54 protein-coding genes (2 of these 54 only partly in view) are annotated in these 55714 nt (G+C 68.0%); 17 read left to right on the forward strand and 37 right to left on the reverse strand.

Going from position 1 to position 55714, the window contains the following annotated elements:
* The 3 genes from AC1DK9_RS12595 to AC1DK9_RS12605 all read right to left on the reverse strand — a co-directional run.
* Positions 1–801: the 5' portion of an MFS transporter gene (locus AC1DK9_RS12595; RefSeq protein WP_476916137.1), read on the reverse strand. It extends 426 nt beyond the left edge of the window; the window shows 801 of its 1227 coding nt (coding positions 1–801); it begins with the start codon at positions 799–801; its stop codon lies beyond the left edge, outside the window.
* A 63-nt stretch (positions 802–864) separates the two neighbouring features.
* Positions 865–1350 carry a MarR family winged helix-turn-helix transcriptional regulator gene (locus AC1DK9_RS12600; protein WP_476916138.1) on the reverse strand — a complete coding sequence of 162 codons (486 nt, stop codon included), beginning with the start codon at positions 1348–1350 and terminating at the stop codon, positions 865–867.
* 55 nt (positions 1351–1405) lie between these two features.
* Positions 1406–1927 (reverse strand): N-acetyltransferase family protein, encoded by a 522-nt coding sequence (locus AC1DK9_RS12605; RefSeq protein ID WP_476861523.1) that lies wholly within the window; start codon positions 1925–1927, stop codon positions 1406–1408.
* Between the two features lie 126 nt (positions 1928–2053).
* On the opposite strand from AC1DK9_RS12605, the gene AC1DK9_RS12610 reads away from it, so the two are divergent.
* Positions 2054–3517 (forward strand): amino acid permease, encoded by a 1464-nt coding sequence (locus AC1DK9_RS12610; protein ID WP_476861522.1) that lies wholly within the window; start codon positions 2054–2056, stop codon positions 3515–3517.
* A 193-nt stretch (positions 3518–3710) separates the two neighbouring features.
* On the opposite strand, the gene AC1DK9_RS12615 is transcribed toward AC1DK9_RS12610, so the two are convergent.
* The 3 genes from AC1DK9_RS12615 to AC1DK9_RS12625 are packed head-to-tail and all read right to left on the reverse strand — an operon-like array spanning position 3711 to position 7630.
* Positions 3711–4859, reverse strand: a complete 1149-nt coding sequence (locus AC1DK9_RS12615) for a mannitol-1-phosphate 5-dehydrogenase (protein WP_476916139.1) — start codon at positions 4857–4859, stop codon at positions 3711–3713.
* The gene (locus AC1DK9_RS12620; protein WP_476916140.1) at positions 4859–6850 is read right to left on the reverse strand and encodes a PTS mannitol transporter subunit IICBA; all 1992 of its coding nucleotides are present in this window, start codon (positions 6848–6850) and stop codon (positions 4859–4861) included. Before AC1DK9_RS12620 ends, AC1DK9_RS12615 begins: the two co-directional genes overlap by 1 nt.
* A gap of 54 nt (positions 6851–6904) precedes the next feature.
* Entirely contained in the window at positions 6905–7630 is a 726-nt protein-coding gene (locus tag AC1DK9_RS12625) for a TetR/AcrR family transcriptional regulator (RefSeq protein WP_476861519.1), read from the reverse strand.
* 188 nt (positions 7631–7818) lie between these two features.
* Between AC1DK9_RS12625 and ptsP the strand changes: the two genes are divergently transcribed.
* The 3 genes from ptsP to AC1DK9_RS12640 all read left to right on the forward strand — a co-directional run bounded on the left by ptsP (position 7819) and on the right by AC1DK9_RS12640 (position 10378).
* Positions 7819–9504 carry a phosphoenolpyruvate--protein phosphotransferase gene (gene ptsP, locus AC1DK9_RS12630; RefSeq protein WP_476861518.1) on the forward strand — a complete coding sequence of 562 codons (1686 nt, stop codon included), beginning with the start codon at positions 7819–7821 and terminating at the stop codon, positions 9502–9504.
* 41 nt (positions 9505–9545) lie between these two features.
* On the forward strand, positions 9546–10010 hold the full coding sequence (locus tag AC1DK9_RS12635; RefSeq protein ID WP_476861517.1) for a helix-turn-helix domain-containing protein: 465 nt from the start codon (positions 9546–9548) through the stop codon (positions 10008–10010).
* A gap of 74 nt (positions 10011–10084) precedes the next feature.
* Positions 10085–10378, forward strand: coding sequence for a hypothetical protein (locus AC1DK9_RS12640; RefSeq protein WP_476861516.1), 294 nt, complete (start codon positions 10085–10087; stop codon positions 10376–10378).
* 10 nt (positions 10379–10388) lie between these two features.
* On the opposite strand, the gene AC1DK9_RS12645 is transcribed toward AC1DK9_RS12640, so the two are convergent.
* Positions 10389–11609: a PucR family transcriptional regulator gene (locus tag AC1DK9_RS12645; protein ID WP_476916141.1), complete on the reverse strand. Its 1221-nt coding sequence runs from the start codon at positions 11607–11609 to the stop codon at positions 10389–10391.
* Between the two features lie 244 nt (positions 11610–11853).
* On the opposite strand from AC1DK9_RS12645, the gene ald reads away from it, so the two are divergent.
* On the forward strand, positions 11854–12972 hold the full coding sequence (gene ald, locus AC1DK9_RS12650; protein WP_476916142.1) for an alanine dehydrogenase: 1119 nt from the start codon (positions 11854–11856) through the stop codon (positions 12970–12972).
* Positions 12973–13051: 79 nt separating this feature from the next.
* Here ald and AC1DK9_RS12655 read toward each other — a convergent pair whose 3' ends face one another.
* From AC1DK9_RS12655 to AC1DK9_RS12680, 6 genes are all read right to left on the reverse strand, one after another.
* Positions 13052–14137: a Gfo/Idh/MocA family protein gene (locus AC1DK9_RS12655; protein ID WP_476861513.1), complete on the reverse strand. Its 1086-nt coding sequence runs from the start codon at positions 14135–14137 to the stop codon at positions 13052–13054.
* Positions 14138–14246: 109 nt separating this feature from the next.
* Complete coding sequence (locus AC1DK9_RS12660; protein ID WP_476861512.1) at positions 14247–15941, reverse strand: ABC transporter family substrate-binding protein; 1695 nt, start codon at positions 15939–15941, stop codon at positions 14247–14249.
* Between the two features lie 53 nt (positions 15942–15994).
* Positions 15995–18244, reverse strand: a complete 2250-nt coding sequence (locus AC1DK9_RS12665; RefSeq protein WP_476916143.1) for an ABC transporter ATP-binding protein — start codon at positions 18242–18244, stop codon at positions 15995–15997.
* Positions 18241–19206, reverse strand: a complete 966-nt coding sequence (locus AC1DK9_RS12670) for an ABC transporter permease (protein WP_476861510.1) — start codon at positions 19204–19206, stop codon at positions 18241–18243. Before AC1DK9_RS12670 ends, AC1DK9_RS12665 begins: the two co-directional genes overlap by 4 nt.
* Before the next feature lie 2 nt (positions 19207–19208).
* Positions 19209–20195 carry an ABC transporter permease gene (locus tag AC1DK9_RS12675; RefSeq protein WP_476916144.1) on the reverse strand — a complete coding sequence of 329 codons (987 nt, stop codon included), beginning with the start codon at positions 20193–20195 and terminating at the stop codon, positions 19209–19211.
* A 361-nt stretch (positions 20196–20556) separates the two neighbouring features.
* Complete coding sequence (locus tag AC1DK9_RS12680; protein WP_476916145.1) at positions 20557–21210, reverse strand: TetR/AcrR family transcriptional regulator; 654 nt, start codon at positions 21208–21210, stop codon at positions 20557–20559.
* Positions 21211–21334: 124 nt separating this feature from the next.
* Between AC1DK9_RS12680 and AC1DK9_RS12685 the strand changes: the two genes are divergently transcribed.
* The 3 genes from AC1DK9_RS12685 (at position 21335) to AC1DK9_RS12695 (ending at position 23813) form a co-directional block, all read left to right on the forward strand.
* Positions 21335–21898 carry an NAD(P)H-dependent oxidoreductase gene (locus AC1DK9_RS12685; RefSeq protein ID WP_476916146.1) on the forward strand — a complete coding sequence of 188 codons (564 nt, stop codon included), beginning with the start codon at positions 21335–21337 and terminating at the stop codon, positions 21896–21898.
* A 125-nt stretch (positions 21899–22023) separates the two neighbouring features.
* On the forward strand, positions 22024–23316 hold the full coding sequence (locus AC1DK9_RS12690) for an aminotransferase-like domain-containing protein (RefSeq protein WP_476861506.1): 1293 nt from the start codon (positions 22024–22026) through the stop codon (positions 23314–23316).
* Positions 23317–23381: 65 nt separating this feature from the next.
* Positions 23382–23813 (forward strand): universal stress protein, encoded by a 432-nt coding sequence (locus tag AC1DK9_RS12695; protein ID WP_476861505.1) that lies wholly within the window; start codon positions 23382–23384, stop codon positions 23811–23813.
* A 68-nt stretch (positions 23814–23881) separates the two neighbouring features.
* On the opposite strand, the gene AC1DK9_RS12700 is transcribed toward AC1DK9_RS12695, so the two are convergent.
* A complete protein-coding gene (locus AC1DK9_RS12700) occupies positions 23882–25471 on the reverse strand; it encodes an AMP-binding protein (protein WP_476916147.1) in 1590 nt (529 codons plus the stop codon).
* A gap of 225 nt (positions 25472–25696) precedes the next feature.
* On the opposite strand from AC1DK9_RS12700, the gene AC1DK9_RS12705 reads away from it, so the two are divergent.
* Positions 25697–26035 (forward strand): hypothetical protein, encoded by a 339-nt coding sequence (locus tag AC1DK9_RS12705; protein ID WP_476916148.1) that lies wholly within the window; start codon positions 25697–25699, stop codon positions 26033–26035.
* Positions 26036–26228: 193 nt separating this feature from the next.
* Here AC1DK9_RS12705 and AC1DK9_RS12710 read toward each other — a convergent pair whose 3' ends face one another.
* From AC1DK9_RS12710 to AC1DK9_RS12725, 4 genes are all read right to left on the reverse strand, one after another.
* On the reverse strand, positions 26229–27743 hold the full coding sequence (locus AC1DK9_RS12710) for a dihydrolipoamide acetyltransferase family protein (protein ID WP_476916149.1): 1515 nt from the start codon (positions 27741–27743) through the stop codon (positions 26229–26231).
* 11 nt (positions 27744–27754) lie between these two features.
* Positions 27755–28735 (reverse strand): alpha-ketoacid dehydrogenase subunit beta, encoded by a 981-nt coding sequence (locus tag AC1DK9_RS12715; RefSeq protein ID WP_476916150.1) that lies wholly within the window; start codon positions 28733–28735, stop codon positions 27755–27757.
* Positions 28732–29991: a thiamine pyrophosphate-dependent dehydrogenase E1 component subunit alpha gene (locus AC1DK9_RS12720; RefSeq protein ID WP_476916151.1), complete on the reverse strand. Its 1260-nt coding sequence runs from the start codon at positions 29989–29991 to the stop codon at positions 28732–28734. Before AC1DK9_RS12720 ends, AC1DK9_RS12715 begins: the two co-directional genes overlap by 4 nt.
* A gap of 147 nt (positions 29992–30138) precedes the next feature.
* Entirely contained in the window at positions 30139–31257 is a 1119-nt protein-coding gene (locus tag AC1DK9_RS12725) for a histidinol-phosphate transaminase (RefSeq protein WP_476916152.1), read from the reverse strand.
* Between the two features lie 59 nt (positions 31258–31316).
* On the opposite strand from AC1DK9_RS12725, the gene AC1DK9_RS12730 reads away from it, so the two are divergent.
* The gene (locus tag AC1DK9_RS12730; RefSeq protein WP_476861498.1) at positions 31317–31745 is read left to right on the forward strand and encodes a phage holin family protein; all 429 of its coding nucleotides are present in this window, start codon (positions 31317–31319) and stop codon (positions 31743–31745) included.
* 25 nt (positions 31746–31770) lie between these two features.
* On the opposite strand, the gene AC1DK9_RS12735 is transcribed toward AC1DK9_RS12730, so the two are convergent.
* Together AC1DK9_RS12735 and AC1DK9_RS12740 are read right to left on the reverse strand one after the other, a co-directional pair.
* On the reverse strand, positions 31771–33240 hold the full coding sequence (locus AC1DK9_RS12735; RefSeq protein ID WP_476916153.1) for a hypothetical protein: 1470 nt from the start codon (positions 33238–33240) through the stop codon (positions 31771–31773).
* Entirely contained in the window at positions 33240–33536 is a 297-nt protein-coding gene (locus tag AC1DK9_RS12740) for a hypothetical protein (RefSeq protein WP_476916154.1), read from the reverse strand. Before AC1DK9_RS12740 ends, AC1DK9_RS12735 begins: the two co-directional genes overlap by 1 nt.
* A gap of 208 nt (positions 33537–33744) precedes the next feature.
* On the opposite strand from AC1DK9_RS12740, the gene purB reads away from it, so the two are divergent.
* The 4 genes from purB (at position 33745) to AC1DK9_RS12760 (ending at position 37512) form a co-directional block, all read left to right on the forward strand.
* Complete coding sequence (purB, locus tag AC1DK9_RS12745) at positions 33745–35187, forward strand: adenylosuccinate lyase (protein ID WP_476916155.1); 1443 nt, start codon at positions 33745–33747, stop codon at positions 35185–35187.
* Positions 35188–35296: 109 nt separating this feature from the next.
* Complete coding sequence (locus AC1DK9_RS12750) at positions 35297–36175, forward strand: endonuclease/exonuclease/phosphatase family protein (RefSeq protein ID WP_476916156.1); 879 nt, start codon at positions 35297–35299, stop codon at positions 36173–36175.
* Positions 36176–36227: 52 nt separating this feature from the next.
* Entirely contained in the window at positions 36228–36899 is a 672-nt protein-coding gene (locus tag AC1DK9_RS12755; protein ID WP_476861493.1) for a histidine phosphatase family protein, read from the forward strand.
* 109 nt (positions 36900–37008) lie between these two features.
* A complete protein-coding gene (locus tag AC1DK9_RS12760) occupies positions 37009–37512 on the forward strand; it encodes a GNAT family N-acetyltransferase (RefSeq protein WP_476861492.1) in 504 nt (167 codons plus the stop codon).
* 26 nt (positions 37513–37538) lie between these two features.
* Here AC1DK9_RS12760 and AC1DK9_RS12765 read toward each other — a convergent pair whose 3' ends face one another.
* From AC1DK9_RS12765 to AC1DK9_RS12780, 4 genes are all read right to left on the reverse strand, one after another.
* Positions 37539–37931 carry a nuclear transport factor 2 family protein gene (locus tag AC1DK9_RS12765; RefSeq protein WP_476861491.1) on the reverse strand — a complete coding sequence of 131 codons (393 nt, stop codon included), beginning with the start codon at positions 37929–37931 and terminating at the stop codon, positions 37539–37541.
* Between the two features lie 116 nt (positions 37932–38047).
* Positions 38048–39238, reverse strand: a complete 1191-nt coding sequence (locus AC1DK9_RS12770) for a 4-hydroxybenzoate 3-monooxygenase (RefSeq protein WP_476916157.1) — start codon at positions 39236–39238, stop codon at positions 38048–38050.
* 116 nt (positions 39239–39354) lie between these two features.
* A complete protein-coding gene (locus AC1DK9_RS12775) occupies positions 39355–40134 on the reverse strand; it encodes an IclR family transcriptional regulator (protein ID WP_476916158.1) in 780 nt (259 codons plus the stop codon).
* A gap of 35 nt (positions 40135–40169) precedes the next feature.
* The gene (locus tag AC1DK9_RS12780; protein WP_476916240.1) at positions 40170–41222 is read right to left on the reverse strand and encodes an FUSC family protein; all 1053 of its coding nucleotides are present in this window, start codon (positions 41220–41222) and stop codon (positions 40170–40172) included.
* A 212-nt stretch (positions 41223–41434) separates the two neighbouring features.
* On the opposite strand from AC1DK9_RS12780, the gene mscL reads away from it, so the two are divergent.
* Positions 41435–41959, forward strand: a complete 525-nt coding sequence (gene mscL / locus AC1DK9_RS12785; protein ID WP_476916159.1) for a large conductance mechanosensitive channel protein MscL — start codon at positions 41435–41437, stop codon at positions 41957–41959.
* Between the two features lie 108 nt (positions 41960–42067).
* On the opposite strand, the gene AC1DK9_RS12790 is transcribed toward mscL, so the two are convergent.
* Positions 42068–43027 carry a diacylglycerol/lipid kinase family protein gene (locus tag AC1DK9_RS12790; RefSeq protein WP_476916160.1) on the reverse strand — a complete coding sequence of 320 codons (960 nt, stop codon included), beginning with the start codon at positions 43025–43027 and terminating at the stop codon, positions 42068–42070.
* A 213-nt stretch (positions 43028–43240) separates the two neighbouring features.
* On the opposite strand from AC1DK9_RS12790, the gene AC1DK9_RS12795 reads away from it, so the two are divergent.
* Positions 43241–43474 (forward strand): hypothetical protein, encoded by a 234-nt coding sequence (locus AC1DK9_RS12795; RefSeq protein WP_476861486.1) that lies wholly within the window; start codon positions 43241–43243, stop codon positions 43472–43474.
* A gap of 253 nt (positions 43475–43727) precedes the next feature.
* Positions 43728–44213 (forward strand): hypothetical protein, encoded by a 486-nt coding sequence (locus AC1DK9_RS12800; RefSeq protein WP_476916161.1) that lies wholly within the window; start codon positions 43728–43730, stop codon positions 44211–44213.
* A gap of 75 nt (positions 44214–44288) precedes the next feature.
* On the opposite strand, the gene AC1DK9_RS12805 is transcribed toward AC1DK9_RS12800, so the two are convergent.
* From AC1DK9_RS12805 to AC1DK9_RS12860, 12 genes are all read right to left on the reverse strand, one after another.
* On the reverse strand, positions 44289–45107 hold the full coding sequence (locus AC1DK9_RS12805; RefSeq protein ID WP_476916162.1) for an IclR family transcriptional regulator domain-containing protein: 819 nt from the start codon (positions 45105–45107) through the stop codon (positions 44289–44291).
* 35 nt (positions 45108–45142) lie between these two features.
* On the reverse strand, positions 45143–45817 hold the full coding sequence (locus tag AC1DK9_RS12810; protein WP_476916163.1) for a 3-oxoacid CoA-transferase subunit B: 675 nt from the start codon (positions 45815–45817) through the stop codon (positions 45143–45145).
* Positions 45817–46476, reverse strand: a complete 660-nt coding sequence (locus tag AC1DK9_RS12815) for a 3-oxoacid CoA-transferase subunit A (protein WP_476916164.1) — start codon at positions 46474–46476, stop codon at positions 45817–45819. Before AC1DK9_RS12815 ends, AC1DK9_RS12810 begins: the two co-directional genes overlap by 1 nt.
* 3 nt (positions 46477–46479) lie before the next feature.
* On the reverse strand, positions 46480–47703 hold the full coding sequence (locus AC1DK9_RS12820; RefSeq protein ID WP_476916165.1) for a thiolase family protein: 1224 nt from the start codon (positions 47701–47703) through the stop codon (positions 46480–46482).
* On the reverse strand, positions 47700–48170 hold the full coding sequence (gene pcaC, locus AC1DK9_RS12825) for a 4-carboxymuconolactone decarboxylase (protein WP_476916166.1): 471 nt from the start codon (positions 48168–48170) through the stop codon (positions 47700–47702). Before pcaC ends, AC1DK9_RS12820 begins: the two co-directional genes overlap by 4 nt.
* Entirely contained in the window at positions 48167–48985 is an 819-nt protein-coding gene (locus tag AC1DK9_RS12830; protein ID WP_476916167.1) for an alpha/beta fold hydrolase, read from the reverse strand. The genes pcaC and AC1DK9_RS12830 overlap by 4 nt, the downstream gene beginning before the upstream one ends.
* Complete coding sequence (locus tag AC1DK9_RS12835; RefSeq protein ID WP_476916168.1) at positions 48978–50489, reverse strand: lyase family protein; 1512 nt, start codon at positions 50487–50489, stop codon at positions 48978–48980. Before AC1DK9_RS12835 ends, AC1DK9_RS12830 begins: the two co-directional genes overlap by 8 nt.
* Entirely contained in the window at positions 50486–51082 is a 597-nt protein-coding gene (gene pcaG / locus AC1DK9_RS12840; protein ID WP_476861477.1) for a protocatechuate 3,4-dioxygenase subunit alpha, read from the reverse strand. The genes AC1DK9_RS12835 and pcaG overlap by 4 nt, the downstream gene beginning before the upstream one ends.
* Complete coding sequence (gene pcaH, locus AC1DK9_RS12845; protein WP_476861476.1) at positions 51075–51983, reverse strand: protocatechuate 3,4-dioxygenase subunit beta; 909 nt, start codon at positions 51981–51983, stop codon at positions 51075–51077. The genes pcaG and pcaH overlap by 8 nt, the downstream gene beginning before the upstream one ends.
* Before the next feature lie 43 nt (positions 51984–52026).
* Positions 52027–53958, reverse strand: coding sequence for a bifunctional sugar phosphate isomerase/epimerase/4-hydroxyphenylpyruvate dioxygenase family protein (locus AC1DK9_RS12850; RefSeq protein WP_476861475.1), 1932 nt, complete (start codon positions 53956–53958; stop codon positions 52027–52029).
* Positions 53958–54839 carry a shikimate dehydrogenase gene (locus tag AC1DK9_RS12855; protein WP_476861474.1) on the reverse strand — a complete coding sequence of 294 codons (882 nt, stop codon included), beginning with the start codon at positions 54837–54839 and terminating at the stop codon, positions 53958–53960. The genes AC1DK9_RS12850 and AC1DK9_RS12855 overlap by 1 nt, the downstream gene beginning before the upstream one ends.
* Before the next feature lie 124 nt (positions 54840–54963).
* Positions 54964–55714, reverse strand: partial view of an IclR family transcriptional regulator gene (locus tag AC1DK9_RS12860; RefSeq protein WP_476916169.1) — the 3' portion only. Its footprint extends 110 nt past the window's final position; only the last 751 of its 861 coding nucleotides appear in the window; its start codon lies off the right edge, out of view — the gene reads right to left on this strand; its stop codon occupies positions 54964–54966.

Consider the following 55714-nt stretch of genomic DNA (forward strand, 5'->3'; position numbering starts at 1 on the left):
GGCGACACCCCAGCCGAAGAAGACGCCCCCGATTCCGTAGGCATCCATCCCCAGGATGAAGGGCGTGAAGGCGAGGATGGTGAAGAAGCCGTAGTTGTAGAACAGCCCGCTGGCCGCCGTCGTCCGCAGGCCCTTGTGCCCCAGGGCCAGCAGCGGGTCCCGGAGCCGGACCTTCCGCTCGGGCAGCGGGGTCTTGGGCAGCAGGGCAATAAGTGCAATGAAGGCCGAGGCCATCAGCGCCGCGGTGCCGAAGAACGGGGCACGCCACTGCCAGCCGCCGAGCAGGGCGCCCAGCAGGGGCCCGAGCGAGATGCCCAGTCCCAGGGCCGCCTCGTAGAGGATGATCGCGGTTCCGGCGCCGCCGCTGGCGACGCCGACAATCACGGCCAGGGCGGTGGCGACGAAGAGCGCGTTGCCCAGGCCCCAGCCGGCGCGGAAGCCGACCAACTCGCTCACGCTGCCGGACAGGCCGGACAGGGACGCGAAGACCACGATGATGGCGAGACCGGCCAGCAGCGTGCGCTTGCCGCCGATCCGGGAGGAGACGAAGCCGGTGATCAGCATGGCGATGGCGGTGACCATGAAGTAGCTGGTGAAGAGCAGCGACACCTGGCTGGGGGTGGCCTCGAGGTTCTTGGCGATGGCGGGCAGGATGGGGTCCACCAGCCCGATCCCCATGAAGGCGAAGACCGCCGCGAGGGCCGTGGCCCAGACCGCCTTGGGCTGCTTGAGTAGCGAGGCCTTTTCGGCCTCAAGGGTTGATGTTGCTTCCGGCGCGTGCGCCGTGAGCTGGCCGTCCATGGAGGGCGCTCCTAAGGTTGTGGTTCGTTCTGTCGTTTTCCCGGCAGGCCGCAGGCCCGGCTGTCAGGGCTGGAGGGTCTCGTTGATCTTGCCGATCACCGGGATGGCGGCCGCGAGGGCCTGCCGTTCCGTGTCCGTGAGTGAACCGAGGATCCCTGCCATGACCGCGTTGCGGCGGGCGTTGGCGGATTCGACGGCGGCGTGCCCCTCGGCGGTGAGCTTGACGCGGACGGCCCGGGAGTCTGCCGGATCCGCCTCGCGCCGGACCAGCCCGGCACGTTCGAGCTTGATGATCTGCTCGGTGGCGCTCGGAACCTTCACCCCGAGGTTGCGCGCAATGTCACCTACCCGCACGCCGCTGGTCTCGGGACTGTCCGCGCGGCCGGTCCCCGCCCTGTCCAGCAGCATCTTCAGCGTGCTGAGCTGGGCGGCCGTGAGCTCGCCGTCCGCGTCCAGGCGCCGCACCAGGTAGATACTGTGGCGCAGGGCCTCGCGGAAATCTCCGGCGAGGGTCAGCAGGCCGGCGTCCGCCGTCGGTTCTTCACTCATAGTTAGGTAGCCTAACAGTTAGGGTACCTAAGAGTCAATGGTGGCGGTGTGGGCTTCAGAGGAGGAGCTTCATGCCCTCGTGGCTGGCCGCGAAACCCAGCCGTTCATAGAAACGATGGGCCGCCGTCCGTGATTTGTCCGTGGTGAGCTGCACCAGGGAGCACCCCCGCCGGCGCGACTCTTCTAGCGCCCACTGCACCATCGCGGCCCCGACCCCCTGGCCCCGCAGCTCGCCGGCGACCCGTACGGCCTCGAGCTGCGCCCGCCACGATCCACGCCGGGAGAGGCCCGGGAGGAAGCTGAGCTGGAAGGTCGCCACCACGCGGGCGCCCGCGCCGTCCGCCGGAGTCAGGTCCCCTACCAGCAGCAGGTGGGCGGGGTCGGCGTCGATCGCGGCAAAGGCCGCCTCATAGGGCGCCAGCTCCGCGGTGTCCTCGCGCGAGGACCCCAATTGGTCGTCGGCGAGCAGTCGCAGAATGGCCGGCAGGTCCGCCCGGGCTGCGCGGCGCAGCCGGAACGTCCCGGCGTCGACGCCGAATGTTAGCAGTGCGGTCGGACCGGCCGAATTTGAAGTCACCTGCCCAGCTTGCCATGACGCCGCGGCGACCCCTCGATATCGCACCACGATTTCCAAAGCTGTACTTTGGGAAGGCTGATTTGTAACCGCCGTCACCTTCGGCGGACCACACTAAGGATTGTTGACATGCCCGAACAGACAACCGCGGAGCAGCGAACTGCCTCCAGCCGGGACAGCGAGCCCCACCTTGCACGCTCGCTGAGTAACCGGCACATCCAGCTGCTGGCCATCGGCGGCGCCATCGGCACCGGCCTCTTCATGGGCTCCGGCAAGACCATCTCCGTCGCCGGACCGTCCGTGATCTTCGTGTACATGATCATCGGCTTCATGCTGTTCTTCGTGATGCGCGCCATGGGCCAACTGCTGCTCTCCAACCTGAACTACAAGTCCTTCAGCGACTTCGCCGGCGACCTGCTGGGACCCTGGGCCGGCTTCTTCACCGGCTGGACCTACTGGTTCTGCTGGGTGGTCACCGGCGTGGCCGACGTGATCGCGATCGCCGGCTACGCCGAGCAGCTCTGGCCCGGCATCCAGCTGTGGGTCCCGGGAATTGCGACCATCATCATCCTGCTGCTGCTGAACCTGCCGACCGTGAAAGCCTTCGGCGAGACTGAGTTCTGGTTCGCGCTGATCAAGATCGTGGCCATCGTGGCGCTGATCGCCGTGGGCCTGGTCATGATCTTCACCGGCTTCCAGTCCAATGCCGGCACCGCCAGCTTCAGCAACCTGTGGAGCCACGGCGGCTTCTTCCCCAAGGAGTTCATGGGCTTCGTGGCCGGCTTCCAGATCGCCGTGTTCGCCTTCGTGGGCATCGAGCTGGTGGGCACCGCCGCGGCCGAGACCAAGAACCCGGAGCACAACCTGCCCCGCGCCATCAACGCCATCCCGCTGCGCGTCATGCTCTTCTACGTCGGCGCCCTGATCATCCTGATGTCCGTCACCCCGTGGACCGGCTTCAAGGCCGGCCAGAGCCCCTTCATCGCGATGTTCTCCCTCGCCGGGCTCGGCATGGCCGCCACGGTGGTGAACCTGGTGGTGCTGACCTCCGCGATGTCCTCGGCCAACTCCGGCATCTACTCCACCTCCCGGATGGTCTACGGCCTGGCCAACGACGGCGACGCGCCCAAGCTCTTCGGCCGCCTCTCCAGCCGCAAGGTCCCGCAGAATGCCCTGTTCCTCTCCTGCGTGCTGCTGCTCGCCGGCGTCGCGCTGCTGTATGCCGGCAAGGACGTGGGCGTGGCCTTCGACATGGTCACCACCGTGTCCGCCGTCTGCTTCATGTTTGTCTGGAGCATCATCCTGGCCAGCTACCTGGTGTTCCGGAAGCGCCGGCCGGAGCTGCACACGGCGTCCTCGTTCAAGATGCCCGGCGGCATCCCGATGGTGTGGGTCGTGTTCGCGTTCTTCGCGTTCCTGGTCTGGGCCCTCACCACGCAGCCGGACACCCTCGTGGCCCTGCTGGTCACGCCGCTCTGGTTCGCGGCCCTGGGCGCGGCCTTCGCCGTCGTACGCCGCTCGCCGCTGCACCAGGCGCGCGTCGCCGAGTGGAAGGCGATGGCCGACGCCGAAACGGCCGCCTCCCGCTCCTGACGCTCCCTCAGATCCGGGGCGCGCGGGGGCGACCCTCCCTCAGATCCGGCCGATCCAGGGGCGACGCTCCCTCAGATCCGGCGCTTAAATGAAGGACCCTCCCTCACATGATGTGAGGGAGGGTCCGTCGTTTTTCCGCCAAACGTGAGGGAGCGTCAGCCGGAAACGCGCCAAACGTGAGGGAGCGTCGGGGCTAGACGGCGGCCTTGGCCTCCTCGACGAGGGCACGGACGGCCGGGTACAGCGGGTGGCCCGCATCGAGGCCGGTGATCTTCGTCGTGGCGTCCTCCGGGGTCGAGGAGTTCAAGAGCTGCGCGAGTTCCACCGCCTCGGCGTCGGCCGGGTCGTTGAACCGCAGAGCGGCGGCGATCGCACCGAGGAGTGCCTCGGGGACGATCCCGCGCTCGGCGAGCTCCGCTGCAGGTCCGATGAAGCGCTCGTGCCGGCTCAGCTTCCGCAACGGCGCCCGCCCCACCCGGTTCACCGTGTCGGGGAGGTGCGGGTTGGAGAAGCGGCCGAGGATCTTCTGCACGTAGGCTTCCTGTTCCTCCCGGTTGAAGCCGTGCTTGGCCACCAGCAGTTCCTTGGTCTCGTCGAGCACCGCGCGCACATCGGCGGCGACGTCCTGGTCCGCCATGGCCTCCGAGATCTTTCCCAGCCCGGCTTCGAAACCGAAGTACGCGGCCGAGGCGTGCCCGGTGTTCACGGTGAACAGCTTCCGCTCGATGTAGGGCGCCAGGTCGTCCACGAAGGTCGCCCCCGGAATCACCGGTTCCTTCCCCTTGAACGGGGTGCGGTCGATGACCCACTCGTAGAACGTCTCCACCGTGACGTCCAGGCCTTGGCCGGCCTCCTGGTTGGGCACGATCCGGTCCACCGCCGTGTTGGCGAACACGGCGGCATCGTCCAGGGAACCGGCTGCCGGATCCCACTGCGCGGCAATTTCGGACCTCAGGATGTCGGTCGCGTTGATGGCGTTCTCGCAGGCCATCACCTGCAGCGGCGCCAGTCCCGCTGCCCGCGCCGCGATCCCCTTGGCGATCACGGGCGCCACGAACTTGAGGATGTGCGGACCCACCGCGGTGGTGACGATGTCCGCCGTCGCGATTTCCGCGACGACGTCGGCTTCCTGGGTGCCCGAGTTCAGCGCGCGGAAGTTGTCCACCGTCCGCACAGCCGGGTTGTCCCCCACCTCGTGGACCTGGTAGCTGTCCGCCGCGGCGAGCTGGGTAATGAGGGCGTCCGCGACATCCGCGAACACCACCTCATACCCGGCCTCGTGCAGCAGCAGCCCGACGAATCCACGGCCGATGTTTCCGGCTCCGAAATGAACAGCCTTCACTAGGAATTTACCTTTCCAAACAGGTCGAGCACTTCGTCGACGGTGGTGGCCGCCTCGAGTTGCGCGACCTGTGCCTTGTTGGTGAAGACCTTGGCGATCGAGGACAGGATCTGGAGGTGCTCGTTGTTGATGCCGGCGACGCCGACGACGAACTTGACCTCCTTGCCGTTCCAGTCGATGCCGTCGGGGTAGCGGACCACGGACACCGCGGACTTCATGATGTGGTCCTTGGCCGCGTTGGTGCCGTGCGGGATCGCGAGGTAGCTGCCCATGTAGGTGGAGACGGATTCCTCGCGCTCGTGCATGGCGTCCAGGTAGCCGGAGTCGACGGCGCCGCGGTCCAGCAGCAGCCGGCCCGCCTCGTCGATCGCGGCATCACGGGTGGTTGCCGTGCCGCTGAGGACCACACTCTCGGCCACCAGGATGCCCGAAGGGCCCGCGCCGTTTTCCGGTTCCGCCTCGGCCGCAGGTGCCGTAGCCACGGCCGTGCCGGCTCCTGCAGCGCCCGCGCCCGCCATCGCGCCGGACGCGTCGGCCGGGGCGTTGCTGCTCTTGACCAGTTCCACAATCTCGTCGTACTTCGGCGAGTTCATGAAGTTGTCCACCGAGACGTGGACGGCGCTGGAGGTCGCCGGCCTGGCCCGTTCGGTCAGGTCCTGGTGCGTGATGACGACGTCATAGGTGTCGGAAAGGTTCGCGATCGCGGAGTTGGTGACCTTGACGTCCGGGTAGCCGGCGGCCTTGATCTTGTTCCGCAGCACGGAGGCGCCCATGGCGGACGAGCCCATCCCGGCGTCGCAGGCGAAGACGATGTTCTTGACCGGCCCGGCCAGCACCGCGACGCCGCCGGCACCCGCGCCGGCACCGGTGAGGGCGGAGGAGACCGAGGACTTCTTGCCCTTCATGGCTTCCATCCGGGTGGTCGCGGCGCCAAGCTCATCCCCTTCGACGTCCTTGCTGGCCTTGAGGATGACCGAGGCGATCAGGAAGGACACGGTGGCGGCGAGCAGGACTGAAAGCGCCACGCCGAAGAAGCTGTCCGCGGGGGTGGCGGCGAACACGGCGATGATGCTGCCCGGGGCGGCCGGCGAGCGCAGGCCCGCGCCGGTCAGGACGAGGGTGAAGATGCCGGTCATGCCGCCGCCGATCGCGGCGAGGATGATGATCGGCTTCATCAGCACGTACGGGAAGTAGATTTCGTGGATGCCGCCGACGAACTGGATCAGCGCGGCGCCGGGGGCCGAGGCCTTGGCCATGCCCTTGCCGAAGATCATGTAGGCGAGCAGGATGCCGACGCCGGGGCCGGGGTTGGCCTCAAGCAGGAACAGGATGGACTTGCCCTGGGCGAGCGCCTGCTCGGTGCCCAGCGGGGTCAGGATGCCGTGGTTGACGGCGTTGTTCAGGAACAGCACCTTGGCCGGTTCGATGAAGATGCTCGTGAAGGGCAGCAGGCCGTTGTTGACCAGGAACTCGACGACGGCGCTGGCACCGTTGCTGAAGGCCTTCACCACCGGCCCGATCACCAGCATGCCGAAGATGGCCATGACCGCGGCGACGATGCCGGCCGTGAAGTTGTCGATCAGCATCTCGAAGCCGGGCTTGACCTTGTTCTCCCAGAGGCTTTCGAGCTTCTTCATGATCCAGGCCGTCAGCGGGCCCATGATCATCGCGCCGATGAACATGGGGATGTCAGTGCCGACGATCACGCCCATGGTGGCGGCCGCGCCGACGACGCCGCCGCGGACGCCGTAGACCATGCGCCCGCCCGTGTAGCCGATCAGGAGCGGCAGCAGGAAGGTGATCATCGGGCCGACCAGCTTGGCCAGTTCCTCGTTGGGGGTGAAGCCCGCCGGGATGAAGAATGCGGTAATAATGCCCCAGGCGATGAACGCGCCGATGTTGGGCATGATCATGCCGGACAGGAAGGTGCCGAACTTCTGGACGCCGACCCGCATGCTGGTCCGTGGTTTTGCAACTGTCTCTGTTGCCATCTGATTTCCTAACCGTTGTTCCTGCTGCACCGCAGGATTGTCCGATATTTCGAGCTAGCTGGTGGAACTGGTGGAGATCCGGTGGAGCCATTCGAGAAAAAGCTTGAGTTCGGAGCTGGAAAGCTGGTCCGAGTGCGAGGCCTGCAGCGCCGCATTCAGCGCGATCGCCGCCACCACGACCGGGGATTTTCCGGAATCCGGCGCGGTTTCCCGTGCCTGCTCCGTGGAGACCGCAAAGAGCATCGCATCGCGGGTCATGGCGGAGAGCTCAAGGTTCCGCTCCGGCGCCTTCTCCGTGATGAGCATGAGGGTCACGCCGACGTTGGCGGCCAGGATGCTCCTCGCCGCCTCCCTGGGCGGGACGTTGAGCTGGCCCGCGACGGCAGCCTTGTTCAGCATTTCCTCCATGAGCGCCTCCGCGTCGGCGACGACGGCGGGACGGCTCTCGGGGCGGATGTTGCCGAACATGACGAGGTACAGCTCCGGCTGCTTGAGACCGAACTGCACGTGCTGGTCCCACATCCGGCGGATATCCTCCAGCGGCTGCCCGGAGGGGGCGAAGTCGCGTTCGCCCGCCACATATTCCTCGAACCCCGCGGCTACGACGGCGTCAAACAGCCCCTCCTTGTCACCGAAGTGGTGGTAGAGGGTTGGGGCGGTCACCCCCGCCAACTGCGTGATCTGGCGTGTGGAAACCGCGGCTCCCCCGGACTTGGCCAGCAATCCCGCGGCTGCACGCAGCAGCCGGGTTTTGGGCGGTAGCTGGCCATCGATACTCATAACCGCTACCCTAGCACCTATAGCAACGCTATATGAAGTGCATCACATACACTTTTTTCAGCTCGGCTTTCAGGTGCAACGGGTTGCGGGTTGACGCAGCGGACCGCCGCAGGAAATCTAGGATCTAGCGGTCCAATGGCGGCACCTGGACTGATTTACTGGCTCACGGCAGAGAATGAGGACTTTCAGTGCAGAACTTCCAAGGAGTAGGCGTCAGCCCCGGCCGGATCATCGGCACCATCCGCCAGATGCCGAAACCGGTCAGTGAGCCGCCGGCGGGCGAACAGCTTCCGGCCGGCGTCTCCGCCGAGGAAGCCACGGCGGCGCTGAAGGCGGCGGCGAAGGCTGTGCACGACGAGCTGAAGGCGCGGTCCGAGACGGTCAGCGGCGACGGCAAGGCCGTACTGGAAGCCACCGCGCTGATGGCCACGGACACCATGCTGCTGAAGTCCGCCGCCAAACTGATTGGCCGCGGCGCCTCCAACCAGCGCGCCATCTGGGAAGCCGGCGCGTCCGTCTCGGAAATGCTGCATAACCTGGGCGGTTACATGGCCGAGCGGGCTACCGACGTCCTGGACGTGCGGGCGAGGATCGTGGCCGAGCTGCGCGGCGTCCCGGCCCCGGGCATCCCCGCCTCCAGCACCCCGTTCATCCTGATTGCCGAGGACCTGGCCCCCGCGGACACCGCCACGCTGGACCCGGAGAAGGTGCTGGCACTGCTTACCGCCGGCGGCGGTCCGCAGTCCCACACGGCGATCATCGCCCGCTCCCTGGGCCTGCCCGCCGTGGTCGCGGCCGCCGGGGTTGACGCCCTTCCGGACGGCACCGAAGTCTACGTTGACGGGGCCGCCGGCACCATCACGGCTGATCCCGACGACACCCAGCGGGACGCCGCGGAGCACTGGGCCGCCACCGCGTCGCTGCTGGCGGACTTTGACGGCAACGGCACGACGGCGGACGGCCACCTGGTGCCGCTGCTGGCCAACGTCGGCGGCGGCAAGGACGCCGTGGCCGCTGCCGGGCTCAACGCCCAGGGCGTGGGCCTGTTCCGCACAGAGTTCTGCTTCCTCGAACGCGACACCGAGCCCTCCGTGGAGGAGCAGGCGGCCGCGTACAAGGGCGTCTTCGATGCCTTCCCGGGCAAAAAGGTGGTGCTCCGAACCCTCGACGCCGGCGCGGACAAGCCGCTCCCGTTCCTGACCGACGCCACCGAGCCGAATCCGGCCCTCGGCGTCCGCGGCTACCGGACCGACTTCACCACCCCCGGCGTGCTGGAACGCCAGCTGCAGGCGATCGCCCGCGCGGAGCAGGAATCCGAGGCCGACGTCTGGGTGATGGCACCGATGATTTCGACGGCCGAGGAAGCCGCACGCTTCGCCTCCCTGTGCGCTGCTGCCGGGATCAAGACCCCCGGCGTCATGGTGGAGGTGCCGTCGGCAGCCCTGACCGCCGAGGCAATCCTCCGCGAGGTGTCCTTTGCGAGCCTCGGCACCAACGACCTCACCCAGTACGCCATGGCCGCGGACCGCCAGCTCGGTCCGCTTGCCGCGCTGAACACCCCGTGGCAGCCGGCCGTGCTCCGGCTGGTGGGCCTCACGGTCGAGGGCTCCGCCGCGGAAGGCCACGGCAAACCGGTGGGCGTGTGCGGCGAGGCGGCGGCAGACCCGGCCCTCGCCGTCGTGCTGACCGGACTGGGCGTGAACACCCTCTCCATGACGGCACGTTCCATCGCCGCCGTGGCCGCGGTGCTGAAGACGGTGACCCTGGCCGAGGCGCAGGAACTGGCCAAGCTGGCCCTTTCCGCCCCGAGCGCCACCGAGGCGCGCGCCTGGGTCCGTGCCAAGTTGCCGGTGCTCGAAGAACTGGGCCTGTAACCGGAGCGCGGGCCCGCACCCGGGGCGCTAGGATGCACTCCATGACACTGATTGCTCCCCGGGTGACCGCCGGGCTCCCGGCCGAGGACGCACAAAAACTCCAGTACGCGCTCAACGGCAGCAACGACATCACGGTCTTTGTCGACGGCACCGTCCACCGCCTGCCGCCCGCCGCCAGGGAAGCCGTCGTCGACCTGCTGGGCCGGTTCAGCCGGGGCGAGTCTGTCACCGTCAGCAGTGTGGAGGAGATGCTGACCACTTCGAAGGCGGCGGAGCTGGCGGGAATCTCGCACACGTACCTGCGGAACATGACGGACCGCGGCGAGATCCCGGTCGAGTACCGCGGGACCCACCGGCGGATCCGGCTGGCCGACATCATGGCCTGGCTGGAGACGCAGAAGAAGAAAACGGCCGCGGAAAAAGCCTCTGCCGCGGCCGCCGGGGGCGACTCCTCCTCGCACGGCTCTTCCGACGGCGCCGATGACGGCGGCGCGGATGCTTCGTGACGGCGTGATAAGGATCAAACAACGATCGGGTTCCGGCGCGGAAACGCGGCAGAGGCCGGGGTTACGCTTGAATTGTGGGTAAGTTCAGAGGGTGGCACATCCTGGCCGGCATCGCCGCCATGGTGCTCACCGGCATCCTCGGAACGGTGATGGGACTGAACAACACCGCGGCCTTCATGGCCAGCTGCGTCGCGTTCGTGGCCGTTGCCCTGTGGACCGACAGCCGGATCTCCCGCCGCAGGCGGGAAACAGCGCGGGAAACAGCGCGGGAAGCAGCGCGCGAAACGTCGGGGCCGACGGCGCGGGAGACAGCGCAGCCCCCCGCCCCCGGCCAGGACCGGAATTCCGCCCTCCGCGAGGACCGCTAGCAGCGGCCGCCTAGATCCTTGGCCTTCCGGCCCAGCGCCGCGCCTTCAGTGCCGCGTGCAGTTCCAGCCGGACCATTCCCTTGAGCGGATCGACGCCCAGCACCTGGCGTATCCGGCCCAGACGGTTGTAGATGCTGCTCCGGTGTAGGTGCAGCTTGGCCGCAACCTCCTGGACCGAACTGTCGTTGTCGTAGAAAAGCTCCAGTACCGGCAGCAGCTCACCGTTCCGGTCGTGGTCCTCCAGCATCCGGAAATAGACGGAACCCGCGTCGGCCCACGCGCCCGCGCCGCCGCCCGCCGAGGCCAGCAGCTGGTACAGGCCGGTGGCGCGGCAATCCACGAGTTCGCCAAGCTGGGGGTCCACCGCCGCGGCCTGCGCCGCCTGGCGGGACTGCCGGTACGCTTCGGCCAGTTCGCGCGGCCGGGAGAACCCCTCGGAGGTACCCAGGATGATCCGGCGGACCGGACGGCCCGCACGCTTGGCCAGCTCCAGCTGGTAATGGACCAGCACCTGGGCGTGGTCGGCCCGGCCGGTGGACTCCTTGAACAGCACCACGGCATGCGTCTCGGTCCCGGCGCTGAAGAGTGCGGCGTCCACGCCGATGGTGGCCTGCAGCGCGGCGGAACGGTGGATCAGGGTGGAGGCGATCGGGTCCGAGCCCTCGGCCCAGCCGTCGGCGTCGAGGACGGTCACCAGCTGCCAGGGTCCGCGGCCCTGCACTTCCTTCCAGCCCGCGACGGCGGCGACGGCGTTCGCTTCGCCACGGCAGGCGGCGAGGAACTCCTGCTCGCGCCGGCGGCGGAACTCGGATTCGGCAGTGTTGGAGTCCAGGAGCAGGGCGGAGAGCTCCTCCAGCTCGCGCGCCACCTCCGGCAGTTGGGCCAGGACGGTGCTGGCGGTGGGCTCCTCGGCGTCGAGCTGGACCCAGAGGTAGCCCACCCGGAATCCGCGCACCAGCAGGGGAACACAGACTCGGCCCAGCATTCCCAGCTCCTCGTTGGCCGGCACCACCACCGGCCGGACCGCCGTCGCGATGCCATGCGAGAGCTGCCAGGCGCTGACGTCCACGGCGACGCGCTTGCTGAGCAGGAAGTTCACCCGGACCCGGTCCGCCTGGGACTGGTTGGAGCTGTAGGCGAGCAGGACGCCGTCGAGGTCTTCAAGCGAAAGCCCGCGCCCGAGCCGGAGGGCCACGCGCTCCACGAGCTGCTCAACATCCTGCTGCTGCATGCTGCCACATTACTGCCCCGCGGGTCCCGGCGCCGAACAGGACGGCTACGGACAGCAGGCGACACCTGACGCCCGCTGGATCGACATATGTCGAGACGGGTTTTCTGAAATCCCCGGAAACACGGGGGCGGAGCGTACTCCGCGTCCAGCCTCCCTGTCGCCTGCCTCACAGCCGGACCTATTCTGGAAATACGACTTCCCCCGTACACCCGGCCCGCGCGGCCACCAGCACTGGAGCCCAAAAATGATCATCGGTGTCCCCAAAGAGATCAAGAACAACGAATTCCGCGTTGCCATCACGGCCGCCGGCGTGCACGAGTTCCGCCACCACGGCCACACCGTCCTGGTGGAGCGCGGCGCAGGCCTGGGCTCCGGCATCACGGATGAGGAATACGCCATCGCCGGGGCAGAGATCGTTGCCGAGGCCGACGACGTGTGGTCCCGCGCCGATATGGTCATGAAGGTCAAGGAGCCGGTCAAGGCCGAATACCACCGCTTCCGCAAGGGCCTGATCCTCTTCACCTACCTGCACCTGGCCGCCGAGCCGGAACTGACCCAGGAACTCATCAACTCCGGCGTCACCGCGATCGCCTACGAGACCGTGCAGGAAGGCCGTTCGCTGCCGCTGCTGGCCCCGATGTCCGAGGTCGCCGGCCGCCTGTCCGTCCAGGTCGGCGCCACTTCGCTGATGGCTCCGGCCGGCGGCAAGGGTGTGCTGCTCGGCGGCGTCCCGGGCGTCCGCCCGGCCAAGGTCGTTGTCCTGGGCGCCGGGGTGGCCGGCACCAACGCCGCCGCCATGGCCCTGGGCCTCGGCGCCGACGTCACCATCCTGGRCATCAACATCAACCGCCTGCGCGAGCTGGACGCCCAGTACCAGGGCCGCCTGAAGACCGTCGCATCCAACGCCTACGAGATCGAAAAGTCCGTCGTCGACGCCGACCTCGTAATCGGCTCCGTGCTGATCCCCGGCGCCAAGGCCCCGAAGCTGGTCACCAACGAGCTCGTCTCCCGGATGAAGCCCGGCTCCGTGCTGGTGGACATCGCCGTGGACCAGGGCGGCTGCTTCGAGGACACGCACCCCACCACGCACCAGGAACCGACGTACAAGGTCCACAACACGATCTTCTACTGCGTGGCCAACATGCCCGGCGCCGTGCCGAACACCTCCACCTACGCCCTGACCAACGTCACGTTGCGCTACGCCGTCTCGCTGGCCAACCTCGGCGTCAAGGCCGCGTTCGAGCGCGACGCGGCCCTCGCAGCCGGCCTCAATATCGCTGGCGGCAAGGTGGCGCACCGCTCGGTTTCCGAGGCGCACAACCTGCCCCTCGTCGCCGACTGGCACGAGCTGGTCTCCGCCTAAGCTCCACCCACCCATCGGCTGCTCCGTAACCGCCCTTTTGGACCCCCAAAACGGCAGTTGCGGAGCAGTCGATGGCTGTTTAACCCAGTTCCCGCGCCCGTTCGATGAGTTTGAGGACTTCGACGGCGTCGGCGGGATCCACCGGGAGCGGCCGGTGTGATCTTGCGCCGCCGTCGGCGATTTTCTCGGCAAGGAGCCGGTAGAACTCCGGATAGGCACCGCGCTCGGTGGGCAGCCGGTCCAAGTGGCCGTCGCGGCCCAGCTGCCCGGCCCAGCCGGTGTCCTCCACCCCGTACGCCGCGTCCAGCGGGCTGCCGCCGGCGGCGAGATAGGGTTCCTGCGGGTCCACGCCGTGCTTGGTGAAGCCGCCTTCGCTGCCCAGCAGACGGAAGCGCGGGCCCTGCTGCGCGCAGAGCAGGTTCATCGAGAGGTGGCTGGTCACCCCGGAATCGTGCCGGAGGGCCACGAACACGTCGTCGTCCGACCGTTCGCCGGGACGGCGGGCCGCCAGCTCCGCGTGGACCACGGTGCCGGGACCGAAAAGCTGCACGGCCTGGTCCAGCAGATGCGTGCCGAGGTCGAACAGCACCCCGCCGCCCTCGTCCGGGGTGGCCGCCGCCTTCCACGCCTTCGTGACAGTGGGCGCCCAGCGCTCAAAGCGTGATTCAAACCGGGTCAGGGTGCCCAGGACGCCGCTCTCCAGCAGGGCGCGGACGGTCAGGAAGTCCCCGTCCCAGCGCCGGTTCTGGAAGACGGTGAGCACCCGTCCCAGCCGTGCTGCGAGCTCGATCAGCTCCTGGCCCTCGGCGCTGCGCACCGTGAAGGGCTTGTCGACGACGACGTCGAGGCCCGCCTCCAGCGCGGCCTTGGCGAGCGGATAGTGGGTGGCCGGCGGCGTTCCCAGCACCAGCAGGTCAAGTTGGCCGGCGAGCTCGACGATCCCGTCCGGGGTATCGACAATCCTGGCCGACGGGTAGGCGGCGGCCGCCGCCGCTTTCCTGCCGGCGTCGGAGGTGGACACGACGTCGAGGGAAAAGGCCGGGTTGGCCGCGATCAGCGGCGCGTGGAAGGCGCTGCCGGAGAGGCCGAAGCCTGCGATTGCGGTGCGGATCCGGGCCAGTTCAGGCGGTGCGGCGGGGGCGGAGCGGGCGGGAACGGAGGTCATTCCTCCACGCTACCCGCCGACGCTCCCTCAGGTCCGGCAACAATTCGGGCGACGCTCCCCCACGAAGTGAGGGAGCGCCGCCCGAAAAGCCGCTATAGCTGAGGGAGCGTTACTTCTGCCAGCCGACCAGGCTCCAGTCCGGGGTCTGGAACAGGGACGCGCCGTAGTTGGCAAGGCCCGTGTGTGCGAAGTAGATCTGCGGGCCGTTCATGATGACGCCCATGGAGTAGTACTTCGCCATGTGCTTCTTTTCGACGTCCATGGCGGCCTTGTTGCGCTGGGCATCGTCCTGGATGGAAGCGAGGTCCTTGATTTCCTTGTCCAGTTCGGCGTCGCCGAGCTGGTTCTCGTTGGTCTTGGAATCGTAGAACTGCTTCACGCCCGAGGTTGCGTCGGCGCCCACGGTGTAGCCGCTGATGGTCAGCTGGAAGTCGCGGCTGCCCACAACCTTGCCGAAATCGGCGTCGCCGCGCTGATCGATGCCGACCTCCATGCCGGCGGCCTGGAGCTGCTTCTGCAGGGTCTGCACCGTGGCCAGCGAGGTGGGATCGTCACCGAAGTTGGTGATCTTGAAGGAGACGGGCTTGCCGGCCTTCTCCATGACACCCTTGGCGTTGGGGGCGTAGCCGGCCTCGGTCAGGACCTTCTTGGCAGCATCGGCGCCGGTGTCCTTGACCGGGTAGTTGTCCTGGTAGTACTTGGAGAACGGCATCAGCATCATCGATCCTGAGCTTTCCTCTTCCCAGTTCAGGCCACCGAAGCGTACGGCGCGGATGGCCGGACGGTCGACGGCGGTGAAGATCGCCTTACGGACGGCGACGTCGGTCAGCGGGGCCTTCAGGGCGTTGAGGTTCAGGCCACCGGCGAAGAGACGCTGGCCGCGGCGGACCTCGGAGTTCTTGGAGCCTTCAAGCTGCTTGTACTTGGTCAGCGTGCGGCCGTCAGCCATATCGATTTCGCCGTTCTTGAACGCGGCGATCTCGGCGCTGGCCTCGAGCTGGCGGAACACAACCTTGTCCAGGACCGGCTTCTGGCCCCACCACTTGTCGTTCGGGACCATGGTCACGGTCTTGGCCGCGGAGTCGAACTTGTCGACCTTGAACGGGCCGGCCATCCACTCCGGGTGCATCTGGCCGGAGAAACCGGTGTTGAAGAGCTCCGGGGTGTTGACGGTCTGCGGGATGAAGCCGCCGAAGATGTCGCTCAGCGGGTAAACCGGCTGGGTGGTGGTGGCAATGACTTCCTTGTCGTTGCTGCCGGCCTTGACGGAGTCGATGAACTCGTAGGCACCGGACGAGACAATGTCGATGTCCTTGTTCTTGCCGTTGAGCATCTTCCAGGTGTTCACGAAGGTTGCGGCGTTGATGGGGGTGCCATCGTTGTACATAGCCTTCGGGTTGATCTTGACCGTGATGGTCTGCTTGCCGTCCTTGACTTCGCTCTTGAAATCCTCGCAGAAGTTCTTGTTCAGGTTCGCGGTGCCGTCGAAGTCCAGCTTCCAGCAGCCCACGTAGCCGGCTTCGTCGATCGGGTAGTGCAGCTCGGTGTTGTCCGCGGAGTTGCCCGCGTTGGAGAAGCCGTTGAAGTCCGGGCCGATGTTGCCGACCGGCAGCGTGACGGTGCCGCCCTGCTTCAGTTCGTCGGCCTTCTTGGCGTTGACGCTGATGAGCTTGTTGATGTCGCCGGACGAATCCTGGGCCTTGGCGCTCTCGGCGGTCGTGGTCGCGCCGCCTCCGCCACAGCCGGTCAGGGCGAGGGCTGCCGCTACGGCGGCCACCCCGCCGATCCTGGTCAGATTCTTCATAATGATCCCCTTCATTCTTGGTGCGAGTTGTGGTTCAGGTGCGGTTTGGTGCGTCAGAGGGACTCGTGGACAACCAACATGTCCGCGTCCAGTTCGCCGTCCGGATAGAAACAGGCGAATTGCTGGTCTGTGGGGGCCGACGCCGGGGCGTCGGTCCGGGGGCTGCCGGCTGCGTGGCCGGTGGCGGGCGCCGCGGCTGCTTCCAGCGGCGGCTCCAGGGTGAGGCACTTCTCCTGCTTCGCGGCAGGAAGTGCGGCGAAGACGGGGCAGCGCGTGGCGAAGTTGCAGCCCTTCGGCGCATCCAGCGGCGAGGGCAGGTCGCCCTGCAGGATGATGCGTTCGCGGCTGCGTTCCAGCTGCGGGTCCGGGACCGGGATCGCGGAGAGCAGCGCCCGGGTGTACGGATGGCGCGGGTTGTCGAAGACGCTGTCCACGTCGCCGATCTCCACGATTTTGCCGAGGTACATGACGGCCACGCGGTTGGAGATGTGGCGCACCACGGACAGGTCATGCGCAACCATGAGGTAGCTCAGGCCCAGTTCGGCGCGGAGCTTATCCAGGAGGTTGATGACGCCGGCCTGGACGGAGACGTCCAGTGCGGAGACCGGTTCGTCCAGGACCACCAGTTTCGGGTTCACGGCGAGGGCTCGGGCAATGCCGATGCGCTGGCGCTGGCCGCCGGAGAACTGGTTCGGGAAGCGGTTGACGTGGTCCGGCTGGAGGCCCACGAGCTCCATCAGCTCCATGATCCGCTTCCGGATGGCAGGCTTGGCCATTCCTGAGTTCTCCAGGGGTTCTGCCAGCACCTCATAGACGGTGAAGCGCGGATCCAGGGCGCCGGTCGGGTCCTGGAACACCATCTGGAGTTCCTTCCGCATGGCGGCCTTGGTCTTGGCGTCCGAGGCGGCTTTGTTGCTCAGGCCGCCGATCTTCACCTCGCCGTCCTGGTCGCGGTGGAATTCCATGATTTCGAGCAGCGTGGTGGTCTTGCCGCAGCCGGACTCCCCCACGATCGAGAAGCATTCGCCCTCGCGGATATCAAAGCTCAGTCCGTCCACGGCCTTGACCGTTCCGATCCGCCGCTTGAGCAGGGCTCCCTTCATCAGCGGGAAGTGCTTCTTGACCTCCGTGAGCTCCAGGACGGCCTTGCGCTGGGCACGCGGCACGGAGTCGAACCGGGATACGGGCACCTCGGGGGCGTGGAAGATCTCGTGGACATCCACGTCCGCGCCCAGGGCCTCGGACTTGATGCAGGCCGCCTTGTGCTCCAAGGTGCCGTCGCCTGTTCCGCCGACCGGCCAGAGCTCCGGCTCGCCCTGCAGGCAGGCCTCGCTGACCAGCGGGCAACGCGGAGCGAAGGAGCATCCGGTGGGCTCATGGATGAGGTTGGGCGGGATGCCTTCGATCGGCACCAGCGAGGACTTCTCGGCCACGTCCACGCGGGGCACGGCGCCCAGCAGGCCCATGGTGTAGGGCATCCTGGCGTTGTAGTAGATATCGTCGACGCTGCCGGTCTCCACCGGCCTGCCGGCGTACATGACCATGATGTCGTCGGCCATGCCGGCCACGACGCCCAGGTCGTGCGTGATCATCACGACGGCGGCGCCGGTTTCCTCCTGCGCGGTGTGCAGTACTTCGAGCACCTGCGCCTGGATCGTGACGTCAAGCGCCGTCGTCGGCTCATCCGCGATCAGTACGCGCGGGTTGTTGGCGATCGCGATGGCGATCATCACGCGCTGGCGCATGCCGCCGGAGAATTCGTGCGGGAAGGCCTTGAGCCGGTCATTGGGGCTGGGAATGCCCACCATGGCCAGGAGCTCGACGGCGCGGGCCTCCTTGGCCTGCTTGCTCATGGTCGGGTTGTGCACCGTGAGAGCCTCGATGATCTGGTTCCCCACGGTGTAGACCGGGGTCAGCGAGGACAGCGGATCCTGGAAGACCATTGCGATCTCATTGCCGCGGAAGCGGCACATGGCCTTGTCGCTGAGGCCCAGCAGTTCCTGGCCCTTGAGCAGGACCGAGCCGGTGACCTCGGCGGTTTCCGGCAGCAGACCCATGATGGCCATCGAGGTGACGGACTTGCCCGAACCGGATTCGCCGACGATCCCGAGGGTTTTTCCGGGCATCAGGTCGAAGTCGACGCCGCGCACCGCGTGCACCACGCCGTTCTCCGTGTTGAAGCGGACGTTGAGGTCGCGGACGGAGAGCACGGCACCTGCCGGGGCGTCGCCCGCGGAGTGTAGCCCGGCGACGTGCAGCCGTTCGGCGGTGCTGGGTTCGGTGGCGGTGGTGTCGCTGCTCATGAATTCTTCTTCTTTTTCTTGGCGCTGCCAATGGAGCTGGAGCTGGGGTCGAACGCGTCACGCAGGCCGTCGTTCATCATGGCGAGCGAACCGGTCAACAGGAACATCACGGTCAATGGCACCCAGAACATCCACGGGAAGGTGGAGACCTGCGAGGTGGCCTGGCCGATCAGCACGCCCAGGCTCACGTCCGGAACCTTGATGCCGATGCCGATGAAGGAGAACGCGACCTCGGCGAGGATGGCGCCGGTCACGCCGCGGGTGATGTCCAGGACCAGCAGCGAGCCGATGTTCGGCACGAGGTGGCGCCAGACGATGCGGCGGGCCGGGATTCCCATGTACTGGGCGGCCTTGACGAAGTCACGCTGCATGAGCGACATCGAGAGCGAGCGGATCAGGCGGGCGGTGCCCATCCAGTTGAAGATCAGCAGCACGATGATCAGCAGCATCCAGCTGGGCAGGTTCTGCTGCAGGCCGTTGCCGCCGCCGCTCGTGGCCACGGCCACGACCAGCAGGGCCGGCATCATGATGAGGGCCTCCAGGATGAAGAGCATCACCTTGTCGACCTTGCCGCCGAAGTAGGCCATGGTGCAGCCGTACACCGCGGCAATCAGCACGGAGACGAGGCCGACGACAAGGCCGATCAGGATGGAGACCCGGGTGCCTTCCACGGTCAGGGCGTACAGGTCGATGCCGGCCTGGGAGGTGCCCAGCAGGTGCTCCGAGGAAGGGCCCATGCCGATATTGAAGGGGTCGATCGTCTCCTTGTCCCAGCTGGAGAAGATCCCGCCGATCAAGGACAGCACGGTGAGCAGCACGAAGATCGCGAGCCCGGTCACGGCGGTCTTGTTGCGCAGGAAGCGCCGCACGATGATCGTCGACTTCGCGATCACGACGTCGTTGGTCTCGATCTTCGCTTCTTCCGCGACGGCGGCGGGATCAATGGCGTTCAGGTTCGTCATGGCTACTGCACCCGCACTCTCGGGTCGACAAGGGTGGTGGCGAAGTCTGCGAGGATCGCCCCGATCGCGAAGATCACGGAGCCGTAGGCGAGCGTCGCCGTGGCCGCGTTGACGTCCTGCAGCGCGATCGCGTCGATGCTCCAGGACCCGACGCCGTGCCAGGCGAAGATCTTCTCGGCGAAGAAGCCGCCGGCGAAAATGGCCGGGATGGTGAAGGCGATGCTCTGCGCCACCGGGATGAACGAGACGCGCAGGGCGTGCCGGGTGATGGCCTGGTTGCGGGTCAGGCCCTTCGCCCGGGCGGTGCGGACGAAGTCGGCGTTGACGTTGTCCAGCAGGTACTGCCGCTGGGCGATCTGGTAGGCACCCCAGCCCACGATCGTGATCGCGAAGGTCGGCACGGCATAGTGGGCCAGCATGTCGAGGAACTGTACCCAGCCGTCACCGTCCAGCCCGGGAGTGGAGATTCCCGTGACGAACAGGAGGCGGTCGCCCACTGCTTCGTTGATGTTGATGGCGCCGAGCTGGACCAGGAAGTAGGCGATCGGGGCGGGCACGATGTAGACGAGGTAGCTGTACGAGGTGATCGCACGGTCGGAAAACTTGTATTGCCGGGCCGCGGTGTAGACGCCGAGGGCGACGCCGATGATCAGGGTGAGGATGATCGAAGCCAGGAACAGCCGGGTTGAGATCCAGACCCGGTCGCCGAACTCGGCGTTCACGAAGGCGCCGTTAGGGCTGCGCCCCCAGTCCCAGCGCGTGACGATTCCGGTGAGCCAGTCCACGTACCGTTCCCAGGGGCTCAGGGCCGGATCCAGGCCTTTGAGCCGGAAGGAATTGGCGACCTGTTCGGGCGTGGGGCGCGGAATTTTTTCCTGTTCCAGCAGCGCCGGCTGGAGGCTGGTGACCGCCAGGAAGTATCCGGCGCTGGTGGTCAGGAAGATCATGAACGCATACGTGACGGCACGCTTGGCAAGGTATCGGAGCATGGGACTAGTTCAGGATCGCCGTTGCCCGCGCGGGGCCGGACGCCGCGGGACGGGCTGAACCAGCCTGTCCGGGAGCCTGGGTCGTTACAACATTCACAGCATGGATCCTTCCGTCGTCCCCCACGCGGCAGGGGGTTTCCGCTGCCACTCCGGGATCTCGGCCAGCGGGTATCTGGCCGCCCGCAGGCCTCTCAGCCAGCCCAGTGGGGCTATGTTGCGGGTCACATTCCAGAGGAAACTATCACATGGAAATAGCGGGGACGCGCGCCGAACGGAACGAAATGGTCGTCCACTACCAGATCGTTATGAATAACTCATTTGAATTGATTTGACTTGGCATGCCGGGCAGGGCTCGGTTAACCTACGCGCCCCGCGCCACCCTGGTGGCCAGCTCCCGCCATGACTCGGCCAGCGCCTCCGGGGCCACGCCCTGGACGCTAACCGCATGCAGGATGCGCTCCGGCTCGAGCGTCGCGCTCAGGGCGCCGGCCATCAGCCAGCAATCGGCAGTAACTCCGGCTTCACGCAGCAGCAGTTCCAGGTGCCGGCGCCAGAGCACGGCCGGAGGCACATCGAACCGGTTATGTGCCGAGGCGTCGGCAGCGCGGGCGAGTTCGCCGAATTCCAGTACCCAGGCGATCCGTTCCGCACCGCAGGCGATGAGGCGCTGCAGGGGCGGCGCGCCCGGGCCCAGCGGCGGCGGCCCGAAAATGAAGCGGCCCTGGAACTCGGCCTCGGCGTCGCTGAGCAGCGTCATCATCAGGCCCGCCCGGCTGCCGAACCGCCGAAAGACGGTCCCCTTGCCCACCCCGGCGCGCCCGGCAAGGGACGCCATGGTGAGGCCGTCCGCCCCGCATTCCTCGATCAGTTCGCGGGCGGCCCGGAGCAGCAACTCGCGGTTGCGGGCGGCATCCCGGCGCTCGGACTCGGCGCCGCCTTGCACGCCCGGGAGGTTGCCGGGGTGGGCGCCGGGTTCGGCATTTTGCCCGCCGGGACGGATTGGGATGAGGCTCACAGCGCCCATTCTAGCCCCGGGGAATAATAACCGGACCGCAGTCCGTTTAGCCTGGATGAAGGCTTCCAAAGCCTCCGCGACCACCAGCCGCCGAAAGCCCCGCGGCGAGAAGCAAGGAGTTCCCATGACCACCAACACTGTCCTCACCCTGGTCGGCAGCCTGCGCGCCGGCTCCACCAACGCCCAGCTGGCCGAAGCCATCCAGCTCAACGCTCCCGAGCAGGTCGAGGTCGTCATCCACGAGAGCCTCGGCAACATCCCGTTCTACAACGAGGACATCGACGTCGAGGGCCAGGTCCCGGCCGCCGCAGCAGCGCTGCGCGCCGCCGCCAACGACGCCGACACCCTGCTCCTGGTCACCCCGGAATACAACGGCACCGTGCCTGCCCCGCTGAAGAACGCCATCGACTGGCTCTCGCGCCCCTTCGGCGCCGGCGCCCTCAACGGCAAGCCCACCGCCGTCGTCGGCACCGCGTTCGGCCAGTACGGCGGCGTCTGGGCCCAGGACGAGGCCCGCAAGGCCGTCGGCATCGCCGGCGCCAAGGTGATCGAAGACGTCAAGCTCGCCGTCCCCGGCTCGATGGTCCGCTTTGCCGAGGTCCACCCGAAGGACGACGCCGAGGTCGTAGAGCAGATCAAGGGCGTGTTCGAGGCGCTGGCCGAGGCCCGGACCGCCGACGCCGCCTAGCCCCCACAGACTGGCACCCCCGGCAGTACCCCCCACTGCCGGGGGTGTCCTGTCTCCGGATCCGGTCCAGCCTCCTTGTGAACAAAAGTTTTCCCCCTGACAACGCTGGCCTGTATCCTAGGACTGTGACCCACGAAACACTTGATGCCGCCGCAGAGTTCCTTCCGGCCGAGGCAATTGACGCAATCGAACGTGCGGCTACGTCCGCCCACCGCCACGAGAAGCTTTTCTCGGAGCGCGCAGCAAATATCAAGCAATCGGCCGTCCGAGACGTCTTCGACATCTCCCTGAGGCCGGGCCTCGTGTCCCTCGCCGGCGGCAGCCCGTACCTGCAGTCCCTGCCGCTGGAACGCCTCGGCCAGTCCGCCGCGAAAATCATCGCCGAGCAGGGCCTGACCGCGCTTCAGTACGGCGGCGGGCAGGGCACCGAGGAACTCCGCACGCAGATCTGCGAGGTCATGGCCGCCGAGGGGATCCTCGATGCGAAGCCCGAAAACATCGTCATCACCGCAGGCTCCCAATCCGCCCAGGACGTCGCCACCAAGGTCTTCTGCAACCCGGGCGATGTGGTCCTCGTGGAGGATCCCACCTACGTCGGCGCCCTCAACACTTTCGAGGCCTACCAAGTGGAGGTGGGCACGGTGCCGATGGACGAGCACGGGATCGTCCCGGACCTCCTGGAAGCCAGGATCGCGGCCCTGCAGACCGCCGGCAAGACCATCAAGTTCCTCTACACCATCCCCAGCTTCAACAATCCGTCCGGAATTACCCTCGCCGCCGAACGGCGGCAGCAGGTCGTGGATATATGCCGTAACGCGAATATCCTGGTCCTGGAGGACAACCCGTACGGCCTGCTGCGCTTCGATGGCCAGCCGCTGACCCCGCTGCGGGCCGGCAACCCGGATGACGTGATCTACATGGGTTCCTTCTCCAAGATCTTCGCCCCGGGGCTGCGGATCGGCTGGGCCCTGGTCCCCGCCCACCTGCAGCGCCGCTATTATCTGGCCTCGGAAGCCGTCACCCTGTGTCCGCCAACGCTCAACCAGATGCTGGTGTCCGCCTACCTGCGCGACTACGACTGGCGCGGCCAGATTGCGACCTACCGCGGCCTGTACCAGGAACGTTGCGAGGCCATGCTGGCGGCGCTCCAGGAGCACATGCCGGAGGGGCTGAGCTGGACGCGGCCGGAGGGCGGCTTCTTCATCTGGGTCACCCTGCCGGAGGGAATCGACACGTATCCGCTGCTGCAGAAGGCCATTGACGCCGGCGTGGTCTTCATTCCCGGCGCGGCATTTACCCACTCCGATGAGCCCTCCAACAAACTGCGGCTCGCGTTCAGTGCGGTGCCGCCGGAGGCAATCGAGGAAGGCGTGCGGCGCCTGGCGCCGGTACTGCGGGAAGCTGTCGCGGCGTTGTAGCCTGAACTATTGCTGTGGACCAGACCGTGCCTGACCCTATTCAAGCGTGACCAGAGGAGTCTCTTATGACCGGAATCATCGTTGTCGGCGTCGATGGCAGTGAAACTGCCCTGAAAGCGGCCCAGGCCGCCCGGGACCTCGCCGTCTCGCTGGGAGCCACGCTGCACGTGGTCAGCGCCTTCGACAGCGACCGGACCGAGGTGTTCGGCAGCGGCAGCGACCGGTTCATTGTCTCCGATGCCGACGGCGCCGAAAAGGTGGCCAAGGGCGTAGCCGACAGTCTCCGGACGGCCGAGATCAACGTGACCTACGCGGCGGCCCGGGGCAAGCCGGCGGAAGCGCTGATCCGGGAGGCGGAGCGCTCCGACGCGCGGATGATCGTGGTCGGCAACCGCCGGATGCGCGGCTTGGGGCGCGTCCTGGGCAGCGTTGCCAACAGCGTGGCCCACGGCGCCCCCTGCGACGTCTACATCGCCAAGACTGACAGCGCCGACTAAGCGTAGAGGTGCCGGCGCGGCGGCCATAGGGCTGCTGCGCCGGCACCACTGCTTTTAAGCATCCACTTTCAGGCGTCCACCGCTTTGAGCATCCGGCGCAGGATCTTGCCGGACGAGGACTTCGGCACGGCGTCGATGAACTCCACGCGCCGGATCTTCTTGAACGGCGCCACCCGTGCGGCCACGAACTCCTCCACGGCCGCTTCGTCCAACTGCTCGCCGTCGGCGTTCGGTTGGCGCACCACGAAGGCCATCGGCACCTCCTGGCCGTCGGCGTCGGCGGTTCCGACCACGGCGGCGTCAGCGATCCCGGGGTGGGTGAGCAGCAGTGCCTCAAGCTCGGCGGGGGCGATCTGGTAGCCCTTGTACTTGATCAATTCCTTGAGCCGGTCCACGATCGAGACCACTCCGTCCGCCCGCACCGTGGCGATGTCCCCCGTGTGCAGGAAGCCGTCAGCGTCGAGGGTGTCCGCCGTTTCCTCAGGCCGGTTCAGGTAGCCGAGCATGACGTTGGGGCCGCGGCACAGCAGGTGGCCCGGGGCGCTGGTTCCTTCCGCCGGGACCTCGATTTCCTCGCCCGTGGCCGGGTCGACCAGCCGGCAGTCCATGTTGGGGACGGTGTAGCCCACCGAACTGACCGGGACCTCCGCCGCATCGACGGGGATCAGGTGCGAGACGGGACTCATCTCCGTCATGCCATAGCCCTGGAGCACCCGGCAGCCCAGGCGCTCGGCCAGCCGCGCCCCCAGTTCGCCGTCCAGCGGGGCCGCGCCGGACAGGGTGGTGTGCACCGAGCTCAGGTCGTAGTCCGCAACCAGCGGGTGCTTGGACAGGGCCACGGCAACCGGCGGGGCGATGAAAAGGTAGCTGCATTTGTGGTCCTGGACCATCCGCAGGAATTCCGCGAGGTCGAACTTCGGGATGGTGACGAGGCGGGCGCGCTCCCGGAGGGCCAAATTCAGCAGCACCGTGAGCCCGTAGATGTGGAAGAACGGAAGCAGCGCCAGCAGTCGGTCCTCCGGCCGGACCTTGAGCAGCCCGCGCGACTGTTCCACGTTTGCCACGAGGTTGCGGTGGCTGAGCATTACCCCTTTGGGCCGTCCGGTGGTTCCCGAGGAGTACGGCAGCACGGCGACGTGGGTGGCCGGGTCGAAGCTGACATCCGGGGCGGGTGCCCCGCTGCTGAGCAGGTCCGTCAGCGAGGGGTGGCCTTCGGCGCCGTCGAGCACCACCAGCCGTTCCGCCGGTATGCCGACCTGCGCGGCCGCCTCCTGGGCGGCGGGGAGCAGGGCGGAGATGGTGAAGAGCCAGCTGGCTCCGGCGTCGGTAAGTTGTTTCGCGATCTCATCTGCCGTGTAGAGCGAGTTGACCGGCGTGACGGTGGCGCCGGCCCGGAGCAGGCCGTGGAAAACGACAGTGAACGCCGGAATGTTCGGACAAAGGATGGCGGCGACGCCGTGGATGCCCAGCCCCTGGGCGGCGACGGAGCCGGCGAGGGCGTTGATCCGGTCCCGTAGCTCCCGGTAGGTCGTTTCCGCTCCGCTGGTGCCGTCCACGACGGCGACCCGGTCCAGGTCCGCCTCCTGCAGGCCGCCGAAAAGGTACTCGTAGAGACTGACGTCGGGTATTTCCACGGCGGGGAACGGGCTCGAGAACACGCAAAATCTCCTTTGATCGGCGTTCGCCGGCTCGGCGGCGGCTGGTGCCACTCTAGTGCCGCCGCGCCGCTCGGGACAGGATTCCAAGGGATTTGACCGCCGTCACCCTGCTCCGTGGCCAGCCTCACCGGGATTTGGCCCAATTCAGCGGGGTGCGCGCCGGTAAAATTGGAGGTGCCCCCGATGGTGCGGACAGTCCTATCCGCCCACTCACGGGGAGAAACCATGCCTGTTCTTCAGCGCCGCCAGCTCGCCGGCCACGACATTCTGCTGGCCCGCCACGGAAACCACATCAGCACCATGCGGGTGGACCGCGCCGCCGGCCGGGTGGTGGCCTACCTCGACGACGGTTCGGTGGACAGTGCCCCCAACCTGATCTCCCCGGCCCTGCGCATGCCCGCTACGGTCCGGAGCATCCTGCGCGAGGACTGGAAGTTCCTTGCCACGGTCACGGCCGCCAGTTTCGGCTTTGCCGGCGTGGTCTTTGCCGCCGCGGCAGCCGTGGCAGGCTGGGGCGGCGACCCTGGTGTGGCCCAGCTGTTGTCCGCTTATTCCGGTACCTAGCCGCACGCCGGCTGGCCCGGGCGCGCCCTACACCCGCGCGGACGTTCCCGCCCAGTTACTGCCTGCCCGCCGCCGGTGCGCCCCCGCAAAACCCGGGGAACTCCGCGGGTGCCGGATCGTCCGGACCGGACGAACTGGGCGGGAGCGTCCGACGCCGAGCTGGGCGGACTGCAGAGACGGCCCCCGCCCCGGCTCAGTCCAGCAGCAGGGCGGGCTCTTCGAGGATGGCTGCGACGTCGGCCATGAAGCGGGCCGACAGGTCCCCGTCCACCACGCGGTGGTCGAACGAGCCGCCCAGAGTGGTGATCCAGCGCGGGATCACTTCGCCGTCGAGCACCCACGGCTTCTGCTTGATGGTGCCGAAAGCCACGATCGCCACCTCGCCGGGGTTGATGATCGGCGTCCCCGTGTCGATGCCCAGGGCGCCGATGTTGGTGACCGTGAGGGTCCCTCCCTGCATCTGCACCGGCTGGGTCTTGCCCGCCCGGGCAGTGGTGGCCAGCTCGTTGAGGGCCAGCGCGAGTTCCTTGAGCGAGAGGTCCTGGGCGTTCTTGATGTTCGGCACCATCAGGCCGCGCGGTGTGGCGGCGGCGATGCCGAGGTTCATGAAGTGCTTGACGTGGATCTCGGCGCTGTCGCTGCCGTCTTCGGCGTCCACCCAGCTCGCGTTGACGCTGGGGTTGCGTGCCGCGGCCCAGATAACGGCCTTGGCGAGGATCAGCAGCGGAGAGACCTTGATGCCCTCGAAGTCGCGCGAGGCCTTGAGCCGCTTGACGAACTCCATGGTGCGGCTGGCGTCGACGTCGACGAAGATGCTGACGTGCGGTGCCGCGAACGCGGACTCCACCATGGCCCGCGCGGTGGCTTTGCGGACCCCCTTGACCGGGATGCGCTCGATCCGCTGTTCCTGCGGGCGGCCGGTCTTGCCCCAGAACGAATCCGCCTTGTCCACCTCGGCGTCGCGCTGGGCCTGGTAGCTGACGAGGTCTTCGCGGGTCACCTCGCCGCGCGCGCCGGTGGGGACGACGTCGGCCAGGTCAATGCCGAGGTCGCGGGCGATCTTCCGGACCGGGGGCTTGGCCAGGACGCGGTTGACGAGGCCCGTGATGGCCCCGCCCAGCGTGGGCCGTTGGTCGACGGCTGCTTCCTCCGGGGCGGGGACTTCCGCGGCCGGAACCGTTTCCGGGCTGATCCAGATGTCGTGGGCCTCGATCCCGGCCCGCTCCACTGTCGGAGCGGGAGCCGCCGGGGCTGCGGGGGACTGCCCCGCCGGCGCGGAGATCCGGCGGCGGCGTTTGACGGCGTCGGCCTTGGGGCCGGAACCCACCAGCGGGCCGCCGGCCGGTGGCCCGGCCGACTCCGCGGCGTCGGACGCGTCGTGCTCCAGCTTTCCGTACATCGGCGCGTCGGGAGCCGGCGCTTCGGTAACCGAACCGGGAGCGGCCGGAGCGGGCACGGCAGCGGCAGCGGCGTCGGAGACGCTGATGATCGGCGTCCCGACGTCGACCGTCACGCCTTCCGGAACCAGCAGCTCGGTGACGGTGCCGGCGTACGGCGACGGGAGCTCCACGAGGGACTTGGCGGTCTCGATTTCGCACAGCACGTCGTTGACGGCCACGGTGTCGCCGGCCTTGACCTTCCAAGACACGATTTCGGCCTCGGTCAGGCCTTCGCCCACATCGGGAAGGTTGAACTTGTTCACGGTCATGGAAATCCCCGTCAGTAGGCGAAGGCGCGGTCCAGCGCCTCAAGGATGCGGTCGATGTCCGGCAGGTAGTCTTCCTCCACCTTGGCGACCGGGTAGGGCATATGGAAGCCGCCGACGCGGATGACCGGAGCTTCCAGGGAATGGAAGGCCCGCTCGCTGACCCGGGCCGCGATCTCGCCGCCGATCCCGCCGAAGGTCGGAGCCTCGTGCGCCACGATCAGCCGGCCCGTCTTCCGGACCGAGGCCGTGACGGTATCGAAGTCGATCGGCGAAATAGAGCGCAGGTCGATCACTTCGACGCTGTGGCCGTCCTCGGCCGCGGCGGAGGCCGCAGCTAGGGCCACCGGAACCAGCGGGCCATAAGCCAAGACCGTAGCGTCGGACCCTTCACGCAGCACATGCGCCTTGAACGGGTCTGCCGAGTGGCCCGGGGTGTCGGTGTCGACGTCGCCCTTAAGCCAGTAGCGCCGCTTCGGTTCGAAGACGATCACGGGGTCCAGGCAGTCCACGGCCTGCTGGATCATCCAGTAAGCGTCATGCGGGTTGGACGGGGTGATGATCCGCAGCCCGGCGGTGTGGGCAAACAGCGCTTCCGGTGACTCGGAATGGTGTTCAATCGAGCCGATGCCGCCGCCGTAAGGAATGCGGATGACGACCGGGACGGTCAGGTTGCCGTTGCTGCGCGAATGCATCTTCGCCAGCTGCGTGGTGATCTGGTTGAAGCCCGGGAAGACGAAGCCGTCGAACTGGATCTCGCAGACCGGCCGGTAGCCGCTCAACGCCAGGCCGATCGCGGTGCCGATGATGCCGGACTCGGCGAGCGGGGTGTCCACGACGCGGTCTGCGCCGAACTCCCCGATCAGGCCGTCGGTGACGCGGTAGACGCCGCCGAGCGGGCCGATGTCCTCACCCATGAGCAGGGTCCGCGGGTTGTTGCTCAGCGTCGCGCGGAGGCCCTCATTGATGGCCTTGGCAATGGTCATGGTGGTCATCGGCGCACCGCCCCGTCTGTGTGTGCCTCGTCTGCTTCTGCCTCATCGGCGAAGCCCGCGCTGTACTCCTCGAACCAGGCCAGCTCCTCGGCCACCAACGGGTGTGCCTCGGCGTAGGTGTTGGCGAAAGCCGTCCGGATATCCGGGGTCCCCAGGTCGTGGATGGTCCTGCGGACGTAGGCGGCGAGCTCGTCGCCGTCGGCCTTGACCTGTTCGAAGAAAGCGTCGTCGGCGAGGCCTTCGGCGCGCAGGTACTTCTCGAGCCGCTCCAGCGGATCCTTTGCCCGCCACTGAGCCTCTTCGTCCGAGCCGCGGTACTTCGTCGGATCATCGGCGGTGGTGTGCGCGCCGACGCGGTAGGTGAAGGCCTCGATCAGCACCGGGCTCTTGCCTTCGCGGGCCCGCTCGAGCGCCCACTCGGTGACGGCGTGGACTGCGATCACGTCGTTGCCGTCCACCCGGATGCCGGGGAAACCGTAGCCCTTGGCGCGGTTGGAGAGCGGAATGCGGGTCTGGACGGCGGTGGGGACGGAGATGGCCCAGTGGTTGTTTTGGCAGAAGAACACCACGGGGGCGTTGTACGAGGCAGCGAAGACCATGGATTCGTGGACGTCGCCCTCCGAACTGGCGCCGTCGCCGAAGTAGACCATCACGGCCGCCTTGGGCTTCGCTGAGCCGGCCGCGGCTCCCCCGGCGCCCGCCTCGGCTGCGGCCAGCTTCTGGTCGCGCTGGATGCCCATGGCGTAGCCGACCGCATGCGGCGTCTGGGCGGCGAGGACCAGCGTGTAGAGGTGGAAGTTGGTGTCCTTGGGATTCCACCCGCCGTTGGACACGCCGCGGAACTGGCGCAGCAGCTCCGCGAGGTCCACATTGCGGGTCAGCGCGACGCCGTGCTCCCGGTAGGTGGGAAAGATGTAGTCCTGCGGCTGGCTGGCCCGGCCGGAACCGATCTGCGCCGCTTCCTGTCCGGTGAGCGGCACCCAGAGGGCGAGCTGGCCCTGCCGCTGCAGGGCTGTTGCCTCGACGTCGAAGCGCCGGATCTTTGCCATGTCGGCGTAGAAACCGCGGAGCTTCCCGGCGTCCAGCCGCGCGGCGTACTCGGAAAACACCGGGTCGGTGCCCAGGGTGCCGTCCGGACCGAGCAGCTGGACCATCGGGACCGCGGGGTCGCCCAGCACCGCCTCGGCCTGCGCCTCGAGCTGGTCGTCCGCTTCGGTTCCGTCGAACTCGGTAGAGGGCAGATGTGTGGCGCCCATACCGTCTCCTTGCCTGCCGCATCCGAATGCGCCGCAATCGCTGGGATATATGCCTTACCTGGCATACGTTCCAGGCGCGGCATATATTTTGGCTTACTCGTCCCTACTTTATCCGCAGCCTCATCGCGGCGGGCTTCGTGTTAAGCGCTAGGAACGCTGTGGGGGTTTTGTATACATCGCACACAATTCGAGGAAACGGGTGTTGGCCTCAGCCTCGCCGATACTCACCCGCACGCCCTCGTTGCCAAAGGCCCGGACCGACAGCGCCCGCTCCCCTGCCAGTGCAGCAAAATCGGCGCTGTTGGCGCCCAGATTGAGCCAGACGAAGTTGCCTTGGGCGTCCGGCACGAACCAGCCCAGCTCGCGGAGGCCCGCGGTCACACGGTCCCGCTCATCGACCAGGCTTTGTACCCTTTCTACAACCTCGTCGAAGTGCTCCAGTGAGGTGACGGCGGCTGCCTCGGCGATCTGGGAAACCGCGAAGGGGGTGGCGGTAACGCGCAGGTGCTGGGTGAGGTCCGGCTGGGAGACGCTGTACCCCACCCGGAGGCCCGCCAGTCCGTGGGCCTTGGAGAATGTCCTCAGCACGACGACGTTCGGGTACTTGCGGTACATCTCGATGCCGTCCACGGCCTCCGCAGACCGGACGAACTCCTGGTAGGCCTCGTCGATGACGACCACAATGTCCGAGGGGACGGTCCTGAGGAACCTCTCGGTTTCTTCGGTGGTCAGGATGGGACCGGTGGGGTTGTTCGGGGTGCACAGCAGGATCATCCGGGTGCGAGCCGTCACGGCGGCCGCCATCGCTTCCAGGTCGTGCCGGCCGTCGGCGGTCAGCGGGACCTGCACGCTCTCGGCACCGGCCAGGCCAACGCTGATGGGATAAGCCTCGAAGGAGCGCCACGCATATATGACCTCGTCGCCCTTGCCGTCGTCGTTCTGGCCGGCAAAGGTGGCCAGCAGCTGGTTGAGGGCGCCCAGGCTGCCGGCGCCGGTGACGATGTCCTCGGCCGGGACGTTGAGGAAACCGGCGAGCGCGCCGCGCAGTTTGCTGCTCAGCGGGTCCGGGTAGCGGTTGAAGTCGGTCTGCGCCGCGATGGCCTGCTGCACTGCAGGGATCGGGGGCAGGGGGTTCTCGTTGGAGGACAGCTTGTAGCTCACGAGGCCCTCGACGGGGACCGGCGGTTTTCCGGCGGCGTAGCGGGGTAGGAGGTCCACTACCGGCCGCGGGCGGATCCCTCCGGCCGGGTTGTCTGATGAAGTCATGCCTCTTAGCCTACTTCGCCCTCCTGCCGGGAGGGCCGGTGATGTGACAGCATGGGCGCATGCGCTCACTCTTCGTGCGGGTCATCGTCAACGCCCTGGCCCTCTGGATCGCCAGCTGGATCCTCCCCGGATTGGATATTTCCACATCCGCCACCACCGGGGCCGTGGCCAACAGCGGCGTCACGCAGGGCACGGATACGATCGGGATCATTCTGGCTTACCTGTTTATCGGGCTGATCTTCGGGCTCGTCAACGCACTCGTCAAGCCACTGGTCAGCCTGCTGTCGCTGCCGATCACCATCCTCACCCTGGGGCTGTTCACGATCGTTATCAACGCCGCGATGCTGTACGTGACCTCCTGGCTGAGCAGCTACACGCCGGTGCACTTCACCATCGACTCCTTCTTCTGGACCGCGGTGCTCGCCGCTATCATCATCACCGTGGTTTCCCTCGTCGCCGGACGACTCCCCGGCGGCCGCCGGCGCTAACCGGCGCTAGCCGGGCACGCCGGCGCTAACCGGGTACCCCGGCGGGCGCGGCCTTCGCAGCCTGCGGTGCGTCCGCCAACGGCCGGTTCGAAGGCAGCACGCGGGTCCTGCGATCTGCGCCGGGAGCCGTCACCACCCCCTGCGCCGGCAGCGGCTCCCGCCGCAAGGARAACCGGGTCACCGTTGCGGTGCCGCCAGCGCCGACCACGGCGGCCAGCGCGGCCGTGGACGCGCGCAGCGAGGGGTCCCGGCTCGCCGAGACCGCTTCCGCCCCGGCCGCGTAGTTCTCCAGCCGATGGCCGGGACCCAGACCGAAATCCTGCGGCGGCGGCAGGACAAGGTCATTGGTCAATGTGACCGTCACGCGGTCCTTGGTATCCGCGTTGGCGAGTCCGTCGGCTCCCGGAACCCAGTCGTGCTGGTGTTCCAGGTGCAGGCTGCCGATCCCGGGCTCGGGGGTGATGCCGCCCACCGGGGAACCGGCGGTCAGGACAAACTTGAGGTCGAACTCAGCCAGGAAGGCCTTGTCCTTGCTGAGGTTCATGGCGTGGATCCCGCCTTGGCTGTAGCCCACGACAGCGAGCTGTTCACCCGCCTCCGCACCGGCCTGGCGCAGCGACTGCCGGATGGCAGCGGTCGTCGCCTGCGAATCGTAGCCAAGGCCCTCGGCAATGCCGGCCGTGTCGAAGGGGTTCGTGCCCTCGGGCAGGCCCCCGAGCTGGGTTCCGGGGATGATGACCACCCAGGCGCGCCGGTCGCCCCCGTCGACCCGGATGACTTCAATGTCCCCGCTCCTCCGGCCCACCGCGTCCGCCCGCCGCAACAGGCCGGCCGGCGACAGGTCCACCTCCGCGGCGGCTGTTTCGCTGCCGACGACGGTGACCGGCCGCGGCTTCAGGAACCCCAGTCCCGGCGCGGCCGCCAGGTCCCGGATAAGGCGGCGGACGTCAGTGGGGCCGCTGAGCGCGCCGACTGCCGCGGCCAGGGGAACGGGCAGGCCCAGCAGGAGGGCCAGGCTGCGGGGAGCCATGGCCACGCCGTGCTCGACCTGGTCGCGGACCCCCGGAAGCTCGAAGAGTCCGCGCGGGGAGCCGTACTCGGGGGCGGAAAGCCCCATCCGGAGCAGCAGGGCGTTCCGGGCCTCGGTGAATTCGTACTCCCGGTGACTGGCCCGGACCTGAGCCGCGATGTGTTCCAATTCGGTCCTGACCGCGCCGATGTCCCGGCCGGCTTCCCCCACGGCGATGATGGCGTTGCTGCCGCTCCGGTAGGAGTCCGACTGGTAGCCGAACAGGGCCCGGCGGACGCCGTCGGCCTCCGCCTCAACGGCAGAGAGCCGGTGCACCACCCCGTCCAGGGCCGCCGCGCCGGCCAGCAGTTCCTCGAACTGGAAGCTTAGGCCCCCGATTCCGCCGCGGATCCGCAGCATCCCGTCGGCCGGCGGCGCGGAGGGGCGCGGGACTTCTCCGGAACCCGCCGGCGTAGCCTCCGCCATCAGTATCCCGCCCGGCCCGAAGAGAGCGTCACGTTCTGGGCATGCCGCAGGACCACTGCCGTCGCATCCTGTAGCCCGTCGCGGCCCCGCCGCAGGGCCGCGGCCTGAAGCGACAGCGTGCTCCGGTAGGCGCGGCCCGCCGGGGACTGCCAGCCCTGCAGTTCCAGCCGGCTCAGCGCAGCCAAGGCGGCGGAAGCCTGCTCGGCGCATGAGGCGACCCTGGCAGCGAACTGCTGGACCTCGTAGCTGCGTGAGGCGCACGCCGTCGCCTCAGCCGCGGTTAACGTCCCACTCATGGCCCGGGCCCCTTTCTATTGCCGTTCAGTCCCGGGATCGACGCTAAGGAACCTCCACCGGCGCCGGAAGCGGCCGGCACGGCTATGTGGAAAAGCGGCCGCCCCGCGCGGCGCGCGCAGCGGCTCCGCCCTAGGGGATCTCCTACGGAACTCGTCATACGGAACTGCCTGCTTAAGGCCCGGCGGCACTTCGTGAAAGAATCGGACCATGCCTGAAACTGCCGCCACAGCTGAGACCCGCACGCCGTCCGGACGCCTGGCCCTCGCCGCGTCCGACCACCAAATCGCGCTCGGCCCGCTCGACGGCCGCTACCAGTCGTCGGTCGCGCCGCTGGTGGACTACCTCTCCGAGGCCGCGCTCAACCGCGACCGGGTCGCCGTCGAGGTCGAGTGGCTGATCCACCTGACCAGCAACAACGTGCTGCCGGGCGCCGGGCCGCTGAGCGCCGGGCAGCAGGAGCAGCTTCGTGCCATCGTCACCGAGTTCGACGCCGCGTCGGTCGCCGAACTGGCCGACATCGAAGCCGTGACCGTCCACGACGTCAAGGCCGTGGAGTACTACATCGGCCGCCGTCTGCCGGGCATCGGGATCGAAAACCTGACGGCAATGGTGCACTTCGGCTGCACCTCAGAGGACATCAACAACCTCTCCTACGCGCTCGGCGTCAAGGGCGCTGTCGAGGACGTGTGGCTGCCCGCCGCCCGCAAGCTCGTCGCGCAGATCAGCGCCATGGCCGAGGCCAACCGCGCGGTGCCGATGCTGTCCCGCACGCACGGCCAGCCCGCTACCCCCACCACGCTGGGCAAGGAACTGGCCGTGATCGCCCACCGGCTGACCCGCCAGCTGGACCGCATTGCCCGGACCGAGTACCTCGGCAAGATCAACGGCGCCACCGGCACCTACGCGGCGCACGTCGCTTCCGTTCCCGGCGCCGACTGGGAGCACGTGGCGAAGAGCTTCGTCGAAGGTCTCGGCCTGGACTGGAACCCGCTGACCACCCAGATCGAAAGCCACGACTGGCAGGCCGAACTCTACGCCGACGTCGCACGCTTCAACCGCATCCTGCACAACGTCTGCACGGACATCTGGAGCTACATCTCGATCGGCTATTTCGTGCAGATCCCGGTGGCAGGCGCCACCGGCTCCTCCACCATGCCGCACAAGGTGAACCCGATCCGCTTCGAAAACGCCGAAGCCAACCTGGAGATCTCTTCCGGCCTTCTGGACGTGCTGGGCTCCACCCTGGTCACCTCCCGCTGGCAGCGCGACCTCACGGATTCGTCCTCGCAGCGCAACATCGGTGTGGCGTTCGGCCACTCGTTGCTCGCCATCTCGAACGTCGCCAAGGGCCTGGACCGGCTCAAGGTCGCCGAGGACGTCCTGGCCGCAGACCTGGACACCAACTGGGAAGTCCTTGGCGAGGCCATCCAGATGGTCATGCGCGCCGAGGCGATCGCCGGCGTCCCGGGCATGGAGAACCCGTACGAGCGGCTCAAGGACCTGACCCGCGGGCAGCGGGTGGACGCAGCCCGGATGCAGGAATTCGTCCAGGGCCTGGGTCTGTCCGCCGACGCCGAAGCCCGGCTGCTGGCCCTGACCCCGGGCAAGTACACCGGCATCGCGGACAAGCTGGTCGACCACCTGGCCTAGCCCTGCTTGCCCCGAATTCACCTTCCGGCAGGCCGCCGTTTACGCGGCCGTCGAGGACTGGCCAGCTTCCGCGGGGAAGCTGGGGCTGTTACCGACCCGAGGAGACCCCTTGCCGAGCGACATACCGTCGACAGCACGGACCGTTCTGACCGACCCCGGCCCAGGGGCCGGACCCGACGCAATGGCCGACGCGGCCGCCTTGAGCCTGATGAGCTTCAACATCCGCTGCGACATTGCGGAAACCCTGCCGGGCCAGGCCGACTACTGGCCGGAGCGTGTACCGGCGTTGCAGGCCGTCCTGGCCGAAGAACTGCCCGAAGTCCTGGGCATCCAGGAGGGCCTGGAGCACCAGCTGGCCGTGATCGGCGAGGCCCTGCCGGACCGTTACCGGATGATCGGCCACGGCCGCGACGGCGGCCGACGCGGCGAGCACTCCTGCATCTTCTACGACTCCAGCCGGCTGAAGCTGCGGATGTGGGACCAGTTCTGGCTCTCGGACACGCCCACGGTGGCCGGGTCGGCCACGTGGGGCAACCACGTCACCCGGATCGCCACGTGGGGCCGGTTCGAAGACAACCACACCGGACGCGAGCTGATGGTGGTCAACACCCACTTCGACCACGAGTCGGAGAACGCGCAGCTGCGCAGCGCCGAGGCCATCGTGGAGCACGCGACGAGTTTCGAGCCGGGCCTGCCGACCGTCCTGATGGGTGACTTCAACGCCGACGCCGGCGCGTCGGGGGCCTACAGCACCCTGGTGGGAAGCGGCACCTTCCGCGATTCCTGGACCGTGGCCCAGCAGCGGTTGACCCCGGAGTACGGAACATTCCCGAACTACAAGGACCCGGTCATCGGCGAAAGCCGCATCGACTGGATCGCCGTCACGCCGGAGATCCAGGTCGCCGAGGCCGCGGTCAACACCTTCCGGCTCGACGACCGCTATCCCAGCGACCATGCCCCGATCCAGGCCACGGTCAGGATCCCTTGACCGCACGGCAGCCCAGCCTGCAGGGCAGAACGCAGCCGGTAAACTCGCTGCCATGAGGCTTCTGCTGATCCGCCACGGCCAAACCCCGGGCAATGTCCTGGGGCAGCTGGATACCGCCCATCCGGGTCCTGGGCTGACCGAACTCGGCGAGCGCCAGGCCGCCGCGCTGGCCCGCTCCCTGGTGAACGAGCAGATCGGACTGCTCTACGCCTCCACCCTGGTCCGCACCCAGCTCACCGCGGCCCCGCTCGCCACCACGCGCGGGCTGGAAGTTGAAATATTGGAAGGGCTGCGGGAAATCGAAGCCGGGGCGCTGGAGAAGCTCACCGACCGCGAATCCCACCTGCGCTACCTGGGCACGGTGTTCGCCTGGACCGCGGGCGAACTGGACCGGCGGATGCCCGCGGGCCCCAGCGGCCACGACTTCTTCGAACGCTACGACGACTCGATCGCGAGGATCGCTGCCGCCGCTGCAACCCGCGGCGACGATGCCGCCGTCGCCGTCGTCAGCCACGGCGCCGCGATCCGCGTCTGGACCGGCCTGCGTGCGGCCAATGTCGAGGCGGAGTTCGCGGCGCGGCACGTGCTCGCCAACACCGGCATCGTGGCGCTCGAAGGCGACCCCGACGCCGGCTGGCGGCTGATCCACTGGGACGACAGCCCGGTGGGCGGGCTCGCCCTGGCGGATCCGACGGCGGAAGACCCCACCGGCCGCCCAGCCTGAGCCGAAGGACGGATGCCGAGTTCTTGAAGTCCTTACCGGCAGGAAACACCCCCGAAACCGCCGCTGCCTAGCCTTGGTCTGCATAACCCTTCGGCGAATCGAGGCAACGATGCAGACCAACCCGCGGCTCAACATCCGGCAGGTGCCCTGGTCCAACCCCGTGGGTGCCGACCTGAGGGCAGCCCAGCAGGCGGAACTGGACGCCCGCTACGGCCACAGCGGGCACGAGGCCGGACCGCCGCCGTCGGAAGCGGACACCGCAGTCTTCCTGGTGGCGCACGACAAGGCGTCCGGCCAGCCGGTGGGCTGCGGGGGCCTGCGGCTGCTGGATGAACGCACGGCCGAGATCAAGCGGCTGTACGTGTTGCCGTACACCCGCGGCTCCGGGGTGGCCAGCTCGATCCTGGCCGCGATGGAGGCACATGCCCACGCCCTCGGCATCACCACCCTGACCGCCGAGGCGGGTTCCGTTCAAACCGACGGGCGGCAATTTTACGAGAACTCGGGCTTTGTCCCCGTTCCGAACTTCGGCCCCTACCTCGGCCTGGAGCACTCGCACTGCTATGCGAAGCCGATCGATTCGCACAGCGCCGCCCACACCGCCATGGCGTAAGTCAACCGGTGTACCGGGGCGCTCAGTCAGGTCCAGAAATCGTCCGACTTGGCAGTGTCCTCGAAAAACTCCCGGCCCTCGGCGATCTTGCCGTCACGGACAACAAACGCGATGACCGAAGCCATGTCCAGACTCTTGCCGTTATTTTCCGCGACGGTCTGCTGGATCGCTACCGTGTGACCGTCCCCGCCGACGATGTCCTGGACCTTGGCTTGGAAGTTGCCCTGCGTGCGAGCTCCCAGTTCGCCGAAGTACGCGAGGATGGCGTCACGGCCCTGTTTCGTCCCCGATAGCACGCCGCTTCCGGCCACGTGCCAGACTGCGTCCTCCGCGAAGATTTCGCTAAGAGTCGCCATATCCCCTGAGTTAAAGGCCTCGTACCCTCGCCGGACCAGTTCAACATTGTCTGCGCTTCCCATGATCGGACACCTCTCTGTCGTCCTTGTCGGGTCATGCTGGGACGGTTAAAGGCTAGTCCTGGACCGTGGGGCTGTCGATGGAAGTATGTCCGGCCACCGGGGCCGCGAGGGCCGTCCTAGCTGCCCGCCGGCCAGCCCGTATAGGCCTCGGCGAGGTAGGCGCGGCCGTGCCGGGACGAGACCACGGAGTTGAGCTCGCCTAGCTGTCGGGCGCGGGCGAAATCGTCGGCGCCGGCCGGAGTGTGCAGCATGGAAGTCATCCAGTAGGAGAAGTGCTGTGCCTTCCAGACCCGGTCCAGGGCGCGGTCACTGTACAGGTCAAGGAGCATCGTGGAGCCGGTCTTGTAGTAGCTGTCCAGGCCCTCGAAAAGCACCCGGACATCGTGGATGGCGAGGTTCAGTCCCTTGGCGCCGGTGGGCGGGACGGTGTGGGCCGCGTCCCCGGCAAGGAACAACTTGCCGTGGCGCATCGGGGCGTGCACGAAGCTGCGGAACTTCAGGACCGTCTTGTCGATGACCGGTCCCTCCTTGAGCTCAAAGCCGTTGCCGTTCACGCGGCTGCGGAACGCCTCCCAGATCCGCTCATCGTCCCAGTTGCGGACGTCCTCACCGGGATCGCACTGGAAGTACATCCGCTGCACCGTCTCGGTCCGCTGGCTGATCAGGGCGAAGCCGTTGGCTGAGTTGGCATAGATCAGCTCATCGGAACTGCGTGGTGCCTCCGCCAGGATGCCGAACCAGGCGAAGGGGTACTCGTGGAAGTACCACTTGCGCCCTGCCTCCGGAATCTGGACCCGGCAGTGGCTGCGTGAGCCGTCCGCCCCCGCAATGAAGTCGGCCTGGAGCTCGAATTCGGTGCCGTCCGCGTCCGTGAACCACACTTTCGGCGAGCCTTCGATGTCATGGATGCTGGTGTCCGTGACGCTGTACCGGACGTCGCCGCCGTCGGCCTCCCGGCGCGCGGCCAGGTCCTTGAAGACGTCAGTTTGCGGGTAAAGCCAGACGGATTCGCCCACCAGGTCCTGGAAGTCGATGCGGTGGCTTTCGCCGTTGAACCGCAGTTCGATCCCGTCGTGCCGGTCGCCGTCGCGCAGCACGCGGTCGGAGACGTCGGTGTCCACGAGGAGGTTAACGGTGCCATGCTCGAGGATGCCGGCCCGGACGGTCTCCGAGATCTCCTGCCGGCTGCGCACTTCGATCACGGTGGACTCGATCCCCTCTTTGGCGAGCAGATGGGAGAGCATCAGCCCGGCGGGGCCGCCGCCCACGATGGCCACCTGGGTGGTGATGATTTTTCGGGCTGCCATGTTGTCCTCGCTTCGTTGCGGGGCCCGAAGCCGCGTGCGCCAATCAGCCGCGCGCCACACCCCGGGACCGGATCGGTCTTCTGGCTAATAGTGTGCGCCCGGAGTGGTGATCCGCGTTACAAGTTATCCATTGAACGGAATTGGGCTGCCGGCCGGGAGTCCCCGAGCCGGCGTCCGATGCCGCGCGCCGCGGTCTGCAGCGTCGGCACCAGGGCTTGCAGCCGCATCTCCCGCAACGGAACCACGACGCCGAGCGCAGCAACGGTCCGCTTCCGCGCATCCCGCACCGGCACGGCAATCCCCCAGGTGTCGGGGTCCACGACGCCGGCCAGCTGCGCGAACCCCTCCTCGGCAGCCTCGGCCAGGAGCGCCCGGATATCCTCGGCCTTGAGCGTGCCCGTGGGGTCGTTGAACTGGCGCAGGTACGCCGCCTGCACCGCGGCCGGCTGATGGGCCATCAGGGCCAGCCCGGCGGAGGACAGGTGCACCGGCATCCGTCCGGCGACCTTCGCGCGGTTCGCCACCGAGCCGCGGCGTGACAGGCGTTCCACGAACAAGGCGTCCCAGCCATCCAGCACGGCCAGGTTCACGTTCTGGTTGAGCACCTGCTGGATGTCCTCCATGAACGGCATCGCCGCCTGCCGCAGGGCCAGGGTCGGCGAGTTCCGGTTGACCAGCTCCCAGAGGCGCAACCCCAGCCGGACCGATCCGCCGTTTTCCAGCTCCAGGAGGCCGTGCCCGGCCAGCTGCCGGACCAGCCGGTGGGCGGTGGTCAGGGGAAGCCCGGCACGGTCCGCGAGTTCGGAGAGCTGTAGGGCCGCCGAGCCCTCGGGGAAGGCCTCAAGCAGGCGCACCACGCGGTCCACCACGGAATCCCCCGACCCGGAATTAGCCACGCGTCCCGCTTCCCCTCGCCGTTGCCTGCTTGGGATCAGTCTTCCACTGACCGGCGGGCGGCGCGCAACCGGCGCCAGAGAGTCGGCGCCAGCACGACCGCGACGCCGACGGCGGCGCCGATGACCGTCTCGAGGAACCGGTCGCGCAGCAGGGTGGTTGCGGGCACCGGGGCTACCAACAGGGTGGAGATCAGGGCGAGCGGGGTGACGAAGACCTGGGCCAGCATGTACTGGCGGGCGATGAACATTTCGGCACCGAACTGGCAGGCGGCGATAACGAGCACGGTCTGCCAGGGGGCCGGCTGCAGCAGCAGGATGGCGGCGAGCAGCACGAGCCCCAGCGCGGTCCCGATGATGCGCTGCATGCCGCGGCTGATGCGGTGCCGGGTGCTGTGTCCCACGAGCGGCACGACGGCGGCCACCATGGCCCAGTAGTTGTGGCCGAAGCCGAGCCGTTCGCCGGCGAGGGTGGCGATGGCGCCGGCGAGCCCGGCCGCCACGAGGTAGCCCACGGCTTCGAGCCAGGCGACGCGGCCCTCGGCGGGGGTCAGCCGGACCGGCCGGGGCCACGACCACGGCTGCCGGCGGCTCGGGGCCACCCGGGCGGACAAGCCGATCAGGAGCGAGAACGCAACGGTCAGGACGGCCACCAGCATTCCCTGCCCCAGCGGCGGCTGGCTTGGGATGGAGGCGATGGCCGCGAACGCGAAGATGTGGAAGAGCGATCCTGCCGGGCGGAGCCGCCACCAGGCGACGACCAGGGAGCAGCCGCCGGCCACCAGCGTGGTCGCGAGGACCTTCAGCCAGACGGTGCCTGACGGGGTGAGCGCGAACCCCGTCCCGGCGCGGGCCGCCAAGGCTCCGAGCAGGATCACGGCAAGCATGAGGGACCCGGCCCGAAGCTGAAGCACCAGCCGCCGGCCATGGGGCTCATTCCGGCCGTAGATTCCGGTGAAGGCGCCAAAGGAGGCAAAAATGGCCAGATCCAGCCTGCCCAGCAGCACCAGGGTGATGAGCGGGACAAAGACGCCGACGGCGCAACGGATCGCGACCTGGTGGTCCTTGTTGGCTGGAGCCATGGTGAACATCTCGGCGAGCAATTTCGCGGGCTTCACAGCTGGAATGGGTCTTCCTTTGCAGTCGGTTGAAAACGACGGCGGCACTGGCATCCAGCTGAATCGTACGCCGGAACCCGGCCAATCCGGGCTTCGTATTCCATTCAACGGAAAGAACTCGAGGACGGCCGGATGGTAGCGTCGAGCGGTTGAACCACCCACACGGCAGTATTCCGGAGGACCCCATGCTCAAAGGATTCAAGGACTTCATCCTGCGCGGCAACGTGATCGAACTGTCCATCGCCGTCGTCGTCGGTACGGCCTTCACCGCACTGGTGACGGCGTTCACCACGAACATCGTGAACCCGATCATCGCTGCAGCCGGCGGCGTCGAGGCCCAAGGCCTCGGCTTCTCCATCTGGCCGGGAAACTCCAAGACATTTGTGAACTTCGGCGCCGTCCTGACGGCCTTCGTGACTTTCATCATCACCGCCGCGGTGGTGTACTTCATTTTCGTAGCACCGATGAACCGGATCAACCGGATGGTCAAGCACCGGCTGGCCACCGCAGAGCCCGAGGAGAAGCCCCTGCCGCCGGACACCGCTCTGCTCGCCGAGATCCGCGACCTGCTGGCCTCCCTGGCCGGATCCGGGGCGGGCGTGGGTAAAGGCGACGACGACGGCGGCCGGCACGCCGCCGTCGGGCTCCCCGACGATGAAGTTCCCTCCGAGGACCTCGCCCATTCCGGCGCGCCTTCTCCCCGAAGGTGAGGGAGCGTCACCCCCAAACCCACCAAACGTGAGGGAGCGTCACCCCCAAACCCACCAAACGTGAGTGAGCGTCACCCCCTAACCCACCAAACGTGAGGGAGCGTCCGGCTAGACCGCCTTCGTCATCCTTATGGTCAGCGCCTCGTGCTCCACGGCGACCTTGAGGTGCTTGGCCTTGCCGATGTGGTCGCCGTCGAGCTGGAACTCCTGCTCATGGTCGAGGCTGATTTCCGCGGACTTTCCGGCGAAGTACTCCACCGACTTGTTCTTGCCGTTCTTCCGGCCGAACATGCCGGCCAGCACGCTGAACCAGCCGAGCCGGCCCGCCGGAGCCAGGATCAGGACGTCCAGGATGTTGTCATCGATCTTTGCGTCGGGGAAGACTTCCACCCCGCCGGTGATCTTGCCGCAGTTGCCCACCATGACGCTGCGGATCCGGCGCCGGACCGGGTGCTGGCCGTCAATGCTGATGTGCGCCTTGACCGGCTTGCCGGGCAGGTGCCGGATGCCGGCCTCGACATATGCGAGCCAGCCCACTCGGTCCTTGAGCTCGTCCACGGTGTTCGCCATGATCGCAGCGTCGTAGCCGAGTCCGGCCATGACCAGGAAGACTTGTTCGTCCTGGGAGTGGTCCAGGCTGGCCTTTACCACGTCCACCTTGATGTCCGTGCCGTTCAGGACGTCGTAGCTGGCGGCCACCGGGTCAGTGATGTCCACGCCGATGTTGCGGGCCAGCAGGTTGCCGGTGCCCATCGGCACCAGGCCCATCGGCGTCCCGGTGCCCGCAAGGACCTCGGCCACGCAGCGGACGGTTCCATCGCCGCCTGCGGCGATCACGACGTCGACCCCCGCCTCCAGCGCTTCCCGGGCCTGGCCCAGCCCGGTGTCCTCGGCCGTGGTCTCGAGCCAGAGCGGCTCCGTCCAGCCCTGGGTTTCGCAGAGCCGGTAGAACGAGGCCTTGAAGTCCTCTCCGGAAGACTTCATGGGATTGATGATGACGGCGGCGCGCCGGGTCTGAACGGAAGTGTCCTGAACAGAAGTGTTCTGCGCGGCATTGGTCTGTGACATGGCGTCCTTCGGGCGTGTGGGCGGGATGGGTCCCGCAGGGAAAGCCTATCGGGGCGGGGCGGATAAGCTGCGCAGCGTGGCAGGGAGTCATGGACGCGCTGTTGGACCGGTCACTACACTGGCCATGTTCACGAACTGACGCGTACCGGACCCGTCCGGATGCCGCTCCGGATTCGCCGGGGCGGCCGCGTTCCAGGCGCGGAAGGCGGCCACATGACCGATCCAGGGGAAAACTACTCAGCCGAGGCCGAAGCCTCGAGCAGGGATCCGCACGACTGGGGCCGGGCGATGGCCCTGGCCCTTACCCGGCTGGCTGAGCAGCTGGCCCCGGAGGATGCCGAAGAGATGCATGCCAGCCTCGTGGACAGGCCGCTGCACCTAACCATCCGCGACGACGCAGCGGGGGTCACGATCACGGTATCGACGAAAGCTGACACCGCCGGCTGACGCCCGGTCAGAAATAGAACAGCGCAGATCATCAATTCCCTCCCCGGGTGTGCCAGAATAAGCGGGATTTACCGGCCCATAGTGGGCCGGGACACACAGATCATTTGGGGGAATGATGACAGAGCGCGCAGATTTTGACGCCAGAAAAGAATCCACATCCTTCGGCCAGGGCGAGCCGGGCTACGGCCAGCGTTGGCCCGACGGGGCTCCTTGGCCGGATTCTTCCGATCACCGCCAGGCTCAGCTGCCCGCGTTGCCCCTCCCCCGCGTCCGGACGGAGTCCCTGGAGCACATGCTGCGGGGCACCGTCTTCGCCTTGGCCATGGTCCCGGTAGGCGTCGCCCTCTGGCTGATTCTGTGGAAGATGGGCTGGATGGCCTCCATCGTTGCCTTTGTGACGGCGGCCGGCGCCGCCAAGCTGTATATCGCCGGGAGCACCGTGGGCAGCGGCGGCAGCATAACCAGGCGCGGCGCGTGGGTTGTCGTGGCCGTGACGGTGGCGACGGTGCTGCTCTCATTCCTGGGCACCATTTGGCTGGACCTGGCCGACTACCTTGGCGCCTCACCGCTGGCCCTGCTGTTCGAACCGGAGGCCTGGGACCTGCTGGGCTACAACCTGACCAGCAACGCAGACCTGATCGAGGGCCTCAAAGGGGAGTTCCTGATGGCGCTGCTGTTCAGCGCGCTGGGCTGCTTCTTCACCCTGCGGCAGCTCTTCGCCCAGTCCCGCCGAAGCTAGGCCGGGTCAGAGCCCGTCAGCGACAGGGCCCCGTCAGCGTCAGGGCCGCGCGGAAAGGGCCGCGTCAGCGTAACGTCAGCGTCCGGCGGAAAGATCCGCGGAGATGAGTTCCGCGGTGGCAACGGCTGCTTCGCGGACCGAATCGAGATACGCCTCCGGGTCAGGCTGGGCGGCAACGGCCTGGGCCTGCAGCGAGACGTTGATGGCGGCGACCACCCTGTCCGGACCGTCGTAGATCGGCGCCGCCAGGGACATCAGCCCGAGCTCCAGCTCCTGGTCCAGCAGACACCAGCCCTGGGCCCGGACGGTGTCCAGCTCGGCCAGCAGCTCCTCGCGGGTGCCGATGGCGCGCGGGGTGAGCGGCCGGATCCGTGCCGTAGCCAGGTACTCCTGGAGCTCGGCAGGCGGTAAGGCGGCCAGCAGGACCCGGCCCATGGAGGTGGCGTATGCGGGGAAGCGGGTGCCGACGGTAATGCCGACGGTCATGATCCGCCGCGTCGCCACCCGGGCGATGTAGGCGATGTCCGTGCCGTCCAGCACGGCGGCCGACGTCGACTCCCCCAGCTTGAGCGACAGTTCCTCCAGGTGCGGCTGGGCAATTTGCGGCAGCGACAGCCCGGACAGGTAGGCGTAGCCGAGCTGGAGCACCTTGGCGGTCAGCGCGAAGGCCTTGCCGTCGGTGCGGACGTAGCCGAGCTCGACGAGGGTGTGCAGGAAGCGCCGTGCCGTTGCACGGGTGAGGTCGGTCCGGGCCGCAACCTCGGTCAGCGTCATCAGCGGGTGCTCCGAGTCAAAGGACCGGATCACCGCCAGTCCCCTCGCCAGCGACTGCACGTACTGGTCGCTGGCCGCCGGCGCCCCGTCGGCACGGGTGGCCTTTGCTGCCTCAGTCATTTAACGCCTCTCGATCACGCATCACTTTATACGCGTCAGGCCTGGGCTGCGGCCGAGAGCGGCACCGGCACCAAGGCCTGCAGTTCCTCGAGGGTGCAGCCGAAGGTCTCCCGCACCTGGACGCCGTCGGGGCCGGTCAGGAAGACTGCCTTGTCCGTGTAGACCCGCGTGACGCAGCCGATGCCGGTCAGCGGGTAGCTGCAGGACTCCACCAGCTTGGATACTCCCTCGCGGGTCAGCAGCGTCATCATCACGAACACGTCTTTGGCGCCGGTGGCCAGGTCCATGGCGCCGCCGACGGCGGGGATCGCGTCCGGCGCGCCGGTGTGCCAGTTGGCGAGGTCGCCGGTGGCCGAGACCTGGAAGGCGCCCAGCACGCAGATGTCCAGGTGGCCGCCGCGCATGATCGCGAAGGAGTCGGCGTGATGGAAGTAGGAGGCACCGGGCAATTCGGTCACGGGAATCTTGCCGGCGTTGATGAGGTCGCCGTCGATCTGGTCACCGGTGGCTTCCGGGCCCATCCCGAGCATGCCGTTCTCGGTGTGGAGCGTGATGTCCTGTTCCGGCTCCAGGTAGTTGGAGACCAGCGTGGGCTGGCCGATGCCCAGGTTCACGAAGGAACCGGGCTTGATGTCCCGGGCCACCAGGCGGGCCAGGTCGTCGCGGCCCAGCGGCTTGTCCGAGGTCTGGATACTCGTCTGGATGCTCATCAGGCCACCTTCACGATGCTGTTGACGTAAATTCCGGGGGTCACGACGATTTCAGGGTCCAGGCCGCCTGTCGGCACGAGCTCGGAGACCTGGGCGATCGTGTGTTTCGCGGCGGCGGCCATGATCGGACCGAAGTTACGGGCCGTCTTGCGGTAGACGAGGTTGCCCTTGCCGTCGGCCGTGAGCGCCTTGATGAGCGCGACGTCGGCGTGGATGGGGGTCTCGAAAACCTGCCACTTGCCGTCCAGGAACCGGGTTTCCTTGCCTTCGGCCAGCATGGTGCCGTAGCCGGTGGGGGTGAAGAACCCGCCGATTCCGGCGCCGGCGGCGCGGATCCGTTCGGCCAGGTTGCCCTGCGGCACGAGCTCCAGTTCAATCTCCCCGGCGCGGAATTTCGCGTCGAAGTGCCAGGAGTCGGACTGCCGCGGGAAGGAACAGATCATCTTCTTCACCCGCCCCTCCTTGATCAGCAGCGCGAGGCCCTGGTCGCCCTGGCCCGCGTTGTTGTTGACCACGGTGAGGTCGGTGGCCCCGCAGTCCAGCAGCGCGTCAATGAGTTCGAACGGCTGCCCGGCGTTACCGAAGCCACCGATCATCACGGTGGAACCGTCCTGGATGCCGGCGACTGCCTCGCCGACGGTGTCAATGAAATTCAGCATGGACTAGCCCTTTGCAGCTGGTGACGGCGGGTTGTTCCGCCCGGCGGTGGTGACGTTTTCGAGCACGACGGCGAGGCCCTGGCCGACGCCGATGCAGATCGCGGCGACGCCCCAGCGTTCGCCGGAGGCCTGCAGGGACCGGGCCAGGGTGCCGAGGATCCGTCCGCCGGAAGCGCCCAGCGGGTGCCCCATGGCGATCGCGCCGCCGTGCCGGTTCACGATCGACGGGTCGATCCCCCAGGCGTTGATGCAGGCCAGCGACTGGGCGGCGAAGGCCTCGTTGAGTTCGACGGCGCCGACCTGGTCCCAGCCGATACCCGCCTTGGCGAGGGCCTTGTTCGCGGCCTCGACGGGGGCATAGCCGAAGAACTGGGGGTCGTTGGCGTGCGCGCCGCGGCCGGCGATCCTGGCCAACGGGTCCAGGCCCAGGATGCCGGCGGCGTCCTCGGAACCCAGCCACGCCGCGGAGGCGCCGTCGGAGAGCGGGGACGCGTTCCCGGCGGTAACGGTGCCGTCGGCGCGGAACACGGTCTTCAGCCCCGCGAGCTTCTGGGCCGAGGATCCGGGCCGGATGCCCTCGTCCCGGACCAGGTCGGTGCCCGGAACCGCGGCGACGAGTCCGTCATAGAACCCCTCGTCCCAGGCAGCCGCGGCGAGGTTGTGCGAGTTGGCGGCGAATTCGTCCTGCGCCTCGCGGGTCACGCCGTATTTGTCCGCCAGCCGTTCGGTGGCTTCGCCTAGCGAGACGGTCCAGTCCGGCTGCATGTTCTTGTTCACCAGCCGCCAGCCCAGCGTCGTAGAGACCAGGGAGAGGTCCCCAGCCGGGTAGGGCTTCTCAGTCTTCGGCAGCACCCAGGGAGCCCGGGACATCGACTCAACCCCGCCCACCAGCAGCAGATCGGCGTCGCCGGTATTGATCTGGCGGGACGCGATGATCGCGGCGTCCAGCGAGGATCCGCACAGCCGGTTGACCGTAGTGCCGGGAACCGACACCGGCAATCCGGCCAGCAGGGTGCCCATCCGGGCCACGTTGCGGTTCTCCTCGCCGGCGCCGTTGGCGTTGCCGAAGACCACCTCGTCGATCCGCTCGACGTCGAGCTGCGGCGCGCGCCTGACCGCCTCGCCGATCACATGCGCGGCCAGATCATCCGGGCGGACCCCCGCGAGTCCGCCGCCGAACTTGCCGAACGGGGTCCGCACGGCGTCGAAGACATAGGCCTGGTTCATACTGTTGCTTCCGTTCCGGGGTCGTCCGCGTCGGCGTTGTCGATGAGGTGGAACACCTGCTGCGCCGTTTTGAAGGCAGTGTTGGCGGAGGGCACGCCGCAGTAGATGGCGGTCTGCAGCAGGATTTCCTTGATCTCGTCCCGGCTGAGTCCGTTGTTGAGCGCGGCACGGATGTGCATGGCCAGCTCGTCCCAGTGCCCGTGCGCCACCATCGCGGTGATGGTGACGGCCGAACGCATCTGACGGCTGATCCCGGGCCGGGTCCAGATCCCGCCCCAGGCGATCCGGGTAATCATGTCCTGGAAGTCCTCGGTGAAGGAGTCCCTGGTGGCGTTGGCGCGGTCCACGTGCGCGGCGCCGAGCACCTCGCGGCGGACTTTCATGCCGCCGTCGTAGATCTCCCGGCTGGTGGCATCCGGCTGGACTACGCCCTGCCGATCCGGGCCGATCTGCTCTGGGCCGGTCATTTTCCTGCTCCGCGGGATTCGGTCCAGCTGATCAGGCTGCGCAGCAGTTCGGCCACATGCCCCGGCGCCTCGAAGGGTGCCAGGTGGGAGACGCCCTCCAGCGTCGCGGCGTTCGCCGTGCCGCCGCCGGCGGTGATGCCGTCCGCGATCTCCTTCGCGAACGACGGCGGGGCGACGGTGTCCTCGGCGCCGGCCAGGGCCTGGGTGGGGACCCGGATGCTGCCGAGTTCGTCCCGCACGTCGAAGCCGGCGAGGGCCTCACAGCAAAAGGCGTAGCTGAACCTGTCCGCATCGCGCAGGGTGTGCAGCAGGCGGCTGCTGAGCTCGGGCTGGCGTTCCATGAAGCCTTCCGCGAACCAGCGCTGGGCGGATCCCTCGATCATCACCCCGGCGCCCTGGTTGCGGACGGTTTCGGCCCGTTCCAGCCAGCCCTCCGGGGTGCCGATCTTCGCGCCGCTGCACTGTACGGAGAGGCTCTTGAGCCGTTCTCCGTGCTTGATGCCCAACTGCAGGCCGGTGGCCCCACCAAGGGACACTCCGGCGTAGTGGAACCGGGCACCGGGCGCGATCGAGTCGACCAGGTCAACGACGGCGTCGGCCAGCTCATCGACCGTAAACGGCTCCGCCGCGGCCGGTGAGACGCCGTGCCCCGGCAGGTCCCAGGCGACGACGTCGACGTCGTTGCCGAGCAGCGCCCCCGCCTGGCTCCAGAGCAGCGTGGAGGTGCCGAGCGACGGGCCCGCCACGAGGAGGGGCTTGTCGCCGAGCTCGCGCACCGGCGAGAGCAGGACGGCTTTCAGGGTTGGTCTAGCCACGGTGGGCGCCTTTCTCTTCGGTCGCATTCTTGTCCTCGACCGTCGTGTTCTGTTCGGCCGATAGGCCCGGTCCGGGATCCGGCTGCGCGAAGTCGGGCCACGCCGCGAGGATGCGGCAGGATATTTCGGCGGCCTGGCCGAGGTAGTTGGCCGGGTCCAGCAACGCCTCGAGCCGTTCGTCGGAGAGCAGTTCGGCCGGGACGGCGGCGCGCAGCAGCTTCCGGTAGGAGCTTGGCTGTTCGGCCGCGGGCACCTGCAGCGTCTGGTCCACCACGTCCTGGAGCCGGCGCCGGCCGTCCGTTCCCAGCAGGGGCACGACGGCGGCGTTCACCGCCTCGGAGAGCAGCAGCGGTCCGGAGAGATCCAGGTTCCGCCGCATAGCGGACGGGAAGACCGTCAGGCCCTCTGCCAGTTCGCGGAGCTGGCCGGCGGCGCCCAGGGACAGCCGGAGCAGGGAGCGCAGCGCGGGCCACTCACTGTGCCAGGCGCCGTCGGGGCGTTCGTCGTCGAAATTGGCTGCCGAGATGTGCAGCTGAGCGGCAAGCGCCGGTGCCTGCAGCGCTGCGCTGCGGACCAGCACGGAAAGCACCGGGTTTTGCTTTTGCGGCATGGCCGAGGAACCGCCCCGGCCGGCGGCCCGCGGTTCGGCGAGTTCGGCCACTTCCGGGCGGCTCAGGAAGAGTACGTCGGCGGCGATTTTGCCCGCAGCGTCCGTCACGGCGGCCAGGGCGTCCCCGAGCGCGGTGACCGCGAGCCGGTTGGTGTGCCACGGTGCCGGGGCCGCGGCCAGTCCCAGCCGGGCGGCAAGCCGGTCGGCCAGGTCGAACGGGGACAGGGCCGAGCCTTCGGTCAACACCGTGCCGGCGGCCAGGGTGCCGGCGGCTCCGCCGCTCTGCACCGGGAGCTGCAGCGCCTCGAGCCGGCGGCCGGCCGCGGCGAGCCCGTGGAACCACTGCGCGGCCTTGAGCCCGAAGCTGAACGGCAGCGAGTGCTGGGTCAGGCTGCGGCCCACACACAGGGTTTGCTGGTGCCGCTCCGCGAGGTCGGCGAGGGCCGCCGTCGTGCGTTTGACGTCGAGGAGGAGTTCCCGGACGGCCGTTGCTGCCAGCAGCATCAGGGCGGAATCGAGCACGTCCTGGCTGGTCAGCGAGGTGTGCACGGCGCGTCCGGCGCCAAGGCCGGCCGTGTCCAGGGCTGCCACCTGCGCACGCAGGTCTGCGAGCAGCGGGATCACCGGGTTGCCGCCGCCCTGGGCGCGGACGGCGATTCCGGCGAGGTCGTAGCGCTCGACGTCGGAGGCCTCCGCCACGAGGGCGGCGGATCCGGCCGGGGCCAGGGAGGCCTCTTCGAGGACGGCAGCCCAGCCGGCCTCGACCCGGAGGATGGCGGCGAGTACCGCGCGGTCGCCGGTCAGCGCCGCCACCCGGGGCGAAGCCGACACCGGGCTGAGCAGGCCGAAGTCGCCGTCCGGGCCGGCTCCAAGGTCACCGTTGGGGGGTGTCACTTCGCGGCGCCCTGAACGGGAGAATCCTCGGCGCCGCTGCCTTCAAAATCGAGGAAGACCGTCTCGGCCTCGCCCTGCAGCCGGATGTCCCAGCTCAGGCCGCCGTCGGGGTCGCGCCGGGCGATCAGGGTCCGGCGGCGTTCAGGTTCCAGCGAGGACAGCAGCGGGTCCGCGGCAAGGGCGTCCTCATTCTCCGGCAGGTAGACGCGGGTGAACAGCCGGTTCATCAGGCCGCGGGCGAACACGACCACGGAGATGAAGGGTGCGGCACCGGGCGCGGTGGGGCCGGGGTTGACGGTGGTGAAGGTGAAGACGCCGGTGTTGCCGACGGCGCTGCGGCCGAAGCCGGTGAAGGTGTAGCCGTCGCGGACCAGGGAGCCGGTACGCTGCGGGACTTTGCCCTCGGCGTCGGCCTGCCAGATCTCCAGGATGGCGTCCGGGGCCGGGTGGCCGGCGCCGTCGTAGACGGTGCCCTGCAGGCGGATGGAGCCGGCGGTTCCGGGGGCCAGCAGCTCGCGGTCCTTTGCGTAGGGCAGCGCGTAGCCGTAGAACGGGCCGACCGTCTGGCCGGGGGTGGGGGTCAATTTACTCATGGTCGTCACCTTCCGCGCCGAGTGCCTCGTTTTCCGTCCAGGTCCGCTTCGAACCGGTCAGGACAATGTCCCAGTTGTAGGCCAGCGCCCACTCGGGCTTGGTCTGATCGTGGTTGTACGTGGCCACCAGCCGGTCGCGGGCGTCCTGGTCCACGATCGACTGGTAAATCGGATCGAGGGCGAAGAGCGGGTCGCCCGGGAAGTACATCTGGGTGACGATCCGCTGCGTGAACTCCTGGCCGAACAGGGAGAAGTGGATGTGCGCCGGCCGCCAGGCGTTTAGGTGGTTCTTCCACGGGTAGGCGCCGGGCTTGATCGTGGTGAAGCTGTAGGACCCGTCCGCGCCGGTGATGCAGCGGCCGACGCCGGTGAAGTTCGGGTCGAGCGGGGCCGGGTGCTGGTCCCGCTTGTGGATGTAGCGGCCGGAGGAGTTGGCCTGCCAGATCTCCACGAGCTGGCCGGCGACCGGCCGGCCGTCGCCGTCGAGCACGCGGCCGGAGACGATGATCCGCTCGCCCAGCGGTTCGCCGTTGTGCTGGATGGTGAGGTCGGATTCGAGCGCGTGCACGTCCATGTGCCCGAAGGCCGGCGAGTACAACTCGATGGTCTCCGGATCCGCGTGATGCAGGCTCTTGGTCGGGTGGCGCAGGATGCTGCTGCGGTACGGGGGGTAGTCCAGCCGGGGCTGGATTTCCGCCGCGGCGCCGTTTTGGCGGGCCTGCGCGTAGGCGTCGGCCAGGGCCTTCATCTCGTCGCTGAGGATCTGCTGCGATTCCGCGGCGGAGTCGAGGGCCGGGACGGCCTTAGTGGCAGCCTTCGGTGCGGCCTCGGGCGCTGCGTCGGACACGTCTTCGGTGATCGGATCCGCGTTGAAAATTTCAAGGTTGATTTCTTCAGGCACAGCAGCCTCCTTTCGTTGGTAGGGCGATCCTGGCCGGGGGTGGTCAGGCGGTGAGGTTGAGCTGGTGCAGGTGGTCGTACTGGACGGCATGCCGGACCGGGGCGTTGGGTGCCCCGTAGCCGTCGTAGGAGCCGCGGCGTTCCACCATTTCGAAGAACACGCTGCCGACGGTGGCGGTGTAGAAGTGCAGGAATTCGCCGTCCGCGTCGCGGTCGTAGAGCAGGTTCAGTTCGCGCAACGTGCCCAGGAACGCCGGATCCAGGTCGAAACGCGCGTCCAGGTCCTCGTAGTAGTTCGCCGGGATGCGCAGGAACTCCAGGCCCCGTCCGCGCGCGGCCCGGGCCGTGGCCACCAGGTCATCGACGGCGAACGCGATGTGTTCCTGGTAGGTCCGGCGCTGGATTCCCGTTGCGGCGCTGGCGGCCGTGTCCGGCCCGCCGTCCTGCTGGTGCAGCGGGGCCAGGTTCAGCACCAGCCGCACGCCGCGGTCCCGGGTGGTCATCACCTGGGAGCGGACCAGCCCGGTGGGGCTGGCCACTTCCGCGTACGGTTGCGGTTCCAGGGCCAGGGCGCTGGTGTAGAAAAGCACGGCCTCGTCGAAGTGCTGCCACGGCTGCGCCAGGTTGACGTGGTCGATCACGGCCTGCGGCGCCGTGCTGGATCCCGCGGTCGCGGATTCGGGTGCCGTGCCGAACTCGCCGACCCAGGCGGCGGTGCCGTCCGGGCTGCCCTGGCACAGGAAGATTTCGGTGGAATCGGGGGCAGCGAAGCCCTGGAAGATTTCCTCGTTGGCCTGGCTCTTGCGCGGCACGGCGGGGGCCTTGAGCTGCTGCGCCCGGGCGGCCGCGATCACCGGCGAATCGACGTCGAAGCCGACCGCGGCAATGGCGGTCTCCGCCGCGGCGGGCGCCTCCTCGTTGATGATCACGCGCGCGTGGCCCATGGTCCACAATTGCACGTTCTTGGTCCGGTGCCGGCCGTTGGAGGCGAAGCCAAGCTGGCCCAGCAGGGTCTCCAGCGCGGCGGTGTCGGCCGTGCGCACCTCAGCGAAGTTGAAGCCGGCCGGTTCGGCCACCCGCGGCAGCGTGGCCAGTTCCATCGGATAACGGCGGCGGCCCGGAGCCCCGGCGCCCGTTTCGGCCGCTGCGGGGTTTGCCTCCAGCCACTGGGCGCTCTGTTCCTCGAGCCAGATCAGCGAACGCATGGCGTCCACGGCGGTCCGTTCGACGTCGGACTGCCGGAAGACGTCGTTGAAGACCTCCAGCGAGACGGGGCCGGCATAGCCTGCGCGGACCACGTGGCCCATGAACTTCGCGAGCTCGAACTGCCCCTCGCCCGGGAAGACCCGGTAATGCCTGCTCCAGGACAGCACGTCCATGGAGAGCTTGGGGGCGTCCGCCACCTGGACGAAGAAAATTTTCGCCGGGTCGAACCCCTCGATCGGGGCCGTATCCCAGTCCCGGGACAGAATGTGGAAGGAATCAAGGCAGGTACCCAGGTTCGGGTGGTCCACCAGTTGCACCAGGCGGTGGGCGTGCTCGTAGTCGTTCACGTACTTGCCCCAGGCCAGGGCCTCGTAAGCGACCTTCACGCCGTGGCTGCCGGCGAGCGAGGCGAGCCGGGACAGCTGCGCGGCGCGAAGCTCGTCGTCGTCGATGCTGGCCGTGGCCACATTGGAGCAGACCAGGATGGTGTCCATCCCCAGCCGGGACATGAGCCGGAACTTGGCCTCCGCCCGGCGCAGGTTCGCGGCGAGCAGCTCCTCCGGCACACTGTCGAAGTCGCGGAACGGCTGGTAGAGGTCCAGGCTCAGGCCCAGGTCCGCTGCCATCGACCGGACCTCCTCCGGGCTCAGGGAGGAAGTCACAAGGTCCTGTTCAAAGATCTCGATCCCGTCGAAACCGGCGGCGGCGCAGGCCTGCATCTTCTCCCGCAGGGTGCCGGAGAGGCAGACGGTGGCGATTCCGGTGCGCATCAGGCGGCCACCTCCTCGGCGGCGACGAGCTCCAGGAAGTGGGCCCGCATCCGTTCCGCGTCGGCCTTGACGCCGGTGAAGATCCGGAAGGCGTCGGCAGCCTGGCCCACGGCCATCCGGCCGCCGTCGAGCACCTCGCAGCCCTTGGCACGGGCTTCGCGGACCAGTTCGGTCTCGATCGGCCGGTAAACGATGTCCGCAACCCAGTGCCGCGGTTCCACGAGGGACATGTCCAGCGGGACACCGGGGTGGGCGGCCATCCCGACGGGGGTGCAGTGCACCAGCCCGTCGGCGAGGGGCATGAGCTCGGGGAGTTCCGCCGTCGTCCGCGCCGTGACCCGGCTCTGCGGGAAGAACCCGGCGAGCTCGGCTGCCCGGTCCGCGCAACGGGCGACGTCGGTATCCACGAGATCCAGCCGCCGCACCCCCGCGGTCAGCAGGGCGTAGGCGACGGCGGACCCGGCGCCGCCGGCGCCCAGCTGCACGACGCGGTCCAGCTTCGCCCCAGGCAAACCGGACGCGAGGGCGGAGGCAAACCCGGAGAAATCGGTGTTGTGGCCGATGAAGCGGCCGTCCCGGATGGTCACCGTGTTGACGGCCCCAAGGCGCCGGGCGTCCGGCGAGATCTCGTCAAGGTGTTCCAGCACCAGCTGCTTGCACGGATGGGTGATGTTCAGGCCGTTGAAACCGAGCCGCTGCGCGCCGGTCAGGAGTTCCCCAACAGCCTCGCCCGGGAGGCCCAGCTCGGTGAGATCGATGGGGCGGTAGAGGTACCGGAGGCCCTGCACATCGCCTTCGCGCTCATGCATGGCGGGCGTGAGCGACGGCGTGACGCCATCGCCTACCAGGCCCACGAGGAAGGACTCTGCTCGATTGCTCATCCGTCTAGCTCCTTTGACAACGGCACTCGGCGGCCGCGCTGCGGGCGGCAGGCCGGGTGGTAGGGATTACATTACTGCAAGTGTTCACATATTGCACGAGTGTTCTTATTACGAACATCGGTGACTACTGCTGTGGCAGCCGGGCCGAGAGCTCAGCCGCTGCGGACTGCAGCAGCGGCACGAGGGCAACCAGCGCCTCCATGCTCATCCTGAACACCGGCACCGCGGTGGCCAGTGAGGCGAAGGCGTGGCCCTGCGAGTTGAAAACCGGCACCGCGACGGCACGCATGCCCAGCTCGTTTTCCTCGTCCATGGTGGCGTAGCCGCGCTGCCGAACCAGTTCTATTTCGGACCGGAAGGCCTCCCGGTCCGTGATGGAGAGCCCCGTGAGCGGCTCGAGCTCGAGCTCCTCCACCAGCCGGCTCCGCGTGGCGTCGTCGGCGAACGCCACGAGCGCCTTGCCCACGGAGGTGGTGTGCAGGGCGCCAAGGTGGCCCGGATCCGAGGTGACACGGAAGGTCTGCGGGCCGTCCACCTTGTTGACGGTCAGGTGGTGGTTTCCGTCGCGGACGGAGAGGATGGTGGCCTCGCCCGTCTCCTCGGTGACGCGCCGCAGGATGGGCAGCGCGGTCCCGGCAAAGCCGTGGTGGTTGGAGACCCGCTGGCCGAGCTGGAAGACGCGCAGGCCCAGGTGGTACCGGCGTCCGTCCGGCTCGTAGTCCACAAAGCCGTCCCGGGTCAGCGAGCCGAGCAGCCGGTAGGTGGTGCTGAAGGGCAGTTCCGCCCGGCGTGAGAGCTCGGCGGCACTGGCTCCCCGCGGCTCGTCGCCCAGCAGGACGAGCAGGCCCAGGGCCTTGCCCACCATGTCCGTGCGG

The organism is Arthrobacter sp. 01T414 (genome assembly GCF_056398965.1).

Bases quoted from the DNA above. Each gene is read 5' to 3' on its own strand.
- AC1DK9_RS12730 (WP_476861498.1), top strand. From the start codon at position 31,317: ATGCGCTCACTCTTCGTGCGGGTCATCGTCAACGCCCTGGCCCTCTGG.
- AC1DK9_RS12855 (WP_476861474.1), bottom strand. From the start codon at position 54,839: ATGAGCAATCGAGCAGAGTCCTTCCTCGTGGGCCTGGTAGGCGATGGC.
- AC1DK9_RS12635 (WP_476861517.1), top strand. From the start codon at position 9,546: ATGACACTGATTGCTCCCCGGGTGACCGCCGGGCTCCCGGCCGAGGAC.
- AC1DK9_RS12610 (WP_476861522.1), top strand. From the start codon at position 2,054: ATGCCCGAACAGACAACCGCGGAGCAGCGAACTGCCTCCAGCCGGGAC.
- AC1DK9_RS12770 (WP_476916157.1), bottom strand. From the start codon at position 39,238: ATGGCAGCCCGAAAAATCATCACCACCCAGGTGGCCATCGTGGGCGGC.
- AC1DK9_RS12805 (WP_476916162.1), bottom strand. From the start codon at position 45,107: ATGACTGAGGCAGCAAAGGCCACCCGTGCCGACGGGGCGCCGGCGGCC.
- AC1DK9_RS12695 (WP_476861505.1), top strand. From the start codon at position 23,382: ATGACCGGAATCATCGTTGTCGGCGTCGATGGCAGTGAAACTGCCCTG.
- AC1DK9_RS12645 (WP_476916141.1), bottom strand. From the start codon at position 11,609: ATGCAGCAGCAGGATGTTGAGCAGCTCGTGGAGCGCGTGGCCCTCCGG.
- AC1DK9_RS12795 (WP_476861486.1), top strand. From the start codon at position 43,241: ATGACCGATCCAGGGGAAAACTACTCAGCCGAGGCCGAAGCCTCGAGC.
- AC1DK9_RS12850 (WP_476861475.1), bottom strand. From the start codon at position 53,958: ATGCGCACCGGAATCGCCACCGTCTGCCTCTCCGGCACCCTGCGGGAG.
- pcaG (WP_476861477.1), bottom strand. From the start codon at position 51,082: ATGAGTAAATTGACCCCCACCCCCGGCCAGACGGTCGGCCCGTTCTAC.
- AC1DK9_RS12625 (WP_476861519.1), bottom strand. From the start codon at position 7,630: ATGAGTATCGATGGCCAGCTACCGCCCAAAACCCGGCTGCTGCGTGCA.
- AC1DK9_RS12810 (WP_476916163.1), bottom strand. From the start codon at position 45,817: ATGAGCATCCAGACGAGTATCCAGACCTCGGACAAGCCGCTGGGCCGC.
- AC1DK9_RS12780 (WP_476916240.1), bottom strand. From the start codon at position 41,222: ATGTTCACCATGGCTCCAGCCAACAAGGACCACCAGGTCGCGATCCGT.
- AC1DK9_RS12740 (WP_476916154.1), bottom strand. From the start codon at position 33,536: ATGAGTGGGACGTTAACCGCGGCTGAGGCGACGGCGTGCGCCTCACGC.
- AC1DK9_RS12655 (WP_476861513.1), bottom strand. From the start codon at position 14,137: ATGACCTCCGTTCCCGCCCGCTCCGCCCCCGCCGCACCGCCTGAACTG.
- AC1DK9_RS12670 (WP_476861510.1), bottom strand. From the start codon at position 19,206: ATGACGAACCTGAACGCCATTGATCCCGCCGCCGTCGCGGAAGAAGCG.
- AC1DK9_RS12820 (WP_476916165.1), bottom strand. From the start codon at position 47,703: ATGAACCAGGCCTATGTCTTCGACGCCGTGCGGACCCCGTTCGGCAAG.
- AC1DK9_RS12720 (WP_476916151.1), bottom strand. From the start codon at position 29,991: ATGGGCGCCACACATCTGCCCTCTACCGAGTTCGACGGAACCGAAGCG.
- AC1DK9_RS12685 (WP_476916146.1), top strand. From the start codon at position 21,335: ATGACCACCAACACTGTCCTCACCCTGGTCGGCAGCCTGCGCGCCGGC.
- AC1DK9_RS12660 (WP_476861512.1), bottom strand. From the start codon at position 15,941: ATGAAGAATCTGACCAGGATCGGCGGGGTGGCCGCCGTAGCGGCAGCC.
- AC1DK9_RS12765 (WP_476861491.1), bottom strand. From the start codon at position 37,931: ATGGGAAGCGCAGACAATGTTGAACTGGTCCGGCGAGGGTACGAGGCC.
- AC1DK9_RS12600 (WP_476916138.1), bottom strand. From the start codon at position 1,350: ATGAGTGAAGAACCGACGGCGGACGCCGGCCTGCTGACCCTCGCCGGA.
- AC1DK9_RS12675 (WP_476916144.1), bottom strand. From the start codon at position 20,195: ATGCTCCGATACCTTGCCAAGCGTGCCGTCACGTATGCGTTCATGATC.
- AC1DK9_RS12705 (WP_476916148.1), top strand. From the start codon at position 25,697: ATGCCTGTTCTTCAGCGCCGCCAGCTCGCCGGCCACGACATTCTGCTG.
- mscL (WP_476916159.1), top strand. From the start codon at position 41,435: ATGCTCAAAGGATTCAAGGACTTCATCCTGCGCGGCAACGTGATCGAA.
- AC1DK9_RS12760 (WP_476861492.1), top strand. From the start codon at position 37,009: ATGCAGACCAACCCGCGGCTCAACATCCGGCAGGTGCCCTGGTCCAAC.
- AC1DK9_RS12620 (WP_476916140.1), bottom strand. From the start codon at position 6,850: ATGGCAACAGAGACAGTTGCAAAACCACGGACCAGCATGCGGGTCGGC.
- AC1DK9_RS12710 (WP_476916149.1), bottom strand. From the start codon at position 27,743: ATGACCGTGAACAAGTTCAACCTTCCCGATGTGGGCGAAGGCCTGACC.
- AC1DK9_RS12665 (WP_476916143.1), bottom strand. From the start codon at position 18,244: ATGAGCAGCGACACCACCGCCACCGAACCCAGCACCGCCGAACGGCTG.
- AC1DK9_RS12725 (WP_476916152.1), bottom strand. From the start codon at position 31,257: ATGACTTCATCAGACAACCCGGCCGGAGGGATCCGCCCGCGGCCGGTA.
- AC1DK9_RS12815 (WP_476916164.1), bottom strand. From the start codon at position 46,476: ATGCTGAATTTCATTGACACCGTCGGCGAGGCAGTCGCCGGCATCCAG.
- pcaC (WP_476916166.1), bottom strand. From the start codon at position 48,170: ATGACCGGCCCAGAGCAGATCGGCCCGGATCGGCAGGGCGTAGTCCAG.
- AC1DK9_RS12715 (WP_476916150.1), bottom strand. From the start codon at position 28,735: ATGACCACCATGACCATTGCCAAGGCCATCAATGAGGGCCTCCGCGCG.
- AC1DK9_RS12755 (WP_476861493.1), top strand. From the start codon at position 36,228: ATGAGGCTTCTGCTGATCCGCCACGGCCAAACCCCGGGCAATGTCCTG.
- purB (WP_476916155.1), top strand. From the start codon at position 33,745: ATGCCTGAAACTGCCGCCACAGCTGAGACCCGCACGCCGTCCGGACGC.
- AC1DK9_RS12790 (WP_476916160.1), bottom strand. From the start codon at position 43,027: ATGTCACAGACCAATGCCGCGCAGAACACTTCTGTTCAGGACACTTCC.